51 protein-coding genes and 3 tRNA genes (2 of these 54 only partly in view) are annotated in these 57,454 nt (G+C 59.5%); 30 read left to right on the top strand and 24 right to left on the bottom strand.

Annotated features, from left to right (window positions below; all coding sequences use genetic code 11):
* The 3 genes from REA38_RS01975 to REA38_RS01965 form a co-directional block, all read left to right on the top strand.
* Positions 1-68, top strand: partial view of a NapC/NirT family cytochrome c gene (locus REA38_RS01975; protein ID WP_033648001.1) — the end only. It extends 1,093 nt beyond the left edge of the window; only the last 68 of its 1,161 coding nucleotides appear in the window; the start codon falls outside the window, past its left edge; the stop codon is at positions 66-68.
* Between the two features lie 12 nt (positions 69-80).
* On the top strand, positions 81-2,555 hold the full coding sequence (torA, locus tag REA38_RS01970) for a trimethylamine-N-oxide reductase TorA (RefSeq protein WP_033648002.1): 2,475 nt from the start codon (positions 81-83) through the stop codon (positions 2,553-2,555).
* Between the two features lie 165 nt (positions 2,556-2,720).
* On the top strand, positions 2,721-3,896 hold the full coding sequence (locus REA38_RS01965) for a sugar efflux transporter (RefSeq protein ID WP_060421883.1): 1,176 nt from the start codon (positions 2,721-2,723) through the stop codon (positions 3,894-3,896).
* Here the strand turns inward: REA38_RS01965 and REA38_RS01960 are convergent.
* Entirely contained in the window at positions 3,893-4,147 is a 255-nt protein-coding gene (locus REA38_RS01960) for a YkgJ family cysteine cluster protein (RefSeq protein WP_015378527.1), read from the bottom strand. The two genes, REA38_RS01965 and REA38_RS01960, sit on opposite strands and share 4 nt — an antisense overlap.
* Positions 4,148-4,410: 263 nt before the next feature.
* On the opposite strand from REA38_RS01960, the gene mtr reads away from it, so the two are divergent.
* Together mtr and yeiP are read left to right on the top strand one after the other, a co-directional pair.
* Positions 4,411-5,655, top strand: coding sequence for a tryptophan permease (gene mtr, locus REA38_RS01955; protein ID WP_039565074.1), 1,245 nt, complete (start codon positions 4,411-4,413; stop codon positions 5,653-5,655).
* Positions 5,656-5,781: 126 nt separating this feature from the next.
* Positions 5,782-6,354 carry an elongation factor P-like protein YeiP gene (yeiP, locus tag REA38_RS01950; RefSeq protein ID WP_004935725.1) on the top strand — a complete coding sequence of 191 codons (573 nt, stop codon included), beginning with the start codon at positions 5,782-5,784 and terminating at the stop codon, positions 6,352-6,354.
* A gap of 43 nt (positions 6,355-6,397) precedes the next feature.
* On the opposite strand, the gene uxuA is transcribed toward yeiP, so the two are convergent.
* Positions 6,398-7,588, bottom strand: coding sequence for a mannonate dehydratase (uxuA, locus tag REA38_RS01945; RefSeq protein WP_101427161.1), 1,191 nt, complete (start codon positions 7,586-7,588; stop codon positions 6,398-6,400).
* A gap of 293 nt (positions 7,589-7,881) precedes the next feature.
* On the opposite strand from uxuA, the gene REA38_RS01940 reads away from it, so the two are divergent.
* Entirely contained in the window at positions 7,882-9,354 is a 1,473-nt protein-coding gene (locus REA38_RS01940; RefSeq protein WP_101427162.1) for a mannitol dehydrogenase family protein, read from the top strand.
* 62 nt (positions 9,355-9,416) lie between these two features.
* On the opposite strand, the gene REA38_RS01935 is transcribed toward REA38_RS01940, so the two are convergent.
* Positions 9,417-9,725, bottom strand: a complete 309-nt coding sequence (locus REA38_RS01935) for a type 1 fimbrial protein (protein WP_033635274.1) — start codon at positions 9,723-9,725, stop codon at positions 9,417-9,419.
* Positions 9,726-10,043: 318 nt separating this feature from the next.
* On the opposite strand from REA38_RS01935, the gene REA38_RS01930 reads away from it, so the two are divergent.
* The 9 genes from REA38_RS01930 to yejF all read left to right on the top strand — a co-directional run bounded on the left by REA38_RS01930 (position 10,044) and on the right by yejF (position 20,425).
* A complete protein-coding gene (locus REA38_RS01930) occupies positions 10,044-11,018 on the top strand; it encodes a GTP-binding protein (RefSeq protein WP_033648007.1) in 975 nt (324 codons plus the stop codon).
* A 77-nt stretch (positions 11,019-11,095) separates the two neighbouring features.
* A complete protein-coding gene (locus REA38_RS01925) occupies positions 11,096-11,806 on the top strand; it encodes a phosphatase PAP2 family protein (RefSeq protein WP_043147725.1) in 711 nt (236 codons plus the stop codon).
* 410 nt (positions 11,807-12,216) lie between these two features.
* Entirely contained in the window at positions 12,217-12,792 is a 576-nt protein-coding gene (mepS, locus tag REA38_RS01920; RefSeq protein ID WP_033635277.1) for a bifunctional murein DD-endopeptidase/murein LD-carboxypeptidase, read from the top strand.
* A gap of 12 nt (positions 12,793-12,804) precedes the next feature.
* Positions 12,805-13,053, top strand: a complete 249-nt coding sequence (locus REA38_RS01915; RefSeq protein ID WP_125460721.1) for a hypothetical protein — start codon at positions 12,805-12,807, stop codon at positions 13,051-13,053.
* A gap of 151 nt (positions 13,054-13,204) precedes the next feature.
* A complete protein-coding gene (locus REA38_RS01910) occupies positions 13,205-14,788 on the top strand; it encodes a cyclic di-GMP phosphodiesterase (protein ID WP_039565063.1) in 1,584 nt (527 codons plus the stop codon).
* Positions 14,789-14,881: 93 nt separating this feature from the next.
* Positions 14,882-16,690, top strand: a complete 1,809-nt coding sequence (locus REA38_RS01905; protein ID WP_101427163.1) for an extracellular solute-binding protein — start codon at positions 14,882-14,884, stop codon at positions 16,688-16,690.
* A gap of 9 nt (positions 16,691-16,699) precedes the next feature.
* Entirely contained in the window at positions 16,700-17,791 is a 1,092-nt protein-coding gene (locus REA38_RS01900; protein ID WP_060421895.1) for a microcin C ABC transporter permease YejB, read from the top strand.
* Positions 17,788-18,813: an ABC transporter permease gene (locus tag REA38_RS01895; protein WP_049234607.1), complete on the top strand. Its 1,026-nt coding sequence runs from the start codon at positions 17,788-17,790 to the stop codon at positions 18,811-18,813. Before REA38_RS01900 ends, REA38_RS01895 begins: the two co-directional genes overlap by 4 nt.
* A gap of 1 nt (position 18,814) precedes the next feature.
* The gene (gene yejF / locus REA38_RS01890) at positions 18,815-20,425 is read left to right on the top strand and encodes a microcin C ABC transporter ATP-binding protein YejF (protein WP_049234605.1); all 1,611 of its coding nucleotides are present in this window, start codon (positions 18,815-18,817) and stop codon (positions 20,423-20,425) included.
* 8 nt (positions 20,426-20,433) lie between these two features.
* Here the strand turns inward: yejF and REA38_RS01885 are convergent, their stop codons facing one another.
* The 3 genes from REA38_RS01885 to rsuA all read right to left on the bottom strand — a co-directional run bounded on the left by REA38_RS01885 (position 20,434) and on the right by rsuA (position 23,324).
* Positions 20,434-20,778 (bottom strand): YejG family protein, encoded by a 345-nt coding sequence (locus REA38_RS01885; protein ID WP_004935763.1) that lies wholly within the window; start codon positions 20,776-20,778, stop codon positions 20,434-20,436.
* Positions 20,779-21,372: 594 nt separating this feature from the next.
* Complete coding sequence (locus REA38_RS01880) at positions 21,373-22,569, bottom strand: Bcr/CflA family multidrug efflux MFS transporter (RefSeq protein WP_025303559.1); 1,197 nt, start codon at positions 22,567-22,569, stop codon at positions 21,373-21,375.
* Between the two features lie 41 nt (positions 22,570-22,610).
* Entirely contained in the window at positions 22,611-23,324 is a 714-nt protein-coding gene (rsuA, locus tag REA38_RS01875; protein WP_033648013.1) for a 16S rRNA pseudouridine(516) synthase RsuA, read from the bottom strand.
* A 317-nt stretch (positions 23,325-23,641) separates the two neighbouring features.
* On the opposite strand from rsuA, the gene REA38_RS01870 reads away from it, so the two are divergent.
* Together REA38_RS01870 and rplY are read left to right on the top strand one after the other, a co-directional pair.
* The gene (locus tag REA38_RS01870) at positions 23,642-25,399 is read left to right on the top strand and encodes a DEAD/DEAH box helicase (protein ID WP_033635283.1); all 1,758 of its coding nucleotides are present in this window, start codon (positions 23,642-23,644) and stop codon (positions 25,397-25,399) included.
* Positions 25,400-25,561: 162 nt separating this feature from the next.
* Positions 25,562-25,846: a 50S ribosomal protein L25 gene (rplY, locus tag REA38_RS01865; protein ID WP_004935776.1), complete on the top strand. Its 285-nt coding sequence runs from the start codon at positions 25,562-25,564 to the stop codon at positions 25,844-25,846.
* An 84-nt stretch (positions 25,847-25,930) separates the two neighbouring features.
* Here the strand turns inward: rplY and yejK are convergent, their stop codons facing one another.
* Positions 25,931-26,938 (bottom strand): nucleoid-associated protein YejK, encoded by a 1,008-nt coding sequence (gene yejK, locus REA38_RS01860; protein WP_033635284.1) that lies wholly within the window; start codon positions 26,936-26,938, stop codon positions 25,931-25,933.
* Between the two features lie 210 nt (positions 26,939-27,148).
* On the opposite strand from yejK, the gene REA38_RS01855 reads away from it, so the two are divergent.
* From REA38_RS01855 to REA38_RS01845, 3 genes are all read left to right on the top strand, one after another.
* A complete protein-coding gene (locus REA38_RS01855; RefSeq protein ID WP_004935782.1) occupies positions 27,149-27,376 on the top strand; it encodes a YejL family protein in 228 nt (75 codons plus the stop codon).
* A gap of 9 nt (positions 27,377-27,385) precedes the next feature.
* Positions 27,386-29,167 carry an LPS biosynthesis-modulating metalloenzyme YejM gene (gene yejM / locus REA38_RS01850; protein ID WP_060438464.1) on the top strand — a complete coding sequence of 594 codons (1,782 nt, stop codon included), beginning with the start codon at positions 27,386-27,388 and terminating at the stop codon, positions 29,165-29,167.
* Positions 29,168-29,245: 78 nt separating this feature from the next.
* A tRNA-Pro gene (locus REA38_RS01845) sits at positions 29,246-29,322 on the top strand.
* 112 nt (positions 29,323-29,434) lie between these two features.
* On the opposite strand, the gene REA38_RS01840 is transcribed toward REA38_RS01845, so the two are convergent.
* The 5 genes from REA38_RS01840 to REA38_RS01820 are packed head-to-tail and all read right to left on the bottom strand — an operon-like array spanning position 29,435 to position 34,435.
* Positions 29,435-30,628, bottom strand: a complete 1,194-nt coding sequence (locus tag REA38_RS01840) for a 3-hydroxybenzoate 6-monooxygenase (protein ID WP_033648014.1) — start codon at positions 30,626-30,628, stop codon at positions 29,435-29,437.
* Positions 30,629-30,647: 19 nt separating this feature from the next.
* Positions 30,648-31,292: a maleylacetoacetate isomerase gene (gene maiA / locus REA38_RS01835; RefSeq protein WP_033648151.1), complete on the bottom strand. Its 645-nt coding sequence runs from the start codon at positions 31,290-31,292 to the stop codon at positions 30,648-30,650.
* 20 nt (positions 31,293-31,312) lie between these two features.
* Entirely contained in the window at positions 31,313-32,014 is a 702-nt protein-coding gene (locus tag REA38_RS01830; RefSeq protein WP_033648015.1) for a fumarylacetoacetate hydrolase family protein, read from the bottom strand.
* Between the two features lie 15 nt (positions 32,015-32,029).
* Positions 32,030-33,067, bottom strand: coding sequence for a gentisate 1,2-dioxygenase (gtdA, locus tag REA38_RS01825; protein WP_039565048.1), 1,038 nt, complete (start codon positions 33,065-33,067; stop codon positions 32,030-32,032).
* An 18-nt stretch (positions 33,068-33,085) separates the two neighbouring features.
* A complete protein-coding gene (locus REA38_RS01820) occupies positions 33,086-34,435 on the bottom strand; it encodes an aromatic acid/H+ symport family MFS transporter (protein ID WP_308884757.1) in 1,350 nt (449 codons plus the stop codon).
* A 125-nt stretch (positions 34,436-34,560) separates the two neighbouring features.
* Between REA38_RS01820 and REA38_RS01815 the strand changes: the two genes are divergently transcribed.
* Positions 34,561-35,469 (top strand): LysR family transcriptional regulator, encoded by a 909-nt coding sequence (locus REA38_RS01815; RefSeq protein WP_041035991.1) that lies wholly within the window; start codon positions 34,561-34,563, stop codon positions 35,467-35,469.
* 52 nt (positions 35,470-35,521) lie between these two features.
* On the opposite strand, the gene ttrA is transcribed toward REA38_RS01815, so the two are convergent.
* Genes ttrA through ttrB form a run of 3 tightly spaced genes read right to left on the bottom strand, consistent with a single transcriptional unit; the run spans position 35,522 to position 40,345 of the window.
* On the bottom strand, positions 35,522-38,593 hold the full coding sequence (gene ttrA, locus REA38_RS01810) for a tetrathionate reductase subunit TtrA (RefSeq protein WP_308884756.1): 3,072 nt from the start codon (positions 38,591-38,593) through the stop codon (positions 35,522-35,524).
* On the bottom strand, positions 38,586-39,611 hold the full coding sequence (ttrC, locus tag REA38_RS01805) for a tetrathionate reductase subunit TtrC (RefSeq protein ID WP_033635288.1): 1,026 nt from the start codon (positions 39,609-39,611) through the stop codon (positions 38,586-38,588). The genes ttrA and ttrC overlap by 8 nt, the downstream gene beginning before the upstream one ends.
* Positions 39,608-40,345 carry a tetrathionate reductase subunit TtrB gene (gene ttrB, locus REA38_RS01800; RefSeq protein WP_308884753.1) on the bottom strand — a complete coding sequence of 246 codons (738 nt, stop codon included), beginning with the start codon at positions 40,343-40,345 and terminating at the stop codon, positions 39,608-39,610. The genes ttrC and ttrB overlap by 4 nt, the downstream gene beginning before the upstream one ends.
* Positions 40,346-40,574: 229 nt before the next feature.
* Here ttrB and ttrS point away from each other — a divergent pair, with 229 nt between their 5' ends.
* From ttrS to REA38_RS01780, 4 genes are all read left to right on the top strand, one after another.
* A complete protein-coding gene (ttrS, locus tag REA38_RS01795; RefSeq protein WP_308884772.1) occupies positions 40,575-42,293 on the top strand; it encodes a tetrathionate respiration histidine kinase TtrS in 1,719 nt (572 codons plus the stop codon).
* On the top strand, positions 42,268-42,867 hold the full coding sequence (ttrR, locus tag REA38_RS01790) for a tetrathionate respiration response regulator TtrR (protein WP_308884751.1): 600 nt from the start codon (positions 42,268-42,270) through the stop codon (positions 42,865-42,867). The genes ttrS and ttrR overlap by 26 nt, the downstream gene beginning before the upstream one ends.
* Positions 42,868-42,958: 91 nt before the next feature.
* On the top strand, positions 42,959-43,201 hold the full coding sequence (locus REA38_RS01785; protein WP_004935803.1) for a DinI family protein: 243 nt from the start codon (positions 42,959-42,961) through the stop codon (positions 43,199-43,201).
* A gap of 378 nt (positions 43,202-43,579) precedes the next feature.
* Positions 43,580-44,728 carry an acyltransferase gene (locus REA38_RS01780; protein WP_094859987.1) on the top strand — a complete coding sequence of 383 codons (1,149 nt, stop codon included), beginning with the start codon at positions 43,580-43,582 and terminating at the stop codon, positions 44,726-44,728.
* A 133-nt stretch (positions 44,729-44,861) separates the two neighbouring features.
* On the opposite strand, the gene REA38_RS01775 is transcribed toward REA38_RS01780, so the two are convergent.
* The 4 genes from REA38_RS01775 to REA38_RS01760 form a co-directional block, all read right to left on the bottom strand.
* A tRNA-Thr gene (locus REA38_RS01775) sits at positions 44,862-44,937 on the bottom strand.
* 6 nt (positions 44,938-44,943) lie between these two features.
* Positions 44,944-45,031: transfer RNA gene (locus REA38_RS01770), tRNA-Ser, on the bottom strand.
* Positions 45,032-45,188: 157 nt separating this feature from the next.
* Positions 45,189-45,518, bottom strand: coding sequence for an osmotically-inducible lipoprotein OsmE (osmE, locus tag REA38_RS01765; RefSeq protein WP_033635291.1), 330 nt, complete (start codon positions 45,516-45,518; stop codon positions 45,189-45,191).
* Positions 45,519-45,645: 127 nt separating this feature from the next.
* The gene (locus REA38_RS01760) at positions 45,646-46,113 is read right to left on the bottom strand and encodes a nuclear transport factor 2 family protein (RefSeq protein WP_049195938.1); all 468 of its coding nucleotides are present in this window, start codon (positions 46,111-46,113) and stop codon (positions 45,646-45,648) included.
* A 107-nt stretch (positions 46,114-46,220) separates the two neighbouring features.
* Between REA38_RS01760 and REA38_RS01755 the strand changes: the two genes are divergently transcribed.
* Complete coding sequence (locus REA38_RS01755; protein ID WP_049213514.1) at positions 46,221-46,799, top strand: TetR/AcrR family transcriptional regulator; 579 nt, start codon at positions 46,221-46,223, stop codon at positions 46,797-46,799.
* On the opposite strand, the gene REA38_RS01750 is transcribed toward REA38_RS01755, so the two are convergent.
* From REA38_RS01750 to REA38_RS01740, 3 genes are all read right to left on the bottom strand, one after another.
* Complete coding sequence (locus REA38_RS01750) at positions 46,793-47,209, bottom strand: VOC family protein (RefSeq protein WP_033635296.1); 417 nt, start codon at positions 47,207-47,209, stop codon at positions 46,793-46,795. The two genes, REA38_RS01755 and REA38_RS01750, sit on opposite strands and share 7 nt — an antisense overlap.
* 151 nt (positions 47,210-47,360) lie before the next feature.
* On the bottom strand, positions 47,361-48,491 hold the full coding sequence (gene ompC / locus REA38_RS01745; RefSeq protein WP_033635297.1) for a porin OmpC: 1,131 nt from the start codon (positions 48,489-48,491) through the stop codon (positions 47,361-47,363).
* Positions 48,492-48,763: 272 nt separating this feature from the next.
* On the bottom strand, positions 48,764-48,949 hold the full coding sequence (locus tag REA38_RS01740) for a hypothetical protein (protein ID WP_140367559.1): 186 nt from the start codon (positions 48,947-48,949) through the stop codon (positions 48,764-48,766).
* A gap of 238 nt (positions 48,950-49,187) precedes the next feature.
* Here REA38_RS01740 and REA38_RS01735 point away from each other — a divergent pair, with 238 nt between their 5' ends.
* Genes REA38_RS01735 through rcsB form a run of 4 tightly spaced genes read left to right on the top strand, consistent with a single transcriptional unit; the run spans position 49,188 to position 54,170 of the window.
* On the top strand, positions 49,188-49,595 hold the full coding sequence (locus REA38_RS01735) for a DUF4186 domain-containing protein (RefSeq protein ID WP_308884746.1): 408 nt from the start codon (positions 49,188-49,190) through the stop codon (positions 49,593-49,595).
* 54 nt (positions 49,596-49,649) lie between these two features.
* Entirely contained in the window at positions 49,650-50,804 is a 1,155-nt protein-coding gene (locus REA38_RS01730; protein ID WP_033653783.1) for an MFS transporter, read from the top strand.
* Positions 50,805-50,824: 20 nt separating this feature from the next.
* The gene (gene rcsD / locus REA38_RS01725; RefSeq protein ID WP_308884743.1) at positions 50,825-53,527 is read left to right on the top strand and encodes a phosphotransferase RcsD; all 2,703 of its coding nucleotides are present in this window, start codon (positions 50,825-50,827) and stop codon (positions 53,525-53,527) included.
* On the top strand, positions 53,520-54,170 hold the full coding sequence (gene rcsB / locus REA38_RS01720; RefSeq protein ID WP_004935900.1) for a response regulator transcription factor RcsB: 651 nt from the start codon (positions 53,520-53,522) through the stop codon (positions 54,168-54,170). The genes rcsD and rcsB overlap by 8 nt, the downstream gene beginning before the upstream one ends.
* A 61-nt stretch (positions 54,171-54,231) precedes the next feature.
* Here the strand turns inward: rcsB and rcsC are convergent, their stop codons facing one another.
* Entirely contained in the window at positions 54,232-57,093 is a 2,862-nt protein-coding gene (gene rcsC / locus REA38_RS01715; RefSeq protein WP_308884742.1) for a two-component system sensor histidine kinase RcsC, read from the bottom strand.
* A gap of 163 nt (positions 57,094-57,256) precedes the next feature.
* Positions 57,257-57,454, bottom strand: partial view of a DNA topoisomerase (ATP-hydrolyzing) subunit A gene (gyrA, locus tag REA38_RS01710; RefSeq protein WP_004935906.1) — the 3' portion only. The gene runs 2,445 nt beyond the window's last position; only the last 198 of its 2,643 coding nucleotides appear in the window; its start codon lies beyond the right edge, outside the window; the stop codon is at positions 57,257-57,259.

The raw sequence follows: 57,454 nt of genomic DNA, 5'->3' as shown, positions 1-57,454 counted from the left end.
GCGTGCTGACGCAATACGTACAAAAACACGCCAGCGACATGCCACCTGCCGCACCGGCCAAGCTTTAAGGGAGAAGCGCAATGAGCAACCAACAACCGTTAACCATGAGCCGCCGCCGCTTCCTGACCGGAGCCGCCGCTCTGGCCGCCGCCCCTCTGCTGGCGGGCTTATGGCCCAAAGCGGCGCTGGCGCAGGCCATCAGCGAAGCGCTGCCGCAGTTCATCGCCTTGCGTCAGGCGCAGAAAGGCATTCTAACCGGCGCCCACTGGGGCGCGTTCGAGGCCATCGTGCAGGACGGCAAGATGGTCGGCGTGCAGCCGGTGCAGGACGATCCGTATCCGAATGAGCTGATCGCCATGGCGCCTTATCAGGTGCACGCCGAGAACCGCATCAAATACCCGATGGTGCGTAAAAGCTGGCTGGAGGGCGGCCCCGGCAGCCGCACCGAGCTGCGCGGCCGCGACGAGTGGGTGCGCGTCAGCTGGGACAAAGCGACCGAGCTGGTGTGCAATGAGATCACTCGCCTGCAAAAAGATCACGGGCCGCAGTCGATCTACGCCGGTTCCTACGGCTGGAAAAGCGTCGGCATGCTGCACAACAGCCGCACGCTGCTGCAACGCTTGATGAACCTGACCGGCGGTTTCCTCGGCTACGCCGGCGACTACTCCACCGGCGCGGCGCAGGTGATCATGTCGCACGTGGTCGGTTCGATGGAGGTCTACGAACAGCAGACCGCCTGGCCGAACGTGATCGAGAACAGCGAGCTGGTGATCCTGTGGGGCTGCAACCCGATGGTCACGCTGAAAAACAGCTGGAACGTGCCGGATCACGTCGGCCAGACCGGCTTCGAGGCGCTGAAGAAGAAAGGCACCCGGGTGATCAGCATCGATCCGGTGCACAGCGACAGCGCCAAGTTCGTCAATGCGCAGTGGATCGCCCCGCGCCCTTATACCGACGGCGCCATGCTGATCGGCATCGCCCACACGCTGCTGACCGAGAAGCTGCATAACCCGGACTTCCTGAAAACCTACACCGTCGGCTTCGACAAGTTCCAGGCCTACCTGCTGGGCGAGAGCGACGGCGTAGCGAAAACCGCCGAATGGGCGGCCGACATCAGCGGCGTCGATGCCGACACGCTGCGCCAACTGGCGCGCGAGATGGCGAAACACCGCACCATGATCATGGGCGGCTGGGGCATTCAGCGCCAGCACCACGGCGAACAGCAGCACTGGCTGCTGGTGACGGTGGCGGCGATGCTCGGCCAGATCGGCCTGCCGGGCGGCGGCTTCGGCTTCAGCTACCACTATTCCTCCGGCGGCAGCCCGACCGCCAAAGGCGGCATCATCGCCGGCATCTCCGCCGGCAACGCGCCGAAGAACTCGCCGGCGCCGATCCCGGTGGCGCGCATCGCCGAATGCCTGAGCAACCCGGGCAAAACCATCGACTTCAACGGCGCCAAGGTCACCTACCCCGAGGTGAAAATGGTGTATGTGGCGGGCGGCAACACCTTCCACCAGCATCAGGACACCAATAACCTGGTCAAAGCCTGGCAGCGGCCGGACACCATCGTGGTCAACGAGCCTTACTGGACCGCCACCGCCAAGCATGCCGACATCGTGCTGCCGGCCACCACCAGCTACGAGCGCAACGATCTGGAAATGGGCGGCGACTATTCGCAGCTCTACGTGTTCCCGATGCACCAATGCGTGCCGCCGCAGCACGAGTCGCGCAGCGACTTCGACATCTTCTCGGCGATGGCGGCCAGGCTGGGCGTGCAGGAGGCCTTTACCGAGGGCAAGGACGAAACCCAGTGGCTGAAAGGCATGTACGACGACATGAAGAACCAGGCGCGCGCCGCCCGGGTGGCGCTGCCGCCGTTCGACATGTTCTGGCAATCCAACAACTACGTGCGCTTCCCGGTGCCGGAGGCCAACAAGCAGTGGGTGCGCTTTGCCGATTATCGCGACAACCCGCTGCTGAACCCGCTGGGCACGCCGTCGGGCAAGATCGAGATCTACTCCGACGCCATCGCCAAAATGCATTACGAGGATTGCCCCGGCATCCCGACCTGGATGCCGCCGCACGAGTGGTATCGCGGGCCGGAAGCGGCCAAGTATCCGCTGTCGCTCAATACCGCGCACCCGACCAACCGGCTGCACTCTCAGCTCGACAACACGCCGCTGCGCGAGAAATACGCGGTAGCGGATCGTGAAGCGATCCTGATCCACCCGCAGGACGCGCAGCCGCGCGGCATCAGCGGCGGCGATCTGGTGCGGGCGTTCAACGATCGCGGCCAGATCCTGGTGGGCGCGGTGGTCAGCGAAGACGTGCGGCCGGGCGTGGTGCGCATCAGCGAAGGCGCCTGGTTCGATCCGGCCGATCCGGCGCAGCCTGGCTCGCTGTGCAAGAACGGCAACGTCAACTGCCTGACCTTCGACATCGGCTCTTCCAGCCTGGCGCAGGGCAACTGCGGGCAGATGGCGCAGCTGCAGATCGAGAAGTATCGGGGGCCGGTATTGAAAAATACCGCGCACGCGGTGCCGCAAGGCGCCTGATCCCGCGATAACCCGCGATAAACTGGGGCGCGTAACGCGCCCCTTTTTTCCTCGTCGCCGCGCGACATATCCGCTTACCCTTCGTCGCAAGGGAGCGGTTTGCGTTTCATTTCAACGGGCGTATGATGCGCGCGACCTCCCTTTTTCGACGAATTATCAACCGCCATGCCGACTTCATCCGCAGTAACGCGACGCGCGCCCGATCTCACTTCGCTGGCCTTTTTGGCGGTGGCGTTTCTGACCGGCATCGCCGGCGCGTTGCAAACCCCGACGCTGAGCCTGTTTCTGGAAACCGAGGTCAAGGTACGGCCGGCGCTGGTCGGGCTGTTCTTTACCGGCAGCGCGGTGATCGGCATTCTGGTCAGCCAGTTTCTCGCCGGCCGTTCGGATAAACAAGGCGACCGCAAATCACTGATCTTCCTTTGCTGCATGCTGGGTGCGCTGGGGTTCACGCTGTTCGCCTGGAGCCGCAACTATTACCTGCTGCTGCTCGTCGGCGTGCTGCTCACCAGCTTCGGCTCCACCGCCAATCCGCAGATGTTTGCGCTGGCGCGCGAGCATGCCGATCGCACCGGACGCGAGGCGGTGATGTTCACCTCCATCATGCGCGCCCAGGTTTCCCTTGCCTGGGTCATTGGCCCGCCGATCGCCTTCGCGCTGGCGCTGGGCTTCGGCTTTAAGGTCATGTATCTGGCGGGCGCGGCGGCCTTTGTGCTGTGCGGCCTGCTGGTGTGGAAGCGGCTGCCTTCGATGCCGAAAACCGCGGCGACGAACGCGCCCCTGGCCGCACCGCGGCAGCATCGCCGCGATTCGCTGCTGCTGTTCGTCGCCTGCACCCTGATGTGGACCGCCAACAGCATGTACCTGATCAACATGCCGCTGTATGTGGTGCACGAGCTGCGGCTGCCGGAGCGGCTGGCCGGGATATTGATGGGTGCCGCCGCCGGGCTGGAGATCCCAATCATGCTGCTCGCCGGCATGGTGGCGAAACGCTGCGGCAAGCGTTGTTTGATGCGCGGGGCGGTGGTCGCCGGCGTGCTGTTCTATTGCGGCCTGCTGTTTATCACCGGCAGTTGGCCGCTGATTGCCCTGCAGCTGCTGAATGCGGCGTTTATCGGCGTGCTGGCGGGCATCGGCATGCTCTACTTTCAGGATTTGATGCCCGGTCAGGCCGGCACGGCCACCACGCTATTCACCAACACCATTCGGGTAGGCTGGGTCATCGCCGGCGCCATCGCCGGTGCAGTGGCGGAAATCTGGAATTACCATGCGGTGTTTTACGCCGCGCTGGCGATGGCGGCAGGCGCGACGCTGTGTCTGTGGACGTTGAGGGAAGCTTAAGGCGCGGTGTCCGCTTCCAGCCTGGCGAGATAAATCAGCGCCTGATCGCGGTGATCGTGGCACATGTCGCGGCTCGGCTGCAGGCTGCCGCACACCTTCGGCCGCAGCGGCGAATGAAACAGGCCACAGCGCAGCCGTTCATCCAGATGAATGCAGCGGGTATTGGCGGGCTTGCCGTTCGGCATGCCGGGGATCGGGCTGGATATTGACGGCGCGATACAGCAGGCGCCGCAGTCGCTGCGACAGTCCATCAGCGCTACTCCTGGTGGGCTGGGGAAAAGAAGCGCGACAATAGCAGCCGCGCGCGGCGGCCGCCAGCAGAATCCCTGCGCCCCGGCGATCTTTACACTCATCGCCCTGCGCCGGCCGGCTGCCTCCTATGGCGAAAAAACGCCCAACAAACCTTGATTTAAAGACAAAAACGCATGAAACGTGCAATTACCACGCTTTACATGCGCCATGCGCCCATGTACCATTGAGCTAGTACAAAAGAACCCATCCCCCAGGAGCACGCATGTCTACGGACACCATCCAGAAGCTGGCCCGCCCTTCCGTCCTCGGCGGCGCGATGATCATTGCCGGAACCGCCGTTGGCGCCGGCATGTTTTCCATTCCGATCGTCACTTCCGGTGTCTGGTTCAGCGGCTCCGTCGCGCTGCTGGTGTATACCTGGGCCTGCATGTTGCTTTCCGGCCTGATGATCCTCGAAGCCACGCTGCACTACCCGAGCGGCGCCAGCTTCAATACCATGGTCAAGGATCTGCTGGGCAAAGGCTGGAACGCCGTGAACGGCCTGTCGGTGGCGTTCGTGCTGTACATCCTGACCTATGCCTATATCTCCGCCGGCGGCTCGATCATCGCCCACACGCTGGAGGGCATCGTCGGCGTCGGCCAGACCACCGCCGGCCTGGTGTTCGCGCTGGTCGTGGCGTTTATCGTCTGGCTCTCCACCCGCGCGGTCGACCGCCTGAGCACCATTCTGATCGGCGGTATGGTGATCACCTTCGTGATGTCGGTGGGCGACATGTTCACCCACGTGCAGCCCGCGGTGCTGTTCAACACCGGCGATGACCAGGCCAGCTATCTGCCTTACGCCCTAGCGGCGCTGCCTTACCTGCTGACCTCGTTCGGCTACCACGGCAACATTCCCGGGCTGGTGAAGTATTACCATAAGGACAGCGGCTCCGTGGTGCGCAGCCTGGTGTACGGCACCCTGCTGGCATTGGCTATCTACATCCTTTGGCAGTACGTGATCCAGGGCAATATCGCGCGCGACGCCTTTAAGCAAGTGATCGCCGAGGGCGGCAACATCGGCAGCCTGCTCAAGCAAATGGGCAACGTCTCCAGCAGCCAGACCGTCAGCCAACTGCTGAACGCCTTCTCCTATATGGCGCTGGCCAGCTCGTTCCTCGGCGTGTCGCTGGGCCTGTTCGACTACCTGGCAGACTTCTGCAAGTTCAAGGACGACGCCGTCGGACGCAGCAAGACCGCGCTGGTGACCTTTGTGCCGCCGACCCTGGCCGCGCTGCTGTTCCCGAACGGTTTCCTGTACGCCATCGGTTTCGCCGGGCTGGCGGCCACCGTCTGGGCGGTGATCGTGCCGGCGCTGATGGCGCGCGCCAGCCGCCGCCACCACCCGCAGGCCGGTTACCGTGCACCGGGCGGCAACGGCGTGATCCTGTTCGTTATCCTGTTCGGCCTGATCAACGCCGCCGCGCATATTCTTTCGCTGTTCGGCCTGCTGCCGGTCTTCCGCTAATCCCCGACGGGAGGGCGATCGCCCTCCCTTTCCCGCACTGTTTTTACGCCGGGCTATTGCCTGAAATCGGCGGCGCGAGTACCTTGTCGCAACTTCTCTAATACTCTTCATTGCGGATGAATTGAAATGGCAAGAGCTAACGAAATTAAGCGCGGCATGGCGATCAGCTACAACGGCAAGCTGCTGCTGGTAAAAGATATCGACGTGCAGAGCCCAAGCGCCCGCGGCGCCAGCACCCTGTACAAAATGCGCTTCTCCGACGTGCGCACCGGCCTGAAAGTGGAAGAACGCTTCAAGGGCGACGATATCCTGGACACCATTTCCCTGTCGCGCCGCAAGGTGAACTTCTCCTATATCGACGGCGAAGAATACGTGTTCATGGATGACGAAGACTACACCCCGTACATCTTCAAGAAAGACCAGATCGAAGACGAGCTGCTGTTCATTCCGGAAGGCGGCCTGCCGGGCATGCAGGTGCTGACGCTGGACGGCCAGGTGCTGGCGCTGGAGCTGCCGCAGACCGTGGATATGGAAATCGTCGAGACCGCGCCGGGCATCAAAGGCGCTTCCGCCAGCGCCCGCAACAAACCGGCCACCATGGCGACCGGCCTGGTGATCCACGTGCCGGAATACCTCAGCGCCGGCGACAAAATTCGCATTCATATCGCCGAACGCCGCTACATGAGCCGCGCCGACTAGTCGACGCCAGCGGGGCCGGAACGCGGCCCCGTTTCATTTTCCGCTACGGCAACTCCGGGAAAAAACGCCGCTTGAGCGCCAGCTCGACGCCGCGCAGCTCCGCCAGCCCTTTCAACCGCCCGATGGCCGAATAGCCCGGATTGGTTTTCTTTTTCAAGTCGTCCAGCATCTGATGCCCATGATCGGGGCGCATCGGGATCGGCCGCCGATCGCCCGCCCGCTGCCGACGCAACTCTTCGGTCAGGATCGCTTCGATCACCGCCACCATGTCCACATCGCCCTGCAGGTGCGCCCCTTCGTGGAAGCTTTTCGGGTTCTCCTCGCGGCAGGTGGCGCGCAGGTGGGTAAAGTGAATGCGATCGCCAAAGGTTTCAATCATCCGCACCAGATCGTTGTCGGCGCGCACGCCGTAGGAACCGGTGCATAGGGTGAAGCCGTTATAGATGCTGTCGACGGTCTGCTTCAGCCACTGCATGTCTTCAATCGTGGAGACGATGCGCGGCAGGCCGAGGATCGGCCGCGGCGGATCGTCGGGGTGCACCGCCAGCCGGATGCCGACCTCTTCCGCCACCGGCACGATGGCGCGCAGAAAGACCGCCATGTTCTCGCGCAGCCGCGCCTTGTCGATGCCGTCGTACTCCGCCAACCGGCGGCGGAACTGTTCCAGCGTGTAGCCCTCTTCCGCCCCCGGCAGCCCGGCGATGATGTTGCCGGTCAGCCGGTTTTTTTCCTCCTCGCTCATGGCGGCGAAATAGGCCGCCGCCTGACTGCGCTCTTGCGGCGTATAGTCGGCCTCGGCGCCGGCGCGCTGCAGGATATGCAGCTCGAACGCGGCGAAGGCGATCTGATCGAAGCGCAGCGCTTTGGAACCGTCCGGCAGCGGATAGGCCAGATCGGTGCGCGTCCAGTCGAGGATCGGCATGAAGTTGTAGCAGACGGTGTCGATGCCGCAGGTCGCCAGGTTACGCAGCGACTGTTGATAATTGGCGATGTACCGCCGCCAGTCGCCGCTGTGGGTTTTGATCTCCTCATGCACCGGCACGCTCTCCACCACCGACCACACCAGCCCCTTTTCCGCCAACAGCGCCTGTCGCGCGCGGATCTCATCGATCGGCCAGACGTCGCCGTTCGCGATATGATGCAGCGCCGTCACCACCCCGGTCGCCCCGGCCTGACGCACGTCGTCCAAAGAGACCGGATCGTTCGGGCCATACCAACGCCATGTTTGTTCCATGTTTTGTCCTTATGCCTGTCTCGCACCGCGATGCTGTTATACCAGTTTAATTTAGATGTCAGCTACCTTTAACTTACTCTTTCGCCCTGCGCTGTCAAAACCGAACCCCTCATTGGTTGATCCACTTCACGATTCTGGCTTATTTTGGACTGACCAATTCCTTTAGCTGGCCGACATCCTTACACTGGTCGCAGTTTTTTATCGCCGGCGCCCCCCTGCCGATGTGGCAGAAAACTGGTCTGCTAACTTGGCGCAACTGGCCCGCCAGCTGTCTTACACGCTTTGGAGATGAGATGAAAACGATCGCCAACACCCCATTGCCGGGCGCCGTCCGGCAGCCGGGCTATGACCGCCGGGCTCTGCGCAGCCGCATCGTGCACCTTGGCTTCGGCGCGTTCCACCGCGCGCATCAGGCGCTGCTGACCGATCGGGTGCTGAACGCCCACGGCGGCGACTGGGGCATCTGCGAGATCAGCCTGTCCGGCGGCGTGCCGCTGTTTGAGGCGCTGCGGCAACAGGATCATCTGTACAGCGTGCTGGAGAAAGGCGCGGACGGCCATCAGGCCATCGTGATCGGCGCGGTACATGAGAGCCTGCACCGCAAGCTGGAGGGCATCGCCGCGGTGCTGGAGAAACTGGCCGAGCCGCAGGTGGCGATCGTCTCGATGACCATCACCGAAAAAGGCTACTGCATCGAGCCCGGCAGCGGGCGATTGGATCGGCAGCATCCGGGGATCGTCGCCGATCTGGCGACGCCGCATCAGCCGCAGACCGTGCCCGGCATTTTGGTGGAGGCGCTGCGGCTGCGGCGCGAACGCGGCCTGCCCGCCTTCTCCCTGCTCTCCTGCGACAATATTCCGGAGAACGGCCACGTGCTGCGCCGGGCGGTGCTCGATCTGGCGCAGGCGCGGGATCCGTCGCTCGCCGATTGGATCGCCACCGCCGCCACCTTCCCCTGCACCATGGTGGATCGCATCGTGCCGGCCGCCACGCCGGCCACGCTGGATGAGATTGCCGCCGCGCTGGGCGGTGTGCGCGACGACTGCGCCATCGCCTGCGAGCCCTTTATTCAATGGGTGGTGGAAGACAACTTCGCCGCCGGACGCCCGGCGTGGGAGCTGGCCGGCGCCCAGCTGGTCAGCGATGTGCTGCCGTTTGAGCACATGAAACTGCGCATGCTGAACGGCAGCCACTCGTTCCTGGCTTACCTCGGCTACCTGGGTGGCTACCGCTATATCAACGAGTGCATGGCGGATGAACACTACCGTCGCGCCGCCCTGCGGTTGATGCTGGACGAACAGGCGCCCACCCTGAGCGTTACCGGCATCAGTCTGACCGACTACGCCGCACAGCTTATCGCGCGCTTCAGCAACCCGGCGCTGCAACACCTCACCTGGCAGATCGCCATGGACGGTTCGCAGAAGCTGCCGCAGCGCATGCTGGACGCGGTGCGCTGGCATCTGCGGCACGGCGGCGACTATAGCGGGCTGGCGCTGGGCGTGGCGGGCTGGATGCGTTACGTCGGCGGCGTCGATGACGCCGGTCAGCCGATCGACATTCGCGATCCGCTGGCAGACGTGCTGCAACAGACTATCGCCGCTACGCCGGACGATCGGCGGCGCGTAACGGCGCTGCTGGCGCTGAAATCGGTGTTCGGCGAATCGCTGGCAACGCATGTGGCGTTTGCCGACGCGGTGACGCAAGCCTATTTGTCGCTGCGCGATCGCGGTGCGCGTGAAACGGTGAAGGAGTGGGTGCTGCGGTGAGAAGCCTGCAGGGCCGAGAATAACCATGCCGGCGTAACGTTACGCCGGCATGGCGGAACGACTTAACGATAAACGACCGTCATAACAGCGAGTTTCTTCTGTTGGTCTACCCACTTCATTTCGGTTGTGCCTAGATTTAGCGGAAGTTCTTTGCGTGTAGTATCAAAACCTGACAACGCTTGCTGGGCCTGATAACGCTGGCCGTTGCGGTAACATTGCGTATTCGCCTTAGAATCTGCAATATTGACCGTGCAAGGACTTTCAACGATAGAACCGACGAAGCGAATTACCCCGCCGGCCACTCCTGCATGACTCACTGCCGTCCATGAAAACAACATTCCTACGATCAAAAATAACCGAAAGGTATTCATGGCAACCTCATTTTTAGTTAAGCCAATTTAACCATAGAGGATCTTGTTAGGAATAATCGCAAGGAAAGGGACGAGATTTGATCGTTAATCGTGTCATTAACAATGTAAAAACAAGCTACTAACAAAAGTTAACCGCATCTAATACAGGGTTTTATCTAAGAATTTTCTTGTTATGAACGGTGGATTTTGTCGGTTGAAAAGCGCATGGTGACGTGCAAAATTTGCGAGATAGAGCACAAATTAAATCGCGGCGTTTTCACCGATAAGGCTGCGTAACTCATTTATTAAGCAGGTTAATTTTTGCTCCAGGAATTATTAATGACCAAAACCAATTTGATTACCGGTTTCCTCGGCAGCGGTAAAACCACCACTATCCGCCATTTGCTGGCTCATAAGCCCGAACATGAGCGCTGGGCGGTATTGGTCAATGAATTCGGCGAGATCGGCATCGACGGCGCGCTGCTGGCAGACAGCGGCGCGGTGCTCAAAGAGATCCCCGGTGGCTGCATGTGCTGCGTCAACGGCCTGCCGATGCAGGTGGGCTTGAATATGCTGTTACAGCAGGCCAAACCGGATCGGCTGCTGATCGAGCCGACCGGGCTCGGGCATCCGAAACAAATTCTGTCGCTGCTGACCCAGGAGAGCTATGCCGGCTGGATCGATCTGCAGGCCACCCTGTGCCTGCTGGATGCCCGCCAGCTCAGCCAGCCCCGCTACCGCGACAACGAAAACTTCCGCGATCAGCTGGCCGCGGCCGACGTTATTTTGGCCAGCAAAAGCGATACCTATCAGCCGGAAGACAGGCGGGCGCTGGAGGCCTGGAGGGCGCAAGATCCGCTGCGGCGGCCCTGTTATGCCATCGCGCAAGGCGAAGCGGATGTCGCGCTGTTGTCACTTCCGCGCACGAATCGTACAGAATTGCCGGACGCGCAGCATCATCATGGTCAGGCGAAAACGCAGGGGCTGGCGGCGCTGCGGCTGCCGGAGCACGCCCGCTGGCGGCGAGCGTTGAACGAGGGGCAAGGCTTCACCAGCTGCGGCTGGATTTTTGACGGCGACACCCAATTCGACACCGTCGGCTTTATGGAATGGGTGCGACTCGCGCCGGTAGAACGCGCCAAAGGCGCGGTGCGCATCCCCGAAGGCACATTGCTGATCAATCGTCAGGGACAGGATCTCAACATCGAAACCCGCCCGGTCGCGCCGCTCGACAGCCGAATTGAGCTTATCCACAGCGAAAATGCCGATTGGAACGCCCTGCAATCCGCCTTGTTTAAGATTCGTTTAAGTTAGACCCCGTACCGTTGCCCCCCGGTTGCCGCAGGGCGGCCGGGTTTTATTTCGTTTTCATTTTGCCAACAGGTTATGTCATGACACGCCGCAATTTACCCCTCATTATCCTCTTCAACTTACTGGGCGTTGCGCTGTTCCTGTCCTGGTTCCTGCCGGCCAATCACGGCGGCTGGTTTACCCTGGACTCGGCGATCTTTTTCTTCTTTAACCGCCATCTGGCCACCGACCCGGCGTTTTTGCACCTGGTCGCCATCACCAACAACCGCGCGTTTGACGTGATTTCGCTGCTCGCCATGGGCCTGCTGTATTTGTACTTCTACCTGAAGCAGGACGCCGCCGGCCGCCGCCGCCTGGTGATCACCGGCGTGGTGATGCTGCTGACCGCCGTGGTGCTGAACCAGCTTGGCCACCTGCTGCCGGTGAAGCATCCGAGCCCCACCCTGACCTTCGACAATATCTATCGCGTCAGCGAGCTGACCGGCATCCCCACCAAGGACGCTTCCAGCGACAGCTTCCCCGGCGACCACGGCATGATGCTGATTATTTTTTCCTGCTTTATGCTGCGCTATTTCGGCCGCCGCGCCTTCGCCGTCGCCCTGCTGATTACGCTGCTCTTCTCATTGCCACGCGTGATGATTGGCGCCCACTGGTTTACCGATATTGCCGTCGGCTCGCTGTCCGTGGTGCTGGTTGGCGCCAGCTGGGTGCTGATGACGCCTTGCAGCGACTGGATCGTCGATCGGTTGAATCGCCTGTTGCCCGGCAAGCATCGCCCCGGCCAACCATAACTTGCGTCTATGACTCATGCCGGGAGGCGCTCGCCTACCGGCCTTAATCCCTTCGCTGAGCGCAAAATATCGTCACCGCCCGTTAACGCTTTTGCAACCTGATTTCACGCCAGATTCATACATCGGACAATTGGCGTTTTTTATATGAAGATTTACATTATGTTACATCACAAATTCATATAAAAAAGACGGGAAAAAGGCTCGCAATCCCCTATTTGTTCCGGTAATCTCAGATGCGTTTGTGCCTGGTTTAAGTCGAATCAGTATGGAATCCGATAAAAATGTGCGTTCTCGCACGTTTTCAACGGTAACTGGTTGTCGATGCAACAGGTGCGGACTAGGCTCGTTTCGTTTGGCATTTTTCAGGTAGCGACTTTCGTCGTTAAGGACTTCAAGGGAAAACAACAACAATGGTCAAATCTCAACCGTTTCTGAGATATTTTTTGCGGGTAGTCCCTGCAATTGCCGCTGCGGTTATGCTCTCCGCATGCAGCTCGACTCACACTTCGAACTTGAATAACGCACAAACTGAGATGCGTGCAGTTAATGACAAAGACGGTCTTTTACTGCAAGCCTCTCAGGATGAATTCGAAGCGATGGTCCGCAACGTTGACGTCAAGTCAAAGATTATGGATCAGTACGCGGACTGGAAAGGCGTTCGCTACCGTTTAGGCGGTGACAGCAAGCGCGGCATCGATTGCTCGGCGTTTGTTCAACGCACCTTCCGCGAACAGTTCGGCATGGATTTACCGCGTTCTACCTATGAACAGGAAGATCTCGGCAAGAAAATCCAGCGCACCAAGCTGCGCGTCGGCGATTTGGTGCTGTTCCGCGCAGGTTCCACCGGGCGCCATGTCGGCATCTATTTAGGCAACGATCAGTTCGTTCACGCCTCCACCAGCAGTGGGGTCATGATTTCCAAGCTGACCGATAACTATTGGAATAAACGTTATCGAGAAGCGCGCCGGGTGTTGACCAACGGTTAACGGCGCAATGCCTTGAAGATCCTGAATACCAAACGAGCGATAAGCGCCGCCTACGGGCGGCGTTTTTTTTGGTTGTCTAACAGATATCATCAAGATTGCTCCCTGCCTTATCGCCATCTTTCTCCGCTTAACGCTGCCGCACGCCATTATTTTGATAAACTGTTGGCAGGAAATCGCGCCATCGAGGAAAAACTCGCCTATTATCGTCAGATGACGGCAACGGCGCCCCGGCGTTATTTAAAACGTTTCCGCTTAAAATAGGCGCATTATATTTCTGTCGGCGACGCCGCATATTTAAACAACGCCGCCGGTTGGTACGGGATAAAAAGGCAAAAATGAAAAAAAAGCCGTTGGCACAATCCATTAAATGGCTGCGCGACACCCCTGACGCCCTGTTGCAGAGGACTCGGTTATGGGCTTGAAAAGAGCTTTTGCCCGCAGCGTGTCTCACCGACAGCGCAGCCTGGCTAAAAGCGGCGTCGCCGCCCTGGTATTTTTTACGCTCTTCACCGCGGTCACGCTTTCTTTGATTAACCACCAGCGCACGCAATATCAACATAAGGTCGAAGCGCGCACGCAAAAGTTCACGCTGGGTTATATCTCGCACCTGAAGACGGTGATGCAGCAAATGATGCCGCTGCTGGCCAAGCCTTGCCTCTCAAGCCAGTCGGACATTACCTACCAAGCGGCCTTTACCAGTGGCGTGCGCACCTTCCTGTTGGTGAAAGACGGCTACGCCTATTGCTCTTCCGCCACCGGCGACATGATGTTGCCGATGAAAAATCTCTACCAGGATATCGACTGGAATCTGCCCCTGGATCTCAAGCTGCAGCAGGGCACGCCGATCGTGCCGAACAAACCGGCGGTTGCAGTTTGGCTGCGGCATCCCGACGAAAAGGCCACCGGCATCCTCGCTACGCTGGACATCGATCTGATGCCCTATCTGCTGTTCACCTCGCACGACGAACAGGCGCCGGGCATCGCCATCGTGATGGGCAACCGCGCGCTGACCACCTTCAGCCCGAACCTGATGCCGGTCGATCAGTTGCCGAAGGGCAAGGCGGATAAACTGACGCTGCCCAATCTGCCGCTGACCATCCTGTTCTACAACGAGAAACTGACCCCCAACGACATTCGCCTGACGCTGCTGGGCAGCCTGGTGCTGTCATTGATGATCGGCGTACTCTGCTATTACATGCTGCTGCTGCGGCAAAGCCCGGAACGCGCACTGCTGCGCGGCATCAAGCGCAACGAGTTCTTTATCGAATACCAGCCGGTGTTCCATACCGACAGCAACAGCATCGGCGGGCTGGAAGCGCTGATCCGCTGGCAGCATCCGATCGAAGGCCGCATCCCGCCCGACGTCTTTATCCCCTACGCCGAAAGCAACGGGCTGATCGTGCCGCTCACCCGCCACCTGTTCAGGCTGATCGCCGAAGATGCGCCGCAGCTCGCCAAAGCGCTGCCGCGGGGAGGCAAGGTCGGGCTCAACATCTCCCCCGCCCACCTGAGCGCGCCGTCGTTCCACCAGGACGTGTATGAACTGTTGACGCAGCTGCCGGGCGATTACTTTACGCTGGTGTTTGAAATCACCGAGCGCGGCATGGTGGAAGAAGAGAGTGCGCTGGCGGAGTTTGACTGGCTGCACAAACAGGGCATCGAGATCGCGGTGGACGATTTTGGCACCGGGCACAGCGCGTTGATCTATCTTGAGCGCTTCACCATGGATTACCTGAAGATCGACCGTGGCTTCGTCAACACCATCGGCCAGGACACGGTCACCGCGCCGGTGCTGGATGCGGTGATCTCGCTAGCGAAAAAGCTGAAAATGCTGACGGTGGCCGAGGGCGTGGAAACCGCCGAGCAGATGCAGTTCCTGCAAGAACACGGCGTTAACTTCATGCAGGGCTACTACTTCAGCAAGCCGCTGAGCATCGACAATTTCGTCGCTTACTGCAATGCTCATCAGGTCTTTGATTATCAGGCAAATAAATAGTTAGTCTTTAAGCATCTTTACCCTGCGCCCGCCCGAAGAATGTTATGCTGGGCGCAGGTTGTACTTTATTCCACAGCAGGAGCTTACCGTCTGATGTCCGTGCGCATTTTCGCTGCTCTGGTGCTCTCGGCACTGAGTTTCGGTCTGCGGGCCGAAGCCCTCAACGAAAGCTACGCTTTCGCCCTTCTCGGTGAACCGAAATACGCCACCGACTTCAGCCATTTCGACTACGTCAACCCGGCGGCACCCAAAGGCGGCGACGTGCGGCTGGCGGCCATCGGCACCTACGACAACTTCAACCGCTTCGCTACCCGTGGCGTGCCCGGCGAACGTACGATGGAGCTGTACGATACGCTGTTCACCAACTCCGACGACGAACCCGGCAGCTATTATCCGCTGATTGCCGAATCGGCCCGTTTCCCGGCCGACATGCGCTGGATGGAGTTGGATATCAACGCCCGCGCCCGCTTCCAGGACGGCAGCCCGATCACCGCCGCCGACGTGGCCTTCACCTTCAATAAATTCATGACCGAAGGCGTACCGCAGTTTCGTTCCTATTACAAAGGCGTTACGGTCAAGGCCATTTCCCGGCTGACGGTACGCATCGAGCTGCCTAAAGCCAACCGTGAGCAAATCCTCAGCCTGCTCAGCCTGCGCGTATTGCCGGAAAGCTTCTGGAAAAACCATAAGCTCAACGAACCGCTCAGCACCCCGCCGCTCGCCAGCGGCCCGTATAAAATCGCCGATTACCGCCTCGGCCAGTACATCACCTACCAGCGAGTGCGCGACTACTGGGCCGCCAACCTGCCGGTGAACCGCGGCCGCTACAACTTCGACAGCATTCGCTACGATTATTACCTGGACGATAAAGTATCGCTGGAAGCTTTCAAGGCCGGCGCTTACGATTTCCGCATCGAGCCGTCACCCAAAAGCTGGGCCACCCAGTATCAGGGCGGCAACTTCGCGCGCAACTACATCATCAAGCAGGATGAGACCAATCAGGCGGCGCAGAATACCCGCTGGCTGGCGTTCAACCTGCAAAAACCGCTGTTCGCCGATCGTCGGGTACGGGAAGCGATCGGCCTGGCTTTCGACTTCAACTGGATGAACAAGGCGCTGTATTACAACGCCTATCAGCGCGCCGACAGCTATTTCCAAAACACCGCCTACGCCGCCCGCGGCTACCCGGACGCCGCCGAACTGGCCTTGCTGGCGCCGCTCAAAGGCCAGATACCGCCGGAGGTGTTTACCAGCATCTACCAGCCCCCCTCCTCCGACGGCAGCGGCAACGATCGGCAAAACCTGCTGAAGGCGACCCAATTGCTGAAAGAAGCCGGTTGGGTGGTCAAAAATCAAAAGCTGGTCAACGCCAAAACCGGCCAGCCGTTCACCTTCGAACTGATGCTGCTGAGCGGCAGCAACTTCCAGTACGTATTGCCCTTCCGCCACAACCTGCAGCGGCTGGGCATCGAGATGCAAATTCGCGAAATTGACGCCTCTCAGTACACCCGTCGCATGCGTGAACGCGATTTCGACATGATGTCGACCGTATATATGGCGATGCCGTTCCCCAGCGCCGATCTGCAAATCCTGTGGGATTCGCAGTACATCGATTCCAGCTACAACACGGCCGGCGTCAAAGATCCGGCGGTCGACAGCCTGGTGAGGCAAATCGCCGCCCATCAGGGCGACGAAAAGGCCCTGTTGCCGCTCGGCCGCGCGCTGGATCGGGTGCTGACCTGGAACAACTACATGCTGCCGATGTGGTACTCCAACCACGATCGTTACGCCTATTGGGACAAGTTCTCCACGCCGCCGATCCGCCCGGCCTATGCGATCGGCTTCGATAACTGGTGGTACGACGTCAACAAGGCGGCGCGTTTACCGGCTCAACGGCAATAAGGAGTCGGAATGGCGGCCTATCTGATACGCAGACTGTTACTGGTGATCCCCACGCTGTGGGCGATCATCACCATCAACTTTTTTATCGTGCAAATTGCCCCCGGCGGCCCGGTCGATCAGGCCATCGCCGCCATTGAGCTGGGGCATGGCAGCGGTTTTGGCAGCGGCGGCGTCAGCGAAGGCCTGGGCCATGCCCGAGCGGGCATCGCGGCAGGCGACAGCCAATACCGCGGTTCGCGCGGTCTGGATCCGGAGGTGATCGCCGAGATCACCCAACGTTACGGCTTCGATAAACCGCTGCACGAGCGCTACTTCACCATGCTGTGGAACTATATGCGCTTTGACTTCGGCGACAGCCTGTTTCGCGGCGCCTCGGTGATGCAGCTGATCGGCCAAAGCCTGCCGGTCTCCATCACGCTGGGCCTTTGGAGCACGCTGATCATCTACCTGGTGTCGATCCCGCTCGGCATCCGCAAGGCCGTCTACAACGGCAGCGCGTTCGATACCTGGAGCAGCACGCTGATCATCATCGGCTACGCCATTCCGGCTTTCCTGTTCGCCATCCTGATGATTGTGCTGTTCGCCGGCGGCAGCTACCTCGACTGGTTCCCGCTGCGCGGCCTGGTCTCCAGCAACTTCGACACCCTCTCGTGGCCGGCGAAGATCGCCGACTACCTGTGGCACATCACGTTGCCGGTGCTGGCGACGGTGATCGGCGGCTTCGCCACCCTGACCATGCTGACCAAAAACTCGTTCCTCGACGAGATCCGCAAGCAGTACGTCACCACCGCCCGCGCCAAGGGGCTGGATGAGAAAAAGATCCTGTACCGCCACGTATTCCGCAACGCCATGCTGCTGGTGATCGCCGGTTTTCCGGCCACCTTTATCAGCATGTTCTTCACCGGCTCGCTGCTGATAGAAGTCATGTTCTCGCTCAACGGCCTGGGGCTGCTGGGCTACGACGCCACGCTGCAGCGCGACTACCCGGTGATGTTCGGCACGCTGTATATCTTCACCCTGATCGGCCTGCTGTTGAATATCCTCAGCGATATCACCTACACCCTGGTCGATCCGCGCATTGACTTCGAGGCCCGCCAATGAGCCGCCTTAGCCCGATCAACCAGGCGCGCTGGGCGCGTTTTCGCCGCAACCGCCGCGGCTACTGGTCGCTGTGGATCTTCTTGGTGCTGTTCACCCTGAGCCTGGCCGCCGATCTGATCGCCAATAACAAACCGCTGTTGGTGCGTTATGAAGGCCGGTTGTACCTGCCGTTTATGATTAACTACAGCGAAACCGCCTTCGGCGGCGAGCTGAACACCGAAGCCGACTATCAGGATCCGTTCGTACAGCGGCAGATCGAACGGCACGGCTGGGCGGTTTGGGCGCCGATCCGCTTCAGCTACGACACCATCAACTTCGCCACCGAGGTGCCCTTCCCCTCGCCGCCTTCGCGCCACAACCTGCTCGGCACCGACAGCAACGGCGGCGACGTGCTCGCTCGTGTGCTGTACGGTTTTCGCATCTCGATGCTGTTCGGCCTGGCATTGACGCTGTTTTCCAGCCTGATCGGCGTGTGCGTCGGCGCGACCCAGGGGTATTACGGCGGGCGTTTCGATCTGTGGGGGCAGCGCTTTATCGAAGTGTGGTCGGGCATGCCGACGCTGTTTCTGATCATTCTGCTGTCGAGCATCGTCCAGCCCAATTTCTGGTGGCTGCTCGGCATCACCATCCTGTTCGGCTGGATGAGCCTGGTGGGGGTGGTGCGCGCCGAATTTCTGCGCACCCGCAATTTTGACTACATCCGCGCCGCGCGCGCCATGGGCGTGCCGGATCGCGTTATCATGTCCCGCCATATGCTGCCCAACGCCATGGTGGCGACGCTGACCTTCCTGCCGTTTATCCTGTGCGGCTCGATCACCACCCTGACGTCGCTCGATTTCCTCGGTTTCGGTCTGCCGATCGGTTCGCCGTCGCTCGGCGAGCTGCTGCTGCAAGGCAAAAACAATCTGCAGGCGCCGTGGCTCGGCATCACCGCCTTCCTGGTCTTGGCGGTGCTGCTGTCGTTATTAATCTTTATCGGCGAAGCGGTACGCGACGCCTTTGACCCCAGCAAGGCGCATTGATATGGCCACTCCTTTGCTCACTATTCAGGATCTCAGCATCGCCTTTCGCCAGGGCGACACCGTTACGCCGGTGGTCAACGAACTCTCGCTGCAAATCGCGCCGGCGGAAACGCTGGCGCTGGTGGGGGAATCCGGCTCCGGCAAAAGCGTCACCGCCCTGTCGATACTGCGCCTGCTGCCCGCGCCGCCGGTGGTTTACCCTGCCGGCGATATCCTGTTCAACGGCGACTCGTTGCTGCATGCGCCGGAAGCGGCGCTGCGCAAGGTGCGCGGCAATCAGATCGCGATGATCTTTCAGGAGCCGATGGTGTCGCTTAACCCGCTGCACACCATCGAAAAACAGCTGGCGGAAGTGCTGATGCTGCACCGCGGCCTGCGGCGCGATGCCGCGCGCGCAGAGATCGTCGAATGCCTGGAGCGCGTCGGCATCCGCCAGGCCAAAAGCCGGCTGCAGGACTATCCGCATCAGCTGTCCGGCGGTGAACGCCAGCGGGTGATGATCGCCATGGCGGTGTTGACTCGACCGAAACTTCTGATCGCCGACGAACCCACCACCGCGCTCGACGTCACTATCCAGGCGCAGATCCTGACGCTGCTGCAAGAATTGAAACGAGAGATGGACATGGGGCTGCTGTTTATCACCCATAATCTGAATATCGTGCGCCGCCTGGCGGACAACGTGGCGGTGATGCGTCAGGGGCGCTGCGTGGAGCAAAACGCCCGCGCGCGGCTGTTCAGCCGGCCGCAGCATCCTTACACGCAGCAGCTGCTGGCCGCCGAAGACGTCGGTGAACCGCTGCCGTTGCCTGCCGCGGCCAACGGGCGCCCCGGCGACGAGCGGCCGCTGCTCAAGGTGGAGAACCTGCAGGTGCGCTTCCCCATTCGCCGCGGCCTGCTGCGCCGCACGGTGGATTATCACTATGCATTGAAATCATTGAGTTTCGAGCTGCGGGCCGGGGAAAGCGTGGGGCTGGTGGGGGAATCCGGCTCGGGCAAAAGCACCACCGGGCTGGCGCTGCTGCGCCTGTTGGCCTCGCAGGGCGCCATCTGGTTCGACGGCGAACCGCTGCATCCGCTCACGATGAAGCAGATGCTGCCCTACCGCAGCCGGATGCAAATCGTCTTCCAGGATCCCTATTCCGCCCTGAACCCGCGCCTGAACGTGCAGCAAATCATCGCCGAGGGGCTGGAAGTGCACCAGCAGCTTAGCGCCGAGCAGCGGGAACAGCGCGTGATCGAGGTGTTGCAGGAGGTCGGCCTGGATCCGCAGCTGCGCCATCGCTATCCCACCGAGTTTTCCGGCGGGCAGCGCCAGCGTATCGCCATCGCGCGCGCGCTGATCCTGCAGCCGCAGCTGCTGATCCTCGACGAGCCGACCTCTTCGCTGGATAAATCGGTGCAGGCGCAGATCCTGGCGCTGCTGAAATCGCTGCAGCAACGTCACCGGCTGGCTTATCTGTTCATCAGCCATGACCTGCAGGTGGTGCGTTCGCTATGCCACCAGGTCATCGTGCTGCGACAGGGAGAAGTGGTTGAACAGGGAGACTGCCGGGCGATTTTCGCGGCGCCCGCCGCCGACTATACCCGTCAACTGCTGCAGTTGGCGGATTAGCGGCGAATTCAGAAAGGGTATTGCGCGCTGAGCGGTTCGGCGATCGCGGCGCCGACGTTTTTGAGGCGGCACATGGTGGCGCTCTCGTCGCTGCGCTGCACGAACAGGCAAGGCTCTCCTTCCCATTCGACAATCGCGCAGTCGACCTGAATCTCCTGCAGCGACAGATTGAGCTGTTGCATTACCTGCCAGGCCTCGGCCCCTTCATGGCTGAGCAACTTCAGCCCAATCAGGTTGTTATCTTCGTCTATTCCGTTAAACGGAATCGGTTCGACCTTCACGCCGGTGAAACCGGATAGCCAACGATAACTTTGCGGCAAGCGATGCACTACCGAAAGTTGGATACTCTCCACATGAAATCCCTAGTTTGAAAAGGTGAAACACTTTTACCTGACAGGGTTACTAAGTTATAGCCGTTGACTCCCGACTCTGCCGCGCACAAATGTTATTTAAATGTAAATTTTGCCGCAAACCATTAACCTGACCCCGTGCTTGCCGATGCCGCGCCATTTTTTGGCGCGCCGTGCGGTGTTATTTCACGGCATTTTGCGACTCAGCTCGCATTTTTGCGTTATATGTAACCCTTTCCCGCAGCGATCTCAACTCTTTTTTCTTGCAATGCGACTACTTTTCCGTCGCCATATTTTTACATTGAAGAAACATTTCACCCGCCACGTTAGCGCAGCTTCTCCTGCTAATGCCTTGATTTACATCAATCCTAATACAAACCACTCGCGCGGCGCAGCCGACAGAACGTCGCGCCTCCCGGGGAATATCGGGCGGCACGATGGCGGAGTTTTTTAACAAAAAGCACACAGATGGGAAAATGACCGATTAATTAGCAGGCATATATTTAGCAACAAATTATTCATTGCCGGTTGCACCCTGAAATGGCAGGGCGCAACCCCATGACGCTGCGGGGCGAAACGCCCCGAGTCGGGAGAACGTCAGGCTGCGCGATCGCGCGGCCGGCTGGCGTAAACGTAGAACAGCACCGCCACGATGCTGCACAGCGCCATCGAGGTGACCATTGGCCAGGCGCTTTTGCCCGGCGCCATCGACAGCACCGCCCCCACCAGCGCGCCGATGCTGAAGCGCAACGTGCCGGCCAGGGAAGACGCGGTGCCCGCCATATGCGGAAAATCATCCAGGATCACCGCCATGGCGTTGGAGGAAATCATCGCGATGCACCCCAGGTAGACCGCTACGCCGATCACCAGCGCCCAGAAGCCCAGGCCGACGGCGCTTACCGCCAGCAGCCACAGCCCCATCGCCAGCTGCACCAGCAGCCCCAGCTTGAACATCTTGACCGCGCCGAACCGCCGCACGTTGCGGCTGTTGATCAGCGTCGTCAGGAACAGGAAGACGATGTTCAGCGCAAAATAGTAGCCGAAGTGCTGCGGCGAAACGTGGTTCAGTTCGATGTAGACGAACGGCCCGGCGCTGAGGAACGAGAACATGCCCGCAAACGAGAAGGCGCTGGCCAACATGTAGCTCAGCACCCGCTTGTGGCGGAACAGCGAACCGAAGTTGCCCAGCGTGGTGCGCAGGTGGAACCGCTGACGCCGCTCTTTCGGCAGCGTCTCCTTGATGAACAAGGCCACCAGCAGTGAACCGATCAGCGCCGCGGCGCCCATGGTCCAGAAGATGGCGTGCCAGCTGAACCACAGCAGCAGCGCACCGCCGATCATCGGCGCCAGCAGCGGCGCGATGGTCATCACCAGAATGACGAACGACATCATGCGCGAGAACTCATCCTTGGTGAACATGTCGCGCATCAGGGCGTTAATCACCACGCTGGCGGCGGCGGCGGCCAGACCGTGCAGGAAACGCAGCCCGATCAGCTGATCGATAGACTGCGCCATGGCGCAGGCGCAGCCGGCGATGGCAAAGATCAGCGTTCCCCACAGGATCACCGGCTTGCGGCCGATGCTGTCCGACATCGGCCCATAGAACAGCTGCCCGAAGGCAAAGCCGAGCATATAGGCGCTGAGCGTCATCTGCACGCTGCCGGACTCGACGCCAAACTGGGCGGCGATCACCGGCATACTGGGCAGGTACATGTCGATGGCCAAAGGCATCAACATGGACAACAGGCCCAGAATGAAAATCAAACCGAGATGAGAGGTTCGGTTCTGTTGCACGTTCCACGACTCCTTAATCGGCCGCAATCAATGATCGGTTATCAGTCCTGCAGGTGCGGCGCGCCCACGCTGGCGATCTCTTCTTCGGTCAGTGGGCGGTATTCGCCCGGCGCCAGATCGTCATCCAGCACGATGGCGCCGATGCGCTCACGGTGCAACTCGATCACCCGGTTGCCGACGGCGGCGAACATCCGCTTCACCTGGTGGTAGCGCCCTTCGCTGATGGTCAGGCGCACCACGCGCTCGTCGACCTGCTCCAACGTCGCCGGCCGCGTCAGATCTTTCTCGTTGTGCAGTTGCACCCCTTCGGCGAAACGCTGCGCGGTGTCTTCCGCCAACGGGTGCTCCAGCGTGACCAAATAGGTTTTCTCGCAGTGGTGGCGCGGCGACGTGACGCGGTGCGACCACTGGCCGTCGTCGGTCATCAGCACCAGCCCGGTGGTGTCGATATCCAACCGCCCGGCGGCGTGCAGCTTGTACGCGACCGGCTCATCGAGGAAATACAGCACCGTCGGATGATCGGGATCGTCGGTGGAGCAGACGTAGCCCTGCGGTTTGTTGAGCATGAAATAGCGCGGGCCGTTCTGCTGCTGCAGCGGATTGCCGTCGAACGCCACTTCTTGCTCCGGGGTCAGTTTGATCGCCCCGCTCTTCACCACCTCACCGTCAACGGTGACGCGTTTAGCCCGAAGTTCGCGCGCGACCAGCGCACGGCTGATGCCTAACTGCTGAGATAAAAACTTGTCCAATCGCATGGGATCTGCTTTGCCTGTCGTTGTTATGATCGCATTGATCGTATTGCCAAAATATGACGCCCGCCGTTGCACCGGGTGCAAATGGCAGGTTCAGGGGGGAAATCGCGTGGGGGAACAGCGATTGCTGTCACACGAGTATAGCGGCACAACGCGTTGCCCGACAGGGGTAATTTTCACGCTTCTCGCACCGCGCGCGTGCAGAAGGCATAATAATGGAAATTTTTCGGCCGCCCGGGCGTAAAATGTCACGCTTTCTGTGGGAACAGAGGTGACAAAACCGCTTCCCGGCGGCCCATTCCAACCTACGGCGTTCATTTATGGCCTTTACCCTACGCCCCTACCAACTGGAAGCGGTCGAAGCCACCATCAATCATTTCCGGCGGCACCCCGAACCGGCGCTGATCGTGCTGCCGACCGGCGCCGGCAAAAGCCTGGTGATCGCCGAACTGGCGAAGCGCGCCCGCGGGCGGGTGCTGGTGCTGGCGCACGTCAAGGAACTGGTGGCGCAAAACCACGCCAAATACTGCGCCTACGGCCTGGAAGCGGACATCTTCGCCGCCGGCCTGCAACAAAAAGAGAGCGCCGGCAAGGTGGTGTTCGGCAGCGTGCAGTCGGTGGCGCGCAACCTGCCGCTGTTCGACGGCGCCTTTTCGCTGCTGATCGTCGATGAATGCCACCGCATCAGCGACGACGACGACAGCCAGTACCAGCAAATCATCCAGCATTTGCAGAAAACCAACCCGCAGCTGCGGCTGCTGGGGCTGACCGCCACGCCCTATCGCCTGGGCAAGGGCTGGATTTACCAGTATCACTACCACGGCTTCACCCGCGGCGACGGCGCCAGCCTGTTTCGCGACTGCATCTACGAGCTGCCGCTGCGCTACATGATTAAGAACGGCTTCCTAGTGCCGCCTGAGCGGCTGGACATGCCGATCGTGCAGTACGATTTCAGCCGGCTGGAGGCCAGAAGCAACGGCCTGTTCAGCGAAGCGGATCTGAACCGTGAGCTGAAGCGGCAAAACCGCGTCACGCCGCATATCATCAGCCAGATTGTAGAGTACGCCCAAGATCGTAAAGGGGTGATGATCTTCGCCGCCACCGTCGAGCACGCCCGCGAGATCCACGGCCTGCTGCCGAACGGCGAGGCCGCGCTGGTCAGCGCCGAAACGCCGCCCGCCGAGCGCGATGCGCTGATCGAGGCGTTCAAACAGCAGCAGCTGCGCTATCTGGTCAACGTAGCGGTATTGACCACCGGCTTCGACGCGCCGCACGTCGATCTGATCGCTATTCTGCGCCCGACCGAGTCCGTCAGCCTGTATCAGCAGATCGTCGGCCGCGGTCTGCGACTGGCGCCCGGCAAGGAGGATTGCCTGATCCTCGACTACGCCGGCAACCCGCACGATCTGTTCACGCCGGAGGTCGGCGTCAGCAAGCCGCACGGCGACAGCCAGCCGGTGCAGGTGTTCTGCCCGGCCTGCGGCTTCGCCAACCTGTTCTGGGGCAAGTGCACCGAGAATGGCGACATCATCGAGCACTACGGCCGCCGCTGTCAGGGCTGGCTGGAAGACGACGACGGCCACCGCGAACAGTGCGATTACCGCTTCCGGTTCAAGAGCTGCCCGCACTGCGGCGCGGAGAACGACATCGCCGCGCGCCGCTGCCATCAGTGCCAGGAGGTGCTGGTCGATCCCGATGACATGCTGAAGGCGGCGCTGAAGCTGAAAGACGCGCTGGTGCTGCGCTGCGGCGGCATGGAATTGCAGAGCGGCCGCGACGACAAGGGCGAATGGCTGAAGGCCACCTATTACGACGAGGACGGCACCAGCACCAGCGAGCGCTTCCGCCTGCAGACGCCGGCGCAGCGCAAAGCGTTCGAAATGCTGTTCCTGCGCCCGCACCAGCGCGCGCCGGGCGTGCCGTTCGCCTGGCACACCGCCGCCGACGTGCTGGCGCAACAGCAGGCGCTGCGCCATCCGGATTTCGTGGTGGCGCGCAAACGCGGGCAGTTTTGGCAGGTGCGCGAGAAAGTGTTCGATTATCAAGGCCGTTTCCGCCGCGCCAATCAGTTGGCCTGAGCGAACGGCCCTAAATCTGGGCAGGTTTTCGTTGCCCTGCAGGCGGCTTTCCGTTAAAATGCCGCGCGCTTTACCTGGGCCTGCCCAGCGTTAAAGCGGAATTCCGAACTTGCTACTTGGGTCGCCTGTAGCAGGGTAAATTTTCTTTTAAGAGAAAAAACAATGTTCACTATCAATGCAGAAGTACGTAAAGACCAGGGTAAAGGTGCGAGCCGCCGCCTGCGTGCAGCAAACAAATTCCCAGCTATCGTTTACGGTGGCAAAGAAGCTGCAGTTTCCATCGAATTGGACCATGATTCTGTCAAGAACATGGAAGCTAAACCAGAATTCTACAGCGAAGCAGTAACTCTGGTTATCGACGGTAAAGAAACCAAAGTTAAGGTTCAGGCTGTACAGCGTCACCCGTTCAAGCCAAAACTGGCTCACATCGACTTCGTTCGCGTTTAATCGCTACGTTTTCGAACCTTTCGGGACGCCGAAATAAAGAACGCCGCAATTGCGGCGTTTTTTATTGTCTGCGATTCGGCGCGCTTACTTGCCGCTGCCGGTCCGGCGCTGCAGCTGATCGCGCAGATTCGGCGGCGTGCCTCTGATGGTCAGCGTGTCGGTGGCCGCATCCCAGAAAATGCGCTCGCCCAGCAGCATGGCGTCGAAGTTCAGGCTGATGCCGCCGCCGCTGCCGGCGAATTTGGTTAGTTGGCGCAGCGTGCCGCGATCCGCCGGGAAGCTTTCTTCCAGCTCATACCCTTGCTCGCTTGAGAACTGCATGAAGTCTTTCTCGCCGACCGGCGACAGCTCCTGCGACAGCGCCTGCAGCTCAATCTCTTCGCCCGCCTGCAGCTGTTCGTTGCAGTAGCTGTACACCTGCTGGCGCACCGACTGGCGCTCGTTCTTGTCCAGCTGCGCATCGGCGCAGTAGTCGTCCACCGCCTGCAGCAGCCCACGGTTTTGCGCCTTGGCGTCCAACCCTTCGGACGCCGCCAGGAAATCCATGAAGAAGTCGGCGACCTTGCGGCCCACGCGCCCGCGCAGGAAGGTCAGGTAGCGGGTCGATTCCGGGTTGGTTTCCCATTCGGTCAGATCGATGCGCGCGACGATATCGGCGTTGTTGATGTCCAGATAGTGCGTGGTGTTGATATCCAGCTCTTCGTTGACGCGCATGCTGTTACGGCTGTTCAACACCGCGATCAGCAGATACTCCACCGCCAGATAACGGTATTGGCCAAACAGCACCACGCCGCCTTCGGCGAACGGATACTTCGCCAGTTCGTCGCGCAGGCGGCCAGTCGCCGCGCGGCTGAAGGCCAGAAAGTCCTTATCGTCCTTGCGGCAGGTGCGCAGCGCTTCCGCCAGCTCGCTGCCTTCGTTGAACAGGCCCAAGGCCTTGCTCTTGGCGCTATAGACGCGATGCAGTTCCGTCATCATTTCTTCCACCGCCGCGTTGGTGGGAAGCAAGGAATCGCGCAGCACCACGTCCAGCGTTTGCTCGTCGCGTTTCACCAACTGGTGCAGAGCGATCTGGTCGATATCCAGACTCATGGTAAATCCTCCTGTTCTTTAGGCGCGTATTCAAACACTGAAGGCCCCGCCCTGCAATACTAAAAACCGCGGCAAACCGGAAAGGCGCTGCGAGGGGCAGCCCCGGCGCGGGCGAACAATTTCCCGAATGACAGGAAGTGATAAAAGAGCGGAAAATCACTGCCCTATACGGTAAGATAGGGCACTTTGCAGATTACTAAGCGCAATTTTATGCCACAATCATCCCGTTACAGTGACGAACACGTTGAACAACTGCTCTCAGAGCTGGTCAATGTTCTGGAAAAACACCATACCCCCACCGATCTTTCCCTGATGGTGCTGGGCAATATGGTCACTAATTTGATCAACACCAGCGTTGCCCCCGCGCAGCGGAAAACCCTGGCGAGATCGTTCGCGGAAGCCCTGCAGGCTTCTGTCCGTGAAGATAAAGCACATTAATATTGACTTATGGTGACAAACCGTCAGCGTTATCGTGAAAAAGTCTCCCAGATGATCAGCTGGGGGCACTGGTTCGCCTTATTCAACATTTTGCTCGCCCTTGGGCTGGGCAGCCGTTACCTGTTTGTCACCGACTGGCCCGCATCCCTGCTGGGCCGGGTTTATGCCTTTGTCAGCCTGCTGGGGCATTTCAGCTTTATCGTGTTCGCCGGCTATTTGCTGGTGATCTTCCCGCTCACCTTCGTGGTGATGTCACAGCGGCTGCTGCGATTTATTTCCGCCGCGCTGGCCACCATCGGGCTCACGCTGTTGCTGGTCGACAGCGAAGTGTTCTCCCATTTCCACCTGCACCTCAATCCGGTGGTGTGGGATCTGGTGGTCAACCCGGACCAAAGCGAACTGTCGCGCGACTGGCAACTGATGTTCATCTGCGTGCCGGCGATCTTCCTGGTGGAGATGCTGTTCGCCACCTGGAGCTGGCAGAAGCTGCGCAGCCTGAACCGCCGCCGCTTCGGCAAACCGCTGGCGGCGCTGTTTATCAGCGCCTTTTTTGCTTCGCACCTGATTTACATCTGGGCCGACGCCAACTTCTATCGCCCGATCACCATGCAGCGAGCCAACCTGCCGCTCTCGTACCCGATGACCGCGCGCAAGTTCCTCGAAAAACACGGCCTGCTCGACCAGCAAGAGTATGAGCGCCGCCTGATGCAACAGGGCAATCCGGAAGCGGTGGCGGTAGAGTATCCGCTCAGCGATCTCAGCTACGGCGATAAAGGCAGCGGCTATAACCTGCTGATGATCGTGGTGGACGGCATTCGCGCCAAAGACGTGACGCAGGACATGCCGGCGCTGACGCGCTTCGCCCAGGAAAACGTGCGTTTCAGCGATCATTACAGTTCGGGCAACCATGCCGATACCGGGCTGTTCGGCCTGTTCTACGGCATTTCCCCGACCTATCTGGACAGCGTGCTCGCCGGCCGCAAGCCGTCGGCGCTGATCGCTGCGCTCGGCGATCGGGGCTACCAGCTGGGGCTGTTCTCCTCCGATGGCTTCAACGCCAGCCTGTACCGTCAGGCGCTGTTGACCGACTTCTCGCTGCCGACGCCGGCGCCGCAAAGCGACGCGCAAACCACGCAGCAATGGCAGCGTTGGCTGGCGGATCAGGGTAGCAAAGAGCCGTGGTTCTCCTATATCAGCTTCAGCGGCGCCGAGGCTGTCGAAGGAGACAAAACCCCGGCGCCGGCAGACTTTATTCGGCGCTATCGCACCGGCGCGCAAGACGTGGACGCCCAGATAGCCCAGGTGCTGGACACCCTGAAACAGCGCGGCCTGCTGGATAAAACCGTGGTGGTGATCACCGCCGAGCACGGCGTCGAGTTCAACGACAGCGGCAAAGGCCAATGGGGCGCCGGCACCGGCTTCAACCAGGCGCAGCTGCAGGTGCCGTTGGTGATCCACTGGCCGGGCACCCCGGCGCAGACCATCAGCAAGCTGACCGGCCATAACGACGTGATGCGCACCCTGATGCAACGATTGCTGCACGTGAAGACCGCGCCGAAAGACTATTCGCAGGGCGAAGATCTGTTCACCGCCCAGCGCCGCAACGACTGGATCGCTACCGGCGATGGCAATCAGCTGGTGATCATCACGCCGACGCAGACGCTGATGCTGGACAACAGCGGCAACTATCGCGTCTACGATCAGAACGGCGATGAAATAAAAGACGAGAAACCGCAGCTTGCTCTGCTGTTGCAGGTGCTGACCGATGTAAAACGCTTTATCGCCAACTAACTGCTTAAAACTAAAGCAATCAAGTGGCGAGGCGCTTGCATTAACATCGGGAATCGGTAGTATGATTTTTCATAGCGTCGGCATGTAGCGCAGCTTGGTAGCGCACCGTCATGGGGTGTCGGGGGTCGGAGGTTCGAATCCTCTCATGCCGACCAAATTTAATAAAACCTGCTGTTACAGCAGGTTTTTTTTCGTCTGCATATTGAGAGGATTAGGCCGCACCGGTTTGGCCCATGCGCTAGCGGAGGCCCGGGCAAGGCCTCTCTCTCAGCGCGGCTGCAGGCAGTTTTCTTCTTTCCAGCCATACAGCCATTCCATTCCGCGATAAAATTCCGCCTGAGATTTGCCTTTCCATAACAGATTACGCACCTGGCGCTCAACGCCTGCGGCGTGATAAACACGGCCCATCTCACGGGTTGACCAGACGATGCGCGCCGTGCGTGGAATACGTACCGACTCGTACAGAGCAAGCGCTTTTGCCGCATCCCCTCCATGCTCTTCCAGCGCTTTACCCAGCGTTACCGCATCCTCCAGCGCCATGCAGGCTCCCTGCGCCATATACTGTGCCACCGGGTGTGCTGCATCTCCCACCAGCGTGATACGGTCGTTGCCCCATTTCTCCACCGGCTCACGATCGGCGGTTGACCAGCGGCGCCACGAGGTCGGCTTATCCAGCATTTGACGCGGACGCGGGTGAATACCGGAAAAATAGGAGAGCACCTCCTCTTTACTGCCGTCCTTCACCCCCCACTCCTCCTGCTGACGGCTATGGAACGTCACCACCAGGTTATATTGCTTCCCCCCGCGCAGCGGGTAGTGCACCAGATGGCAGTGCGGCCCCGCCCACAGCACCGGCGCGTTAATGCGTAAATCCTCCGGCATCTCATCGCAATCAATCACGGCGCGGTAAACCACATGTCCGGTCACCCGCGGCGCATCCTCCAGTAGGTACTGGCGCACAACCGATCTCACGCCGTCACAGCCGATCAGAATATCCGCCGTCCAGCGATTGCCCTGCTCATCAAATACCGTCACATCATCCGTCGTTTGGCTGATACTCACCACCTGCGTTGAGGTACGGTATTCCACATCCGGATGGGTTAATACCGCTTCCCAGACGGATGCGTGGATATCCACCCGATGGATAACCGCATAGGGACCGCCAAAGTGATCGCGAAATGCCTGCCCGGTCTCAATATGCACTACCTCCTGGGCGTTTACCGCGTCCATCAGGGTTATGTGATCGGTAAAGACGGCGCGCTCGCGTGCAACGTCGCCCACACCCAGGCTATCCAGCGCGGAAAAGGCGTTGGGTCCGAGCTGAATGCCCGCCCCAATCTCACCAATCTCGTGCGCCTTTTCCAGCAACATCACTTTAATCCCCTGGCGAGCCAACGAGAGCGCAGTCGCTGCACCGCCAATGCCTCCACCCACGATAATTGCGCGCATCACTTTAGCCATTGTTTTCCTCCTTTCGGGATCAGGCTGAGATTTTGTCTTGTTGGTTTTCTGGCGCCGCGGCGATGAATGCCGGGAGCCGAGTACAGGCGTCGTAAACCGCTTTACAGCGCGGGTACCCGCTCAGATCGCACCCCATCCGCAGGGCATTCGCCCACTGAGGGATCAGGCAGCAGTCCGCCAACGTCGGGGTATCACCAACGCAGAAGGGGCCTGGCGGCCTCTGGAGCAACAACTGTTCTACGGCGCTCAGTCCTTGGCGGATCCAGTGCGCATACCAGCGTTTTTTCTCTTCGTCACTCACCTTCAATTCTTCACTCAGGTAGCGTAAAACCCGCAGGTTATTTACCGGGTGAATATCGCAGGCGATGACATAGACGATTTCCAGTATCCGGCTGCGCGCCGGATCGGCCGTCGGTAACAACGGCAACTGAGGAAAATGGCGATCCAGCCAGTCGGTAATCGCCAGCGACTGGCTGAGAAACTCACCGTCGTCCGTGAGCAGCGTCGGCACCAGCCCGACCGGGTTCATTCGCCGATAAGCCAGCTCATTCTGTTGCCCAATGCGGATATTGACGCCCACCGTCTGGTAATGGATGCCTTTCAGCGCCAGCGCAATGCGCACGCGGTAGGACGCTGAGCTATTAAAGAAACTGTACAGCTTCATCATTCACCTCTGAATCAGCCTCAGATAATCTTCACGGCGATAGGGGTTAGCCCTTCTACATTGCCGGTAATCACATCGCCTTTCACCACCGCGCCCACCCCTTCCGGCGTTCCGGTAAAAATCAGATCGCCGGGCTGCAGCTCAAAAAAGCCGGACAGATAGCTGATGGTTTCATTCACCGACCAGATCAGATGACGGATGTCGCTGCGCTGGCGATCGCTGCCGTTGACCTGCAGCCAGATAGGTGCGCTACTCACGTCTGCGCTGTCGCCGGCTTTATGCAATGGCGCGATGGGCGCAGAAAGATCGAATGACTTGCCGATTTCCCATGGGCGCCCCATCTGACGCATGTCCATCTGCCGATCGCGGCGGGTCATGTCCAGGCCCGTAGCATATCCCCAGATGTATTCATGCGCCTTGTCCAGTGGAATATCACTCCCCCGTTTACCAATTGCCACCACCAGTTCGATTTCGTAGTGATAGTTGTCGGTTTGCGACGGATACGGCAACGCCAGCGTTTCGTCGGCCGCCACCGGCACCACCGCATCGGCAGGCTTGCAGAAGAAGAACGGTGGCTCACGATCCGGGTCAAAGCCCATTTCGCGGGCATGCGCGGCATAGTTGCGCCCGACGCAGTAAACACGGCGTACGGGAAACTGCTTATCACTCCCCACGACAGGAACAGTCACGGGGGCTTGCGGTGAAAATACGTATTGCGTCATTTTGTCTCTCCCAAATTAATAACGTGCTTCACGGAACAGTCCCAGGGCTTCCTGAACCGGTCGGTCCGAAAAACTGAATAACACGGTGTCTTCGTCCGCCTGAAACGACACATCGAACCAGGTCGGCGCCACAAAGATATCTTTTGCCAAAAAGTGAATGGTTTCGTTGCCGATGCTGACCTGGCCGCGCCCTTCCACCACGTGGTAAATGGTGCTGTCCGTGGTGCGCGCCTTCCGTGAGGAAAAGCCTTTCGGCAGCAGTTGCAGGAAGGCGCCCATCGAGGGCATGGGATAGCCGCCGGTCACCGGGTTGGCGTAGCGCATCTTGTAGCCATCCCACTCGTCGACTTCCCCCAAGCGGGTGAGGTCGTGCAGCGCTTCCCGACTGCGATCGTAGCGGTAGTTGAAAATAGGCGACGAGTTGCCTTTCTGATGGCGCAACGGCAGCATATTGGCCGCATAGCGAGGTAAATAATCCCCCTCCTGGCGCGTCACGGGCTGCTGTTCTTGCGGATAGTCCTCCGCGAAACCGCAACCCAGCAAGTTCACCAGCGGCAGATCCAGCCCATCCAGCCATACCACCGCCTCCTCGCCGGGATTACCGTGATCGTGCCAGCACCACTGCGGCGTCAAAATGAAGTCGCCTTCATGCATTTGCGTACGTTCACCGTCAACGGCGGTAAATGCCCCTTTCCCTTCGACGATAAAACGCAATGCCGACTGATTATGGCGATGGCTCGGCGCGACTTCACCCGGCATGATCAACTGCAATCCGGCATACAACGTCGGGGTGATGGCGGACTGTCCGCGCAGCATCGGGTTTTCCAGCACCAGCACGCGGCGAACCGCCTCTTTGGCGCCAATCAACTCGCCGCTGGCCAGAAGATGTGGGCGAATCTCCTGATAGTTCCAGTAAGCCGGAGCGCAGTTTGCATTCGGCGTTTGCGGCACCAAATGGTGCAGTGACTCCCACAATGGGGTCAGATTCTGCGCGGAAATATGCCGGTAGAACTGCTGACGGCTGGGGTTAACATCCTGATTGCGTTCAGGCATAGGGATTCTCCTTTTCATTCACGACGCTGCGCGAGGCAACGTATCAGGGGCTGGGGCCGGCTGGCGAACAACAGCCGTCAGCAGAATTAACATCACCGTACTGAACGCCGCCGGCACGGCAATAATGAAAAATAGCGTTTCGAATGAGAAATTCATCGCCATCATCACGCCGCCGGCAAGCGAGCCGACAATCGCGCCGCAGCGGCCAATGGCATTGGACCAGCTGACGCCGGTCGCCCGGCTTTGTGTCGGATAGAGCGTGGCGGTCAAGGCATTCAGCCCAACCTGCGAACCGCTGATGCCGATGCCGGTGCCGAAGATGGCCATCGCCATCAGCCACAGGCCGTGATCGCTCAGGCCAATCATGACGATACACACGGCGCCCAGGGCGTAGCTCGCCGCCAAAACCCGGAAGGGATTGTATTTGTCCATCAACACCCCCAGCCCCAGCGCCCCCAGCGTTCCGCCCATCTGGAAAGCGGCGGTCACCCAAGAGGCGTGCTGCAGATCTATACCGCGATGGTTAAGCAGCGTCGGCATCCAACTGGAGAGCAGATAGATAATCAACAGGCTCATAAAAAAAACCACCCAGAGCATGAGAGTAATGCGCAGCTGGCGGCCTGCAAACAGCGGGCTGATGCTTCCTTTGGCCACCGCAGCGGCTTCGTTGAGGTAAAAATGAGTCTCTTCATCGCACTCTCGGGTGATGGCGCTGACCGTTTTGGCAATCACCTTGTGCGGCAGTTGGCGACGGACCTGCCAGCGAGGGGATTCCGGCAGGGCAAACAGCAGCACCACAAAGAGCATCAACGGCAAAACGCCACCGAGCACCAAAATGCCTTGCCACCCCATCACCGGCACCAGTTGGGCGCTGACGATCCCGCCCAGGGCCGAACCGAGCGTGAAACCGCAGAACATCAGCGTGACCAGCGCGCCACGGCGGCGAGCAGGCAGATATTCAGAGGTCATCGTGATGGTGTTCGGCATCGCGCCCCCCAACCCCAGGCCGGTGAGAAAACGCAAAACGACCAGCGTTGGCAGATCGGGGGAGAAGGCCGAAATCAGGCTCAGCGCACCAAACAGCGCCACGCAAAGTTCAATGACGCGCTTGCGGCCAAAGCGGTCAGAGAGCGGGCCGCAAAGCAATGCGCCCGCCGTCAACCCCAACAGCCCCGCGCCAAACAGCGGCGCCAGTTCGCCGGCGGTCAGTTGCCACTGGGTGCGGATGTCAGGTGCGATGAAACCAATGGCGGCGGTGTCAAAACCATCCAGCATCACCACTAAAAAGCAGCAGATGATAACGCGCCACTGCGTCTTACCGATGGGAGCAGCGTCGATCAGTGCTTGTAAATCACGCCGTTGAGTCATAGTGAGCGCCTCGGTGCAGGTAGGTAGATGTCTGTCTTGTTTTATATATGTTATGAATTTGTATTCTTAGCGATAAAATGTACAATGGCTTTTCAGACAGAGACATAACCTGAGAGTTATAACAAATGGCGAACTGGGCTCAGAAAATGAAACTGCACCATCTGCAAATGTTGGTGGCGTTGGGTGAACAGGGAAATCTGACCCACGTTGCCCGGATGATGAACATCTCCCAACCTGCTCTGTCAAAATGGTTATCGCAGCTCGAAGATGAGATTGGGATCACACTGTTTGAGCGGCATAGCAAAGGGCTGCGCCCTTCCGAAGGGGGGAAACTGCTGCTTCAGCATGCGCAGCGTTTGATCAATGACCTGGAACGTTCGCAGTCTGAAATCGCCCGCTTTAAACAAGGCGGGCTAGTGGGAAGCCTGAAAATCGGCTGCTCACCGGTCGCCACCGACTGCGTTTCACAGGCCATATTGAGCCTACTGCAGGAAATGCCGACGCTTCATCTCAATATTGAGGAAAAAGTAATGACCCCGCTGCTGCACGATCTGATCGCGGGCGCGGTGGACGTCGTCGTGGGCCGCGTTGGCGGGCGGGCGCTGCAACTGCCGCTCAACTATCAAGTGCTCTACACCGAACCGGTGTGTTTTGTTGCCCGCCCTCACCACCCGCTGGCAAAATCCGCCACCCTCACCTGGCACGATCTCACCCACTGGCGCTGGATTGTCTGGCCGACCGGCACGCCCATCCGCCTCAGCATTGATAATGCGCTGGCAGATAACGGCGTGATGCTGCCTGAAAATACGGTTGAATCGGCATCAATGAACGTCAGTACCAACCTACTGCAAAGCAGCGATATGATCTCCATTCTTTCTCTACGGCTGGCGCAGCGTTATGCCAGTCAGGGGCAGCTGGCGATCCTGAATCTGCCGAAGATTGAGCAAAAAGGCAGTGTGGGCGTCTTCTGGCGCAACAGCGAGCCGCCTTTTGCCGCACTGAGCCGCTTTTTGCAGCTGCTTACGCAGGCTTAAAACCCCAGCGCCGTAAACCTGCTGTTACAGCAGGTTTTTTTTCGTCCTTCGTTTACGCGGAAAGCTTGACGATGGTCGCAGGAATCCCCTGGCGCACCGCCGCACCGGTCACCCAGTCCAGCCAGGTGTTCGGCACTTCGCGCGTCGGATCGGCAAACCCCAGATCGTTGAGATTGATGCCGGCGGCAATGCGCTTATCCATCGCCAGCGGCTCGCCGTCCAGGTAGTGCTGGCTGGCGCCCATCTCCCGGTGGCCGTAGCCGTGTTCCACCGCGATCACGCCGGGCATCACCCCCGCCAGCAGACTGATCTGCGCCTCCCGGCTGCCGCCCGGGGTGCTGATGCTCACCCAATCACCGTGTTGAATGCCGAAACGCGCCCCGTCCGCCGGGTTCAGCGCCACCAGGTTCACCGGCTTCACGTCATGCAGGCGCCGGATCACCGCGGTGGAGCTGCTCATCACATTGGATTTGAAGGACATCAGCCGCAGCGGCCACTGCCGCTCAGGGTAGAGTTCTTCCACCGCACGGCCGTCAGACAAACGCGCCGGGTAGCAGGTTGGGCAGCCGCTGAAACGCTCGCCGGTAATCGCATGCCGGTGCTTCGCCACTTCCGCATTCCAGATCTGCAGCGGCTTCTCCCAGCGGTTGCCCACGCTGCCGTCGCGGCGGCCGCTGTCATGACCGGCGAAGCGGCCGCCGCGGCTGTAGATAAACGCCACGCGGCCGATCTCATCGGCGCGCAGCGTCTGCGCAAGCTGCGGCAACAAGCGATCGACGCCGCTCAGCGCCAGCTCTTCCTCCCTCACGGCCGGCACCAGCGCCTTGCCGGCAAACGCCACGTTGGCGGCGGCGCGCAGATAATAATCCTCGGCGCGGTTGAGCGGCAGCAGCCCGCCCCGGCCGTCGCCGATAGCGCGATCGCCGAACCCCGGCAGCGCCAGGCGTTTGGCGACGGCGATGCAAAACGCCTCCATGGAGATCGGCTGCCCTTGCGCCGTTTTCGCGGTCGCCGGCGTCACTATCGGCCAGCGCGCAGTGGTGGCCTTGCTGGCGACGCCGCCCCAGGGGGCGCTGAATCCCCAGCTCTCAAAGTTATGGGTATCCGGGACGATATAGTCGGCCAATGCCGTCGTTTCGTTGATAAACGCATCGATGGCGATAAACAGCGGCAAACGCGCCGGATCTTTCAGCCGCTCTTCCGCCACGCCGCGCAACCCGGCGATACCGTACAGGGGGTTGGTCATGTTCGAGATCCAGGCTTTCAGCCCGTACGGATATCCCGCCAGCGCCGACGTCAGCAGCTCGGTCAACTGCCCGGCGACGAACGGATACCAGGGCGCCCTGGCCGGCCAGGGCGAAACGCCCGCCGCCACTTTTTCGCGGTATTCGTCGGAGGTTTCATAGGCGGCCTTGCTGCGCGCGATATTCAACCCCTTCGGTTTTACCAGGCCGGGAAACTCGACCAGGTTATAGCGCGGCCCCTCGGCGAAACCGTTGAATTTGCCGCCGCCGACGAACACCCCGCCCGCCAGGCTCAGGTTACCGATCAACACGTTGAGCATCATCACCGACCAAGTATTGTAAAACCCGTTCGCCGCCATCATCCCGCCATGGGCGATCACCGCCGCCTTGCGCCCGTGGGCGGTAAAGGCCTCGGCCAGCGCCGCGATGCGCGCCACCGGTACGCCGCATTCCCGGCTGTAGGCTTCCGGCGACAGCTTGTCGGCCGCCTCTTTCAGACACTGAAAGCCGCTTTTCACCGCCACCTGCGCGCCGTCGTGCAGCGTCACCGTGCGGGTTACCCACAGCTCGGCGCTGTCGCACGTCTCGGCCGCCACCAGTTCCCCCGCGCCGTTGACCACCAGCGGCGACGCCGACTCGGCGCCGTTCAGATGGGCCAGCGTCAGATGCTGCCCCGCCAACGGGTGCTCGCTCTCGGCGATCACCAGATGCGTGGCGTTGGTCCAGCTCTTCTCGCCGGCGCGTTGCATGGCGGCCTCCGACGGGATGGCGAGATAACCGGCCTGATAACGCCGATTGTCGAGGATCCAACGAATCATCGCCATCGCCAGCGCCGAGTCGGTGCCCGGCAGTATCGGGATCCAATGGCCATGATCGTCCGCCAGCGTGGTGGTCAACGGCAGCGCCGGCGCCACTACCGCGTAACGGAATTCGCTGCGCAATCTGGCGCTGGCCAACTGCCGGGCCTGACGCTTGAACGGGTTGCCGGACTGCGCCGGCGAGGTGCCCATAAACAGCGCGAATTCGACCTGTTCCCAGTCCGGTTTCACGTGCGGATTCTTGTCCAGATCGTTCATCAACGCGCCGGAGCCGGCGCGGTAGGCCAGCCCGCAGTAAGCGCCGTGTGCGCCGAAATTTTTGCTGCCGAAGCTGTTCTGGGCGAAGCGTCGCAGGAAGCTGTCGCGCCCGTCATCACCGGCGTTGGTCACCAGCAGCTGGTTGGCTTTCGGCCCCAGCCCCGGCTGTCGGGCATCGATCGGCGTTTCCAGATCGCGGATCGCCCGCAGGCCGTCCACATGCCCCTCGCCGAACAGATCGCCGCCCTCCACCACTTCGGCGATCAACTGTTCAAAGCTGATGCGCTGCCACTTGCCCTCGCCGCGTTTGCCGACGCGTTTCATTGGCTCCAGCACGCGCAGCGGGCTGTAAAGCCCCTCCAGCAGCGTAGCGCCCCGCGCGCAGGCGGTGGAACGGGCGTCGAGGCCGCTCTCCCCGCCCAGCTGCGCCAACGCGTCCTGCAGCGGCAACGCAGAATCGAGGTGCCGCTCCTGAGACAGCGGATGATACGGGTTGCCGGCGATACGCAGTACCCGGTCGGTCTGCCTGTCCACCCGCACCCGCACGCCGCATTGCGTCCAGCAACCGAAGCACTGGGTCATCGAGATGGCCTGCTGCGGATTGCCTTGCCATTCCGGCATAGCCCGCCCTTCGGGCTGCAGAGAGTTGCCGTTGATGCGATCCAGAGTCACGCGCCCTGAGGTGCCGTGAATCAAGCCGTCGATCGCCCGTTTGGCGACCTCGCGATAGCTCAGGCCGAAAGCGGACAGCCCGCCGAAGGCCAGGCCCACTTTCAACCACTGACGCCGGGTGAGTTTAGCCATGTTGTTTTCTCCGCAGTAAAAACGCCTGTGCTTCACGCACCATGATCATTAACGCCAGCCACAGCCCGAAGGTGCCGACGATCGCCAGCAAGCCATCGGTACCAAGCGGCAGGCTATAGGGGGAATAAGACGCGTTGTATTTCGGGATGGTCTGCACTTCGATCAACAGCGTCCAGCGCATCAGCCAGCTCAGCCCCAGCGCGCCGGCCACCAGCAGCGGCGCGCCGCCGCGCGGCAAACGTCGATAGGCCGCCCAGGCGGCGCACGCCAGCGCCAGCCCCCACAGCGCGATCCAGCCAGCAGCATACTGGCGCGCCGTCGCCTGCGTCTGCAGCCAGTGGCGTACCGCCGCGCCGGATAGCGTATCGCCGCATACCCACAGCAGGATCGCCCCGCCGAGCGGCAGCAGCGTCAGCAGCATCCCGCGCGCCAGCGGCGCCTGCAGGCCGGGTCGTTTGCGCATCGCCAACAGCAGCAGGGCCAAGAGCGCCTGCAGCGCGCTGAGGAACATCACGATCGGAAATGCGTAGCTGAACCAGATTGGGCGGGCGCGCACGACGGAAACCTCGCGCCCGGTGTACAACAGCAGGCCGATAGCCACCAGCGCGCAGGCGGGCGCGATCCCACGCAGCAGCGCAACCGGTCTGCCCGTCAGCCGCGTAAATTCAATCGCGATAAACCACAGGCCGATCAGCAAGGTAAACAGCGGCAAGAACAGCGCGCCCCACGGCATCCACGACCAGGGCGTCGGGTAGGCGTAAAAATGCCAGAAACGGGCGGTTTGATGCAGATCGGCGGTCAACGCCAGCGGCGCGGTGATGGCGCACGTCAGCCCGATAAACAGCGCCGCCCGCTCCAAATGTGCGGCGTTGTCTCCACCGCGCCAGCGCCACACGCAGGCCAGCAACGCGGCGCAGGCGGCAATGCCAATAAAGAAGAAATACTGCACGGCCCACGGCAGCCAGCTCACCGCCTGCGGTTGGCTCAAAACCTCTGCGATCATCAGTTGGCGGCTCATCGTCCCTCCTCCCATAAGGCGACCTGCGCCCGCCCCGGCAGCGGCGTGACGAAGGCGTCATCCAGCCCCAGATAAAACACGTGGGGCGCGGTTTGGTTCTCCGGCTTGAGGACTTTGATCTCGGCCTCGTGACGCCGCAGCAGCTTGCTCAGCGTGCTGTGCGGATCGCGCATATCGCCGATGATCCGCGCCCCGCCCACGCACGACTCCACGCATGCCGGCAGCAATCCCGCCTCCAGCCGGTGTACGCAGAAGGTGCATTTGTCCGCCGTTTGGGTGGCGTGATTGATAAAACGGGCATCGTACGGGCAGGCCTGCACGCAATAGGCGCAACCCACGCAGCGTTTGTTGTCGACCACCACGATCCCGTCCTCGCGCTGGAAGGTGGCCTGCACCGGGCACACCGGTACGCAGGGCGGGTTGTCGCAGTGGTTGCACAGCCTGGGCAGCAGCACGTTGGTCGCCACCGCTTCGCCTTCGAGACTGACCTGGTACTGGTTTACCGTAGTGCGAAACTCCCCGTGCGGGGTCTGGTTTTCAATGGCGCAACTGACGGTACAGGCCTGGCACCCGACGCAGCGCCGCAGATCGATCAGCATCGCGTAGCGGCGGCTGGCATCCCCCTCGCGCCGCGTCGGCGCTAACGTCAGCCCGGCCTCCGCCACGGGGATCAGCGAAGCCCCCGCCGTCAACACGCCCAGCCGCTGCAAAAACTGCCGTTTACCGAAATCCATGCGCCTCTCCCATGCCCTGGGCATCATCCCGATCACGCTATTGATGCCCGTTAGATGAATAAACAATGTCGATGATTTACAGTGTAAAAATGACATTGGGCTCAGCTCTATTGTGGTTAACCACATACCGAACCCAACGTTGATCTAAAACAAGTGGCGGCAGGCAAATTGCCCATCAGGAGGGGCCGTGAGGGTCGTGTTATTACTGCTGTTCAGTCTCGGCTGGGGGATGGCGGCACAGGCGGGCGAGTGGTCGGTCGGCGTGCTGGCGATGCGCGGCGATGCGGCGACCGAGCGTGACTGGCAGCCGCTGATCGACAGGCTCAACGGCAGCGTCGGCGGAGAACGCTTCCGCCTGCGGCCGCTCGATCTGGCGCAGATGCGCGAAGCGGTCAATCGGGGCAGCGTGCAGTTCGTGGTCACTAATCCGGCGCAGTTTGTGCAGCTGAACAGCCACTATCATCTGCGCTGGCTGGCGTCGTTGCGTGCCGCCAACGGCGATCGGGCAACGGGCAACATCATCGGCAGCGTGATTCTGGTGCGGCGCGACAGCGGCATTACGACGCCGCAGGCGCTGATGGGAAAAACGGTGGGCGCCATCGATCCGCAGGCCTTCGGCGGCTATCTGACCGGCTATAAGGCGCTCAGCGACGCTGGCATACGGCCCGAGCGCGATTTTCACCTGCGCTTTACCGGTTTCCCTGCCGACGCCCTGCTCTATCTGTTGCGCGAGCGCGCCATTCAGGCCGCCATCGTCCCGGTCTGCCTGCTGGAGAAAATGGGCAAGGAAGGCCTGATCAACCCGGCGGATTTTCGCCCGCTGCTGCAACAGGCCACGTCGGCTCCCTGCGTCACCAGCACGCCGCTTTATCCCAACTGGTCGTTCGCCGCCCTGCCCGGCCTGGATAACTCACTGGTGGATGCGGTGGCGAGAGCCTTGCTGACCGCACCGCCCCAGTCTCCCTTCCTGTGGGGCGCACCGGCCTCAACCAGCGAGGTGGAAGCGCTGCTGCGCGCCGTCAATCAGCACCCGGAACAGCGGCGGCTATGGCTGGATATCAAGAGCTGGCTGATCCAGCATCAGACGGCCGTCGGCCTGTCGCTGGCGCTGCTGGCGCTGTTGATCGTCAACCATATCTGGATCGCGCTGCTGGTGCGCCGACGCGGGCGACAGCTGCTCCGCGCCGACGAGCAACTGCGGCGGCAGGAACGGGCGCTGGAAAACGCCAGGCAGCTGAACGTGCTGGGGGAGATGGCCTCCGGCTTCGCGCACGAGCTCAACCAGCCGCTGGCGGCCATTCGCCACTATGCGCAGGGGTGCCTGATCCAACTGCGCAACACGGACGCCGGGCATCCGCTGCTGGGGCCGCTGGAAAATATCGACCGGCAGGCGCAGCGCGGCGGCGAGACGATTCATAACCTGCGCCAGTGGGTGCAGCCCACCGCGGAGGCGATAGACCAAACGCGCTGGCGCCCCACCGCGGTAAGCGAAACCGCCGAGCGGGTGTGGACGCTGCTGCGCCTGACGCAACGCTATCCCGACCTGACGTTGTTCAATAACGTGGCGCCTTCGCTGACGCTAACCCTGCCGCCGGCGCTGCTGGAACAGTTGCTGGCGAACCTGCTGCTGAATGCGGCGCAGGCCGGGGCCAATGCCGTCTGGCTTTCCGCCGCCAAGAGCGAACGGGCGATGGAGTTGCATCTGCAGGACAACGCGGGCGGCATGACAACGGCCGGGCTGGAACAGGCTTTTCGCCCCTTCAACACCACCAAGGCCGGCGGCATGGGGCTGGGGTTAGCCATTTGCCGGCGCCTGGCCCGCTATGGCGGCGGCGAAATCCGCCTGGCTAACCGCCCGGCTCCCGACAGCCGCAACGGGCTGTGCGTAACGCTGCATTTCATATTGGATAACGAGGAAAACCATGTCGCTAATTTATCTGGTGGATGATGACGTCGCCGTCACCGACGCCTGCCATTTTTTGCTGACCAGCCTCAGCCACGGCGTGCAATGCTGGAATGACAGCGCCGATTTTCTGGCGCAGGCGGACCTGTTTCAGACCGGGATCGTCTTGCTGGACATGCGGATGCCGAAGCTCGATGGTCACCAGGTTTACGGGGAGCTGCGCCGCCGCGGCAGCACGCTGGCGGTGGTGTTCCTGTCCGGCCATGGCGACGTGCCGATGGCGGTGGAGCAGATGAAGTACGGCGCGGTGGACTTCCTGCAAAAACCGATCGCCGCTGAACCGCTGATCGCCGCCCTCGAACGGGCGCAGCAGGTCGCCGCCGAGGCCTGGCAACGCCATGAAACTTGCGGCCGCTACCGCACGCTCACGCCGAAAGAACGCGACATTGCGCAACTGGTGGTGCGGGGCATGATGAACAGGGAAATGGCTGAGCGGTTGAATATCGCCCTGCGCACCGTGGAGGTTCACCGGGCAAAAGTGATGGAGAAAATGCAGGCCGCCAGCCTGGCGGAATTGGTGATTCAGCTGCAGGATTTACCGCACACCGCGCAAGAATGAACGCATCATGCAAAATTCCGCGCCCCCTCTTGCCAACCGGTCTTCCTCAGGCCAGAATACTGTACATTAAATCAGTACTTACAGGTGAGACATGTTTGTAGAATTGGTATACGACAAACGCAACGTCGCTGGGTTACCCAACGCCGCCGAGATTATTCGCAACGAGCTGGAAAAACGCGTGCATGCGCTGTTCCCGGAAGCTGACGTGCGCGTGAAGCCGATGCAGGCCAACGGCCTGAACTCCGACGCCAGCAAAAGTGATCGTGAGAAGCTGAACCGAATGTTGGAAGAGATGTTCGAAGAAGCGGATCAGTGGCTGGTCACGGATATTTGATAAGCGGCCTCAACCGTAGCCCAAGACTAATAGCCAAGCCCGAACCTAGCACCAGCAGGCTGGTTTATACGAACAAGGCAGCATGGCGACATTTTTATCTGACGGCTACACTATCCTGCACTCCTTCTGAGAAATAAAGACTTTCAAAAAGCATAGGGCTTACGGTTAGGTATGCAATGCTCATATGTGCTCCCCGCCGACTATCGCTCGCACAATTGAATAATTTCGAGGCCTATGGTAGCGAAAAACCTTTTTAACCCTATGGTTTACATTCAGAATTTACCAGCTAACCTCATGCGAGGTCTCATGCTATAATATCTAAAATAACCACCAACCCATTGGAATTATTGATGAAAATTTATTTAGGGGCTTCTCCTTATGCAACCTGCTAAAAAGTGGTCACAGGAACTTGAAGGTTTACGCGGCTTGGCCTCACTTTGGGTTGTTCTAGGCCACATATGCATTCTAACCAGCTTTCGCCCTCCCATTCTTTCTGATCCAGCAATCGGTGTAGATCTTTTCATTTTACTTTCGGGTTATCTGATGGCCAAAAATTATGTTGAACGTAAGGCAAAAGAACCCTGGAACGACTCATCGACATTTAAAAAATTTTGGACTCGACGGTTCTTCCGCATCGCGCCGCTTTACTATGTCTTACTAGTTCTGGCGATCGCATTCGGTAGCTACTTTGGTGAAGCCAGAGACATCATTGGCCATTTCTACAGCGAAACGCAAACCAACAGTTCACGCTATAGCGACCATTCATTTTTGAACGTACTCACACACGTCACCTTTATATTTGGCTTTCTGCCTGATTATTCCTTCAATACGGTACTCCCCGACTGGAGTATCGGATTGGAAATGCAGTTCTACTTTCTTTTCCCATTCATTATGTTGACAGTCTTGAAACTGGGATTTGCCAGAGCATGCCTCACGATTGTCTTGCTGTGCGGAATCGTCAAGTTTTTAGTACCGGACTACTTTGCCGCGTTCCCTATGCCTTCCATGATCCTAATAAAGCTGAACTTATTTATCGCGGGTATGCTAATGGCTGAATCAATCCGCAGAAAGAGTGTTCGATATGTCGCTTTTGCTTTGTTAACCGTACTGGGTAGCGCATATCTGCCACACGAATTGAATAAATACCATTTGCTCGCTCAGATAGGTCTGATCTTAATGATGATCATGATGCTTTGGACTCGTAGTGAAGAGAGTAAGTGGTCACGTGCGCTGCGCTTGCCACGTTGGTGCCTGACAAACCGTTTCAGCGTATTTCTGGGAGATGTCTCATACTCAGTTTACTTGCTTCATCTATTGATAGTTCTACCGGTCGTGGCCTATTTGCTCTCAAACACATCATTTGCCGAACTTTCTTCAGTGATGCGGTTCGTTGTTGCATCAGGAATCATTCTCCCGCTCACTTATGGTATTGCAACGTTGCTGTATCACTTTATCGAGAAACCAGGCATCAAACTCGGCAAAATGCTTATTAACCGCAACCAAACGAAAGCCGTCGCGCTTCAGTAATTGCCTATCGACACTCAATCTGATGGCATGCTTATCGATTAACTTCGACGCCACCTGAGAAATTCATTCTCGTGGCGCTTCCAGTAAAAATCCATAACAAAAAGCCCCAGCATCGCTGCTGGGGCCTCTATCATGGTGCCGGCTACCGGAATCGAACTGGTGACCTACTGATTACAAGTCAGTTGCTCTACCTACTGAGCTAAGCCGGCTGAATTTGGCGGAAGGACAGAGATTCGAACTCTGGGAGCTGTTACACTCGACGGTTTTCAAGACCGTTGCCTTAAACCACTCGGCCATCCTTCCAATGGGCGCTGATATTAGCGATACCGTTATGAAATGTCTATCGTTTTGATGCAAAAAAATGGCATGGGCGGCGCAGTTGCCTAAACTTCAGGCCTTAAACGCTTAAAAAATGAAAAGCCCCGCGCAAGCGAGGCTTTTTTGGTCGGCCGAAACGCGATTATTTCGGCTGGGAATCGTAGTCTGAACAGGTTTGATAGCCCTTGTTCATGACATGGCCCGTGTCGTTGTAGCTGACAAAGTACGTCTGCACCTTGCCGTCGCGCGGCGCCACCGCATAGGTGTCGCAGGTGCCCTGCGCATGGATCAGCGTGGCGGACGTCGACGGCGGACCGGCGATAGCCCGCACCTGCTGCTTGGTCATCCCTACTTTGACATCGCTGACCACCGGCTCATTGACATAACTGGCTGCGCGATCATAGGTGGTGCAACCGGCAAGAATGGAAAATACCGCCGCGGTGCCGACGGCCAAAACCAACTTCTTCGTCATAGCTTGTCCTCTTGGAGTGCATTTGTTGTTCCCTAAGTCTAGAAGCGGGAAGGCTTTTCTACAAATTCCCCTTTGTCGATCGGTGCGCTTTTGCACTCAAGAGGCCATCGCCGGCGCGCCAGCAGATTCAAAAACCGAAATCGCTCAGCGCTGGAATATCGTCCGGGCGCCGGCCGAGCGGCCAATGAAAACGCCGATCCTGTTCGCGAATCGGCATGTCGTTGATGCAGGCATGGCGGTTGATCATCAGCCCCTCCTGATTGAACTCCCAGTTTTCATTGCCGAAGCTGCGATACCAGTTGCCGGAATCGTCGCGCCATTCATAGGCGAAACGCACCGCGATGCGCGCGCCGTCAAACGCCCACAGCTCCTTAATCAGCCGATACTCCAGTTCTTTCGCCCATTTGCGTTGCAAAAAGCCGACCACCGCCGCGCGCCCGTCGACAAACTCCGCGCGGTTACGCCAGTGGGTATCGAGGGAATACACCTGCGATACGCGTTCGGGGTCGCGACTGTTCCAGGCATCCTCCGCCAGCCGCACCTTCTCGATGGCGGATTCGCGGGTAAAAGGCGGCAATGGGGGTTTAATGCTCATGTTCATCTCCTGAGTGAAGGCATGTAGACAACTCTGTCTACACCTTTACGCTAGCGCAAGTAGACAGAGTTGTCTACAATCATTCGAAAATAGCCCCGGAGAAAATGATGACCGCCGATCTCAACGCCTTGCCCGCCCGCCAGCGCATCCTGCTGACGGCGCACGATCTGTTTTATCAAGAAGGGATCCGCGCCACCGGTATCGATCGCATCATCAAGGAATCTGGCGTGACCAAAGTGACCTTCTACCGCCACTTTCCCAGCAAGAACGATTTGATTACGGCGTTTTTGACCTATCGCCATCAGCAGTGGCTCAGCTGGTTCAGCACATCACTGGCCCGCCATGTGGCGCAGACCGGCGGGTTGCTGCCGGCGCTGGCGCCCTGCCTGGCGGAATGGTTCGACGATCCGCGCTTTCGCGGCTGCGCGTTTATCAATACTGCGGTGGAGATAGCCGATCTGCTGCCGGAAAGCCTGCACATCGCCGGCCGGCATAAGCGGCAGATGGCGTATGAACTGGCGCGCCACCTGCCCGCCGGGCCGCAGCGGGAACAGCGGGCGGCAATGCTGGCGATGCTGATCGACGGCGCCATCGTCAGAGTGCAGATAGAGCGGCAACCGCAGGCCGCGCTGCAGGTGCTGAATGCCGCGTTGGACATGTTGGCGCTAGGCGGGTTCGATCAGTAATTGGCCCAGATGCCCGGCGTCACCAGTTCCAGCAGGTGGGCGTCGGGATCGCGAAAATAAATGCTTTCCCCGCCGTGTTCCCAGCGCATTCGCCCCTCAATCTCCACGCCGTTGGCCACCAGATGCCGTTCCCAGTGCGGCAGTTGCTCTTTCGCCACCGCCAGCCCGATATGCGCCGGCCCCACGCCATCGTGCGCGGGAATAAACCCGGTCGGATACTGCGCCCCGCGCAGCGAATCGCCCTCGATAAACAGCAACAGTACGCTCCGATCGCCGACGTTATAGGCGCGAAACCGTTCATTGGCGACCATTGCCGGCAGCTTCAGCACCTGCCGGTAAAAAGCGTCCGCGCGTTCAATGTCGCTGACGTACAGCACCGTTTCGATCACCTTATCGATCTTGAGTTCCATATCACCTCCGTTCTGTTTGCTGTACTGACAGCGTAGGCCGAGCGGAGGCGATCCGAAGCGCTTCCCATGCCGACAACGGATCAATCCGTGCTTTTTACCGGCAAAAAAAACGCGGCCCGAAGGCCGCGCTGTGTCATTCACACGCTGGTGCTTAGAACTGGTAAACCAGGCCCACGGCAACCACGTTGTCGGTGTTGATGCCGGCAGCGTCGGTGAAATCGTTGTTGTCCACCAGGTTGATTTTGTAATCAACATAGGTAGACATGTTTTTGTTGAAGAAGTAGGTCGCACCCAGGTCGACGAATTTGACCAGATCTTGATCGCCGTAGTCCTTGCCGTTGCCGGCGCGGCCCAGGTCTTTACCTTTGGTCTGGTTATAGCCCACGAACGGACGCAGACCGAAGTCGAACTGGTAGTGCGCGTAGGCTTCGAAGCTCTGCGCCTTGTTGGCGTAGCCATAAACGCTGCTGTCGGAACTGCCGAAACGCGCCGCGTTGTAGGACTGGGTGAACATCACCGCCAGGTAAACGTCGTTGGCGTCATATTTCAGACCGCCGGAGTAACCTTCCGCCTTGTCGCCGCGGCCCATAATATTGCGGTACGCGCCAGCGCCGTTCTGCTCGCTGGTGCGGCGAGAGTTGAAGAAGGCGCCCGCGGCGCTGATGCCGTAGCCCATGTCATAGCTCATGGACATGCCGTAACCTTCGCCGTTTTGGCCCAGGACGTCACGACCGTTGTTGGTCTCTTCGCCGTTGCCGTTTTTACCCTGGTACTGCAGGGCAAAGTTCAGGCCGTCAACCAGACCGAAGAAGTCGTTGTTACGGTAGGTCGCCAGGCCGCTGGAACGCTGGAACATGAACTGGTCGGCGCCGTAGGTCATACCGTCGAACTCAGGCTGCAAGTCGGTATACGCCGCGACGTCGTACAACACGCCGGTGTTACGGCCGTAGTCGAAGGAGCCATAGTCGCCGAATTTCAGACCGGCGAAGCCGTAACGGGTGAAGTTCTTGTTGTCCTGGTTTTCAGCGTGGTTCAGGTTCGCCTGATATTCCCACTGGCCGTACCCGGTCAGCTGATCGCTGATTTGCGTTTCGCCGCGCAGGCCAAAACGCATATAAGACTGATCGCCGTCCACGCCGTTGTTGCTGGAGAAATAGTGAAGACCGTCGACTTTACCGTACAAATCCAGTTTATTACCGTCTTTGTTGTAGATTTCCGCCGCGCCTGCTGTGCCTGCAACCAGCAGTGCGGGTACCATCAGAGAGAGTACTCGAAGTTTCATCGTTATTATCCTCGTTAATTATGTCGAGCTACGGCCACTGCCCTTTTCGAGCATTATTAGCACGACTGTGCATTACCATTCTGGTAACAAGGGTTATATTAATCCAGAAAGAAAATGATACCAAGTATCCGATAGTGCTTCAGTGTAATTAATAAAGGTTTCAAAATGTAAATACACGCGAACTTTCACAAAACCTTACAGACAAACAAAATAAAGCACTTAAAGACAAAGAATAGATTAATTGATAAAAAATCATGTAGTTATACATATCTTTAAGAAAAAAAAGCCAACCATACAATTGAGACGGGCAATAAGCACATTGTGCCAAAACTCTCCCCACACGCAGCCGCTATAATCACTTCGCTATCATCATTATTTTCATTATTACCTTCATTATCGGAAGATAATTTCTGCATTCCTTTTAACCGGCTTCTGGCCGGTTTTTTATTTCCCTCCATACTCCCCTCACAATTTCGACTCGCACAAATAGCAAGCAAATAAATAACCCAGTGATATAGTTTCACTAATTTACCGCCGCACTAATTGCTAATCTTTTTCCTTATTTTAGCCTACAAATTGAGCTTGCTTTTCATTTCGTGCTTTATCTTGCCGATTATTTCCCGCCGCAGGCACAATTAGCCGCAGAGTTTCAGTTCTGGTAATCTGAAAAAAGCGCACCTTCAGCGAGTAAAATTCATGATGCCCTTTCAACCCGACGTGCTGTGGCGGCGGCTGCAAAGTTCCCCCTTCCGCGCTCGCTTCCGTTTAAATGCCAAAGACCAGGCTTATCTCGAGGGCAAGGGATTACCCCTTATCCTCAGCCATGCCCGCGATTTTATCGATCGCCGCCTGGCCGCCGCCTACCCTAAAAACGACGGCAAGCAAACGCCGATGCGTGGCCACCCGGTATTCGTCGCCCAACACGCCACCGCCACCTGCTGCCGCGGCTGCCTGGAAAAGTGGCACGGCATACCGCAGGGCGTCACACTGGACGAGCGGCAAAAGGACTATATTGTCCAGGCTATCGCGCTGTGGCTGGTGCGCAGAGGCGGCGCCAGGGATGTGTCAGGCACGAATATTTTCGACCCGGATCGCGGATTGTGATAAAAACTGTCAGTAACTTTCACCATTCTTTTGACCCAAGATCCTGACGCTTACATGACAGCCACCTTGTGCAATGAACAGCAAACGCCCGGCGTTCCTCAACAGATCGCCACCCGTCTGGCCTTTTTCGTCGCCGGTCTCGGCATGGCCGCCTGGGCGCCGCTGGTCCCCTTCGCCAAAGCGCGCATCGGCATCGACGACGGCTCGCTCGGCCTGTTGCTGCTCTGTATCGGCGCCGGCTCCATGCTGGCGATGCCGCTGACCGGTTTCCTGACCGGCAAATTGGGCTGCCGCGCGGTGATCTTGATGGCGGGGCTGGGATTGTGCATCGATCTGCCGCTGCTGGCGCTGATGGACTCTCTCGGCGGCATGGCCGTGGCGCTGCTGCTGTTCGGTGCGGCGATCGGCATGATCGACGTAGCGATGAACGTTCAGGCGGTGATCGTCGAACGCGCCAGCGGCAAGGCGATGATGTCCGGCTTTCACGGTTTCTTCAGCATCGGCGGCATTGCCGGTGCCGGCGGCGTCAGCGCGCTGCTGTGGCTGGGGCTGACGCCGCTGCAATCCACCCTGCTTACCGTACTGGCGGTGATAGTGCTGCTGGCGCTCGCCAGCCGCCATCTGCTGCGTGAGAGCGGCGCCGACGACGGCGGGCCGATGTTCGTCTTGCCGCGCGGCTGGGTGATGTTCATCGGCATTCTTTGCTTCATCATGTTCCTGGCGGAAGGATCGATGCTCGACTGGAGCGCGCTGTTCCTCACCACATTGCGCGGCGTCGAACACAGCCAGGCAGGTCTGGGCTATGCGCTGTTTTCCATCACCATGACGCTCGGTCGCCTCAATGGCGATCGGGTAGTGAACTCACTGGGCCGCTACCGGGTGTTGCTGCTGGGCAGCCTGTGCGCCGCTCTCGGCCTGAGTCTGGCCATCGCCTTCAATCACGCCACCGTGTCGCTGGTCGGTTTCATGCTGGTCGGCCTGGGGGCCTCGAACGTGGTGCCGATCCTGTTCAGCGCTGCAGGCAACCAGCGCGACATGCCGGCCAATTTGGCGATCGCCTCCGTCACCACCGTCGGCTATGCCGGTATTCTGGCCGGCCCGGCGCTGATCGGTTTCATCGCTCAGTTTTCCAGCCTGACGGTGGCCTTCGCCTGCGTAGCCGCTCTGCTGTTGGCGGTGACCGCCAGCGCCAGGGCCGTCACTCGCTGATTCAGGAATGCGCAGCCACTATGCAAAATAAACAATTGACCATCAGCTCCAGCAACATTACCCGCTGCTTCCTGCTGTTTATCGTGCTGCTGACGATCGGCATCGGCCTGTATGGCTACAACTACACCAATGCCTGGCTGGCGGAAAAGAAGTACGCGCTGAACAGCATTGCCGGTTCGCTGCAAAAGCGCATCGATACCTACCGCTATATGACCTATCAGGTCTATGACAAATTCGGCAATGCGCCGGCGCAGAATGTCGATCCCGGTTTGCAGGAAACCCGCCTGCGGCCCGACGTCTATTATATCGAGAAACCGCACAAGAAAACCGACGCGGTGATCTTCGGCAGCCATGACGAGAGCACGCTGGCGATGATCGCCAACATCTCGGACTACCTGGACACCCGCTGGGGCGCCAAGACCGAAAACTACGCCATGTATTACCTCAATGGTCAGGACAACAGCCTCAGCCTGATCACCACCCAGCCGCTCAAAGAGCTGGCTTCGCGCTTTCGGGAAAGCTACCTGACCACCTCGGCGGACGAACGCCGCGCCGAGATGCTGCAGCAGGCCAATATGCTCGACGAGCGCGAGAGCTTTTCCGATCTGCGCAAGCAGCGCTTCCAGAACGCCTATTCGTTCTCGATTCGCACCACTTTCAATCAGCCAGGGCATCTGGCGACGGTGATCGCCTTCGACTTGCCGATCAACGACATCATTCCGGCCAATCTGGCCCGCGCCAATTTCCTGCTGCAGCCGGACGATGTCGATCTCGACGACAGTACCATCCCGGCGGAAACCGTCCTCGGCACCCATGCGACGATGAGCGGCGGCTGGGTGGAGTTCAGCGCCGCCCTGCCCAATGCGCCGCTGAAGGTGGTGTATCGCGTTTCGGCCATCAATCTGGCCATCGACCTGCTGCGCAACAACATCTGGCTGATCGCGGTCAACTTGCTGCTGCTGGCGCTGTCGATGCTGAGCATCTACTTTATCCGCCGCCAGTACATTCGCCCGAGCGAAAACATGGCGGTGGAACTGGAGGCCGAGCGCGCGCTGAATAAGGAAATCGTCTCCAGCCTGCCTTCCGGCCTGCTGGTCTACAGCTTCGCCAACAATGCGGTGATCGCCAGCAATAAAATCGCCGAGCACCTGTTGCCGCACCTCAGTCTGCAAAAGATCGCCCATATGGCCGAACAGCATCACGGGGTGATCCAGGCGACGGTCAACAACGAGGTGTATGAAATCCGCATCTTCCGCAGCCAGCTGTCGCCGGACACCTACCTGTTCCTGATGCACGATCAGGATAAAGAGGTGATGGTGAACAAGCGGCTGCAGCAGGCACGGCGCGAATACGACAAAAACGTTCAGGCGCGCAAGCTGATGCTGCACAACCTGGGCATTGAGCTGAATCAGCCGGTGCGCCAGATGCACGATCTGGTCGATCGTCTGCACGGCCGGCCGGATGAGGAACAGCAGCAGGCGCTGCTGGGCCAGCTGGCGGCGGCGTCGGCTTCGGTGCTGGAATTGATCGATAACATCACCCTGCTGACCCGACTGGAAACCCAGGACTGGCAACCCTCGCGCGAGCCGTTTAGCCCGACGGCGATGATCGACGAGTTGCTGTTGGAGGCCCTGCCCGCCCTCAATCAGAAGGGGCTGGCGCTGTTTAAGCATTTCCAGCTGGACGTCGAGCAGAACTATATCGGCGACGCCAACGCGCTGCGCAAGGTGATCTCGCTGCTGGTGCATTACGCCATTATCACCACCGCCTGCGGCAAGATTTCCCTGGTTGTCGACCATGAGCCCGAGCACCCGGATCGCCTGATTTTCCAAATCAACGACACCGGCTCCGGCATCTCCAACGAAGAGATCAGCAACCTCAACTATCCGTTCCTCAGCCAGACGCTGGTGGATCGCTTCAACCACGGTTCCGGCCTCACCTTCTTCCTGTGCAATCAGCTGTGCAAAAAGCTTAACGGCCAGTTGGACATTCGCAGCAAGGTGGATATCGGCACTCGCTACACCATTCGCGTAGCCATGGAGATGGAGAAAAAAGAGCCGCAGGAGCAGGAAAAACTGCTCGACGGCGTCACCGCCCTGCTGGACGTCACGTCGGATGAAGTGCGCGGCATCGTGACCCGTCTGCTGCAGGCCTACGGCGCCGACTGCCTCGTCGCCGACGATCGCGCGGTCAATCGCGATTATGACGTGCTGCTGACCGATAACCCGCAGCGAGCCGATGATTACACCCTGCTGCTGGCGACCGATGAGCCGGGTTGGCAAGCGCTGGATAAACGCTACATTCGGGTGAACTACAACCTGAACGGCGCATTAATCGACGCCGTGCTGATACTGATCGAACAGCAAATGGCCGCGCTGGAACAGGAAGAAAGCCCGCTTTCATTGAGTTCAGAAGATATCCAACTCTATGAAAAACAATTGAAATCAAGTGATTACTATGGGCTGTTTGTCGATACAGTACCCGACGATGTCAAAAAACTGTATACTGAGGCGGGCAGCAGTGATTTCAATGCGCTGTCACAAACCGCACATCGCCTGAAAGGCGTGTTTGCCATGTTAAATCTGCTTCCCGGCAAGCAGCTGTGCGAATCGTTAGAACAGCGCATCGCAGAAGGTGATGCGCCCGAGATCGAGAATAACATCAGTCAGATTGATTTTTTCGTCAGCAGACTGCTGAAGCAAGGTAGCCAACAACATGAATAACCTGAACGTAATTATTGCTGATGACCATCCTATCGTACTGTTTGGCATCCGGAAGTCACTTGAGCAAATTGAATGGGTGAATGTCGTTGGGGAGTTCGAAGACTCAACCGCACTGATCAACAATCTGTCCAAGCTGGACGCCAACGTGCTGATCACCGATCTGTCGATGCCGGGTGACAAGTATGGCGACGGCATCACGCTGATTAAGTACATCAAGCGTCACTATCCGCAGTTGTCGATCATCGTGCTGACCATGAACAACAACCCGGCGATCCTGAGCGCGGTATTGGATCTGGATATCGAAGGCATCGTGCTGAAACAAGGCGCGCCTACCGATCTGCCGAAGGCGCTGGCCGCCCTGCAGAAAGGCAAGAAGTTCACGCCGGAAAGCGTCTCTAAACTGCTGGAGAAGATCAGCGCCAGCGGCTATGGCGACAAACGCCTGTCGCCGAAAGAGAGCGAAGTGCTGCGCCTGTTCGCCGAAGGTTTCCTGGTGACCGAGATCGCCAAGAAGCTCAACCGCAGCATCAAAACCATCAGCAGCCAGAAGAAATCGGCGATGATGAAGCTGGGCGTCGAGAACGACATCGCCCTGCTCAACTACCTCTCCTCCGTCAGCATGACGCCGTTGGACAAAGACTAAAGCCTGACTCACGGCAGGTTAACGCCAAACAGGCACGGCATTCGCCGTGCCTGTTTGCTTTTCAAGCCTCGCTGCGGCTGTAGCGCACCTGCTGGCTGTAGTAAGCCAACGTCTGTTCCAGCGTCTCCAGCGTGACCGGTTTCGACAGGCAATTATCCATACCCGCCTCGAGGCAACGCTGCCTCTCTTCCGCCAGCGCGTTCGCCGTCACGCCAATCACCGGCGCGCTGAACTGCATCTGCCGCAGCGCCTGCGTCAGACGATAACCGTCCATATTCGGCATATTGACGTCGGTCAGCACAATATCGACGCGATGCTGTTTCAGCACGCCGAGCGCGTCGACGCCGTCGTTGGCGGTCACCACCTGATATCCCAGCGATCCCAGCTGATCGGACAACAGGCGACGGTTGATCGGATGATCGTCGACCACCAGCAGATGAATATCGCCGTTGTCCGCCGCGCTGGCCTTGGCGGGCACCGGCAGCTGCACCAGCGCCTCTGCCGCGCCGCTGCCGACGCCGAACAACCGGTTGAGCAAGGTCAGCGTTTCACGCGGCGTGGAGGTGCTGTGCATCCAATAGCCCGGCCGGGTTTCCTGTGATGGGCCAATATGCTCGGTGGAGAATTGGATCTGAGCCAGCAGCGGCGCATCCAGCATCAGCGGATGATCGCTGAGCAGCACCTCTCCCGCGGCGGTCTCCTGCCCGTCATAGCGCTGGATATCGGCGCCGTAGCCGCCCAGGATCGCCATCAGGTAGCTTTCCAGCCGCTGATTACGGATATCCAGCCACAGCCGACGCCCCTGCCAGGTATCGCTGGCCTGCGGGATCGAAAACTGGGCGTTAAACAATGGAATGCGAATGCTGAACAAGCTGCCCAGGCCCGGCTCGGACTCGACGGAGACGTCGCCGTCCATCAGGTTGACCAATTTCTCGCAGATCGCCAATCCCAGGCCGGTGCCCTGGAAATGACGCTGCACGCCGGTCCCCACCTGGAAGAACGGATCGAACAGGCGCGAAATCTCCTTCTCCGGGATGCCGACGCCGGTATCGCGCACGCTGAACTCCAGGTAGCTGCCGCGGGTGCAGACCTGCAGCACGATACAGCCGGTATCGGTGAACTTGATGGCGTTGTTCACCAGGTTGGAGAGCACCTGCTGCAGCCGCACCGGATCGCCGAAGATGCGCTCCGGCACGTTCTGTTCGATAAAGCAGTACAGCCCCAGACGTTTCTTGACCACCAGCGGCAAATAGTTGCCGGCGATATGGGTGATCACCTCCAGACAGGAGAACTCGCGCGGTTCAATCTTCAACTGCTCGGACTCGATTTTGGAGAAATCGAGGATGTCGCTGATGATTTTCAGCAGCAGGCCGGAAGAGTTGTTCATCGCATTGACCAGCCGATCGACCCCTTGCGGCAACGCCTTGGTTTGCAGCAGATCAAGGTTGCCGATAATGCCGTACAGCGGCGTGCGCAGCTCATGGCTGACGGTGGCCAGGAACATCGATTTCGACTGGCTGGCCTGCTCCGCCGCCGCCGCCATCTCCTGCAGCGACTCTTCCATCTTCACGCGCGCGCTGACGTCCACCAACACGCAAATCGCCACCTCTTCGTTACGGTAGCGCGAATGGACAAAGCTGATCTGCAGGTTGTTGTTGTTGCTGGTCATCACATCGACGAAATTCGCCTGCTGTTCGCAAATGATGCGCGTTATGCGATCGCGATCTTCGTGGGTCAACAGGTTGATGTAGTTGTGCGCCAGCTCGTTACTCAAAATATTGGTGCCGTCGCTGATGCGCAGGATACAGATGCCCACCGGCGCCGAAGCGACGATCTTGCGGTTGAACTGCTCGTGCTCTTCCAGGCGAAACGCGTTGTCCTCCGCCGGCAGGAACATCTTGCGCTCAAACAGCCACGCCAGCGTGAACAGCACGATGGCCGACAGCAGGTTCAGCAACAGCGCGTTGAGGATCAGCATTTTGAAGCGTTCCACCACGCTTTTCACCGGCAGCGCATAGACGATGCTCAGCGAAGAAGGCGGCAGCGCTTTCTTCAGGATCAGGTCGCGGTAATTGTCGACATAACCGAAGTAGGCATGCTCTTCGGGGTAGCTGTTGAGCGCAGCGGCATAGCGTTCGCCATCCGCCAGGCGCAGCACCGGCTCGTTGTTCTCATCCAGCAGCGTGACGCCGATCGGCAGGTTGCCGGCGGTAACGAAATCTTCCAGCCGAACGGTTTGCTCGATGCCCAGCAACGCCTCCAGTTTGTTGCCAATATAGAGAGGCGTCAGCACGTACAGATAACCGACGTCCGGCCGCTGCGCGCTGGGGCTGATCCAATACAGGTTGTTGTCTTTGTCGAGATTCTTGGCGTTGCGGTATTTCAGAATCCGCTCGTGCAGCAACTTCAGCATGTTTTCCCGATTGGCGCTCGCGTTGCCGCCGCCGAATTCCGCCATACACAGGCTGTCGCCGCCGATGAAGAACACCCGGTTGAGATCGTAGGCCGCCACGAAGTTCTCTTTCCAATACTGGATCAGGCCGCTCAGCGAATCGAGCGAACTGCGATAGGTGGTGCTCAGCGCGCAGTTGGACTCCGGGTACAGCGGAAAGAATTGCGGCGGGCTGCCCTTGCCGGGGATCACGCCGCTGAACATGTCCAGGCCGCTGACCGAACCGTTGAGGCGATTTTCCGCCATATACTTGATGTCGCGAATGATGTCAGCGGAGTGACGGATGTAGCCCTGCGCCTGGTCGAAGTTGAGGTTGTACTCCTGCCGGATGTCCGATTCTTTCTGATGCAGGATATTCAGAATATAAAAGGTGGTGAGCAGCGCACCCAACGACCACAGCAAAATCGCCAGTACCCGGAACAGATAGCGGGATATCTTCAGCGTAGTTCGAAAAGAGGCTAAGTATTTCAATCGGATACCATACGAAAGTCAGTGGCGGCGCACGCTGTCGCCGGCGCGGCGGCCGGCGGCTCGGTGCGCCAATTAAACCATATAACTGAAAAAGGGCCTAGCATCGCTGCCAGACCCTTTTGTCTCAGTGCATCATGGTGCCGGCATGCCGACGCCCTTTGCTTTAAACGTTGTCGTCGTCCATCGGCTCAGCCGCGTCGTCGCCATCGTCCAGCGGCGTGGTGTCTTCTTCCACCGCTTCCGCGCCCGGCTCCAGGCTGTCCAGCTCTTCGTCTTCCACCGGCTCGGCCACGCGCTGCAGACCGACGACGTTTTCGTCTTCCGCCGTGCGGATCAGCGTCACGCCCTGGGTGTTACGGCC

Origin of the sequence: Serratia sp. MF1(2023) (assembly GCF_030954545.1) — a bacterium.
Lineage (GTDB): Bacteria > Pseudomonadota > Gammaproteobacteria > Enterobacterales > Enterobacteriaceae > Serratia > Serratia sarumanii.
The sequence above is the reverse complement of the archived record's forward strand: the minus strand, read 5'-3'. Positions and strand labels throughout refer to the sequence as shown.

What these genes read in the sequence shown, in the direction of transcription:
- torA (WP_033648002.1), top strand. Translation starts at nt 81, where the DNA reads ATGAGCAACCAACAACCGTTAACCATGAGCCGCCGCCGCTTCCTGACC.
- REA38_RS01965 (WP_060421883.1), top strand. Translation starts at nt 2,721, where the DNA reads ATGCCGACTTCATCCGCAGTAACGCGACGCGCGCCCGATCTCACTTCG.
- REA38_RS01960 (WP_015378527.1), bottom strand. Translation starts at nt 4,147, where the DNA reads ATGGACTGTCGCAGCGACTGCGGCGCCTGCTGTATCGCGCCGTCAATA.
- mtr (WP_039565074.1), top strand. Translation starts at nt 4,411, where the DNA reads ATGTCTACGGACACCATCCAGAAGCTGGCCCGCCCTTCCGTCCTCGGC.
- yeiP (WP_004935725.1), top strand. Translation starts at nt 5,782, where the DNA reads ATGGCAAGAGCTAACGAAATTAAGCGCGGCATGGCGATCAGCTACAAC.
- uxuA (WP_101427161.1), bottom strand. Translation starts at nt 7,588, where the DNA reads ATGGAACAAACATGGCGTTGGTATGGCCCGAACGATCCGGTCTCTTTG.
- REA38_RS01940 (WP_101427162.1), top strand. Translation starts at nt 7,882, where the DNA reads ATGAAAACGATCGCCAACACCCCATTGCCGGGCGCCGTCCGGCAGCCG.
- REA38_RS01935 (WP_033635274.1), bottom strand. Translation starts at nt 9,725, where the DNA reads ATGAATACCTTTCGGTTATTTTTGATCGTAGGAATGTTGTTTTCATGG.
- REA38_RS01930 (WP_033648007.1), top strand. Translation starts at nt 10,044, where the DNA reads ATGACCAAAACCAATTTGATTACCGGTTTCCTCGGCAGCGGTAAAACC.
- REA38_RS01925 (WP_043147725.1), top strand. Translation starts at nt 11,096, where the DNA reads ATGACACGCCGCAATTTACCCCTCATTATCCTCTTCAACTTACTGGGC.
- mepS (WP_033635277.1), top strand. Translation starts at nt 12,217, where the DNA reads ATGGTCAAATCTCAACCGTTTCTGAGATATTTTTTGCGGGTAGTCCCT.
- REA38_RS01910 (WP_039565063.1), top strand. Translation starts at nt 13,205, where the DNA reads ATGGGCTTGAAAAGAGCTTTTGCCCGCAGCGTGTCTCACCGACAGCGC.
- REA38_RS01905 (WP_101427163.1), top strand. Translation starts at nt 14,882, where the DNA reads ATGTCCGTGCGCATTTTCGCTGCTCTGGTGCTCTCGGCACTGAGTTTC.
- REA38_RS01900 (WP_060421895.1), top strand. Translation starts at nt 16,700, where the DNA reads ATGGCGGCCTATCTGATACGCAGACTGTTACTGGTGATCCCCACGCTG.
- REA38_RS01895 (WP_049234607.1), top strand. Translation starts at nt 17,788, where the DNA reads ATGAGCCGCCTTAGCCCGATCAACCAGGCGCGCTGGGCGCGTTTTCGC.
- yejF (WP_049234605.1), top strand. Translation starts at nt 18,815, where the DNA reads ATGGCCACTCCTTTGCTCACTATTCAGGATCTCAGCATCGCCTTTCGC.
- rsuA (WP_033648013.1), bottom strand. Translation starts at nt 23,324, where the DNA reads ATGCGATTGGACAAGTTTTTATCTCAGCAGTTAGGCATCAGCCGTGCG.
- REA38_RS01870 (WP_033635283.1), top strand. Translation starts at nt 23,642, where the DNA reads ATGGCCTTTACCCTACGCCCCTACCAACTGGAAGCGGTCGAAGCCACC.
- rplY (WP_004935776.1), top strand. Translation starts at nt 25,562, where the DNA reads ATGTTCACTATCAATGCAGAAGTACGTAAAGACCAGGGTAAAGGTGCG.
- yejK (WP_033635284.1), bottom strand. Translation starts at nt 26,938, where the DNA reads ATGAGTCTGGATATCGACCAGATCGCTCTGCACCAGTTGGTGAAACGC.
- REA38_RS01855 (WP_004935782.1), top strand. Translation starts at nt 27,149, where the DNA reads ATGCCACAATCATCCCGTTACAGTGACGAACACGTTGAACAACTGCTC.
- yejM (WP_060438464.1), top strand. Translation starts at nt 27,386, where the DNA reads ATGGTGACAAACCGTCAGCGTTATCGTGAAAAAGTCTCCCAGATGATC.
- REA38_RS01840 (WP_033648014.1), bottom strand. Translation starts at nt 30,628, where the DNA reads ATGGCTAAAGTGATGCGCGCAATTATCGTGGGTGGAGGCATTGGCGGT.
- maiA (WP_033648151.1), bottom strand. Translation starts at nt 31,292, where the DNA reads ATGAAGCTGTACAGTTTCTTTAATAGCTCAGCGTCCTACCGCGTGCGC.
- REA38_RS01830 (WP_033648015.1), bottom strand. Translation starts at nt 32,014, where the DNA reads ATGACGCAATACGTATTTTCACCGCAAGCCCCCGTGACTGTTCCTGTC.
- gtdA (WP_039565048.1), bottom strand. Translation starts at nt 33,067, where the DNA reads ATGCCTGAACGCAATCAGGATGTTAACCCCAGCCGTCAGCAGTTCTAC.
- REA38_RS01820 (WP_308884757.1), bottom strand. Translation starts at nt 34,435, where the DNA reads ATGACTCAACGGCGTGATTTACAAGCACTGATCGACGCTGCTCCCATC.
- REA38_RS01815 (WP_041035991.1), top strand. Translation starts at nt 34,561, where the DNA reads ATGGCGAACTGGGCTCAGAAAATGAAACTGCACCATCTGCAAATGTTG.
- ttrA (WP_308884756.1), bottom strand. Translation starts at nt 38,593, where the DNA reads ATGGCTAAACTCACCCGGCGTCAGTGGTTGAAAGTGGGCCTGGCCTTC.
- ttrC (WP_033635288.1), bottom strand. Translation starts at nt 39,611, where the DNA reads ATGAGCCGCCAACTGATGATCGCAGAGGTTTTGAGCCAACCGCAGGCG.
- ttrB (WP_308884753.1), bottom strand. Translation starts at nt 40,345, where the DNA reads ATGGATTTCGGTAAACGGCAGTTTTTGCAGCGGCTGGGCGTGTTGACG.
- ttrS (WP_308884772.1), top strand. Translation starts at nt 40,575, where the DNA reads ATGGCGGCACAGGCGGGCGAGTGGTCGGTCGGCGTGCTGGCGATGCGC.
- ttrR (WP_308884751.1), top strand. Translation starts at nt 42,268, where the DNA reads ATGTCGCTAATTTATCTGGTGGATGATGACGTCGCCGTCACCGACGCC.
- REA38_RS01785 (WP_004935803.1), top strand. Translation starts at nt 42,959, where the DNA reads ATGTTTGTAGAATTGGTATACGACAAACGCAACGTCGCTGGGTTACCC.
- REA38_RS01780 (WP_094859987.1), top strand. Translation starts at nt 43,580, where the DNA reads ATGCAACCTGCTAAAAAGTGGTCACAGGAACTTGAAGGTTTACGCGGC.
- osmE (WP_033635291.1), bottom strand. Translation starts at nt 45,518, where the DNA reads ATGACGAAGAAGTTGGTTTTGGCCGTCGGCACCGCGGCGGTATTTTCC.
- REA38_RS01760 (WP_049195938.1), bottom strand. Translation starts at nt 46,113, where the DNA reads ATGAGCATTAAACCCCCATTGCCGCCTTTTACCCGCGAATCCGCCATC.
- REA38_RS01755 (WP_049213514.1), top strand. Translation starts at nt 46,221, where the DNA reads ATGACCGCCGATCTCAACGCCTTGCCCGCCCGCCAGCGCATCCTGCTG.
- REA38_RS01750 (WP_033635296.1), bottom strand. Translation starts at nt 47,209, where the DNA reads ATGGAACTCAAGATCGATAAGGTGATCGAAACGGTGCTGTACGTCAGC.
- ompC (WP_033635297.1), bottom strand. Translation starts at nt 48,491, where the DNA reads ATGAAACTTCGAGTACTCTCTCTGATGGTACCCGCACTGCTGGTTGCA.
- REA38_RS01740 (WP_140367559.1), bottom strand. Translation starts at nt 48,949, where the DNA reads ATGGAGGGAAATAAAAAACCGGCCAGAAGCCGGTTAAAAGGAATGCAG.
- REA38_RS01735 (WP_308884746.1), top strand. Translation starts at nt 49,188, where the DNA reads ATGATGCCCTTTCAACCCGACGTGCTGTGGCGGCGGCTGCAAAGTTCC.
- REA38_RS01730 (WP_033653783.1), top strand. Translation starts at nt 49,650, where the DNA reads ATGACAGCCACCTTGTGCAATGAACAGCAAACGCCCGGCGTTCCTCAA.
- rcsD (WP_308884743.1), top strand. Translation starts at nt 50,825, where the DNA reads ATGCAAAATAAACAATTGACCATCAGCTCCAGCAACATTACCCGCTGC.
- rcsB (WP_004935900.1), top strand. Translation starts at nt 53,520, where the DNA reads ATGAATAACCTGAACGTAATTATTGCTGATGACCATCCTATCGTACTG.